Source organism: Bacillus sp. RB3 (assembly GCF_030164735.1).
GTDB classification, from domain to species: domain Bacteria; phylum Bacillota; class Bacilli; order Bacillales; family Bacillaceae_G; genus Bacillus_A; species Bacillus_A cereus.
This window is the reverse complement of the sequence record NZ_JASNGE010000009.1, coordinates 57,672-115,342: the sequence shown is the minus strand read 5'-3', so window position 1 is coordinate 115,342 and position 57,671 is coordinate 57,672. Positions and strand designations below refer to the sequence as shown.

Sequence of the window (57,671 nt, the reverse complement as noted above, 5' to 3'; positions counted from 1 at the left end):
CTTGCAAGGTTGTATCGATTACGATCTCAAAACAATATTGCTTTGATGTATGCTCTGCAAGGGAAGGAAATTCCTTTTCCAAAGGATGATCTACTATTTGTAGATTATCATGTGTATGATTACTTATTTGACTATGAAATTTCTATTAGTGCTTTCTATATACCTCATAAAAAACATTTAGGGGCGGTGTCGCAAAAGTATTTGGAATCGATAAAAGAAAAGATTCCATTTCATATAGCAAATATAGTAGAGAATAATGCGAAATTTTATTAAATACATTTTCGATTAAAGGAGTAGTGGAGTAATCATGGAATTAATGCGATGGGCGATTGAACTAGGAGAATCGGTGCATGGAAATACGTATGAAGAATTGATGCCACTACTAGACTATTATTATGATCGTGATCATTTAAAAGCGTATTGTATCGCAAATCTTCTTTTAAACATGGATGTATTAGATGAGGACCGGGAAAGAATCGAATTAAGAAGATGCATTGCTGCTTATTATGCTGGATTATATAAAGTAGCAAGAAAACATGCAAATGAGTTGGTACTTAAACATCCAGATGTAGATTTATATAAAAATAATTTAAGATTAATGGAAGTTTATTTGAATAAAGAATATGATTATTGTCTTTTTATATGCCCAAAGACATACGGTAGTTTCATAGATGTTGCGCGAGCTTTAAAGTGGCGGTTGGAGCAGGAGGGAAATACAGTAATTATATCAGAAACAATACTGGAAAATGTAAAGAATACAGTTGTTTTTGGAGCACATACATACGCATATAACCCGAACCTTCTTCCGAAAGATGCAATTGTTTATAATTTAGAACAGCTATACGAAGGAAGTCCATATGCGCACCCCCTTTATTTAATATTATTAAAAGATAGAGTGATTTGGGATTATAGTAAACAAAATATAGAATGGCTTAAACAAAAAGGGGTAGGAAAAGAAATAAAACATGTAGAAATGAACTACGCTCCAACTTTGGAAATAAAAAAAGATGCGTTTGAAGATGAGATTATTGAAGATATTGATATTCTGTTTATAGGTGCTCTTAATCCGAGGCGACAAGCTATTTTTGATCATCTAAAAGCGATTGCCCCGAATTTAAATATAGTTTTTAAAAATAATGCGTGGGGAATTGTTAGAAATGAATTGATTGCTAGAGCTAAAATTATATTAAATATTCATTTTTATTTATCAGGAATTCTTGAAACACCTCGCGTGTCTTATGCAGTCGCAAATAAGAAATTTATTATTTCCGAAAATAGTAATCCAGAAGATGAGGTAGAGTGGCCAGGAATTGTGTTTACTCCGTACGAAAAAATAATTGAAAACGTAATGAAATATATAGAATTACCAGAAGAACGGAAAAGATTAGCGGAAAAAGCATATAATCATTTTGAAGCAAATGAAAGTTTAGGTACATTGAGCATGAGAGATGAATCAAAGTAATTGTACGAAACTCATACGAAAGTATGAGTTCTTTTTTGTTTATCATACTATTTTATGAAACAAGTTAACTCTTTATATTGTGTTTTGTATAGAAATTTCTGATAATATATAAGTAGAACTTGAAAACAAAGGGGAGAAATAATCATGAAACTAGTCGTTATTAACGGTACACCAAGAAAATTTGGTAGAACTCGCGTGGTGGCAAAATATATTGCGGATCAATTTGAAGGGGAATTATATGATTTAGCAATTGAGGAGTTACCTTTATACAATGGAGAAGAGTCGCAACGTGATTTAGAGGCAGTAAAAAAATTAAAAACGTTAGTGAAAGCTGCGGATGGGGTTGTATTATGTACACCAGAATATCATAATGCGATGAGCGGTGCGCTGAAAAACTCTTTAGATTACTTAAGTAGTAGTGAATTTATTCATAAACCAGTTGCGTTGTTAGCGGTTGCTGGTGGCGGTAAAGGTGGAATAAATGCATTAAACAGCATGCGAACGGTCGCTAGAGGTGTTTATGCAAATGCAATTCCAAAACAAGTTGTGCTTGATGGATTACATGTGCAAGATGGTGAACTTGGGGAAGATGCAAAACCATTAATTCATGATGTAGTTAAAGAATTAAAAGCATATATGAGCGTATATAAAGAGGTGAAAAAACAACTAGGAGTGGAGTGATATGTCCTCACTTTATCATGATTCTCGTTTGTATTACATTCTAGGAGCCAATAGTCTATCTGCTATTGGTTCCGGAATTGTTATGATAACGATTCCTTGGCTGTTAATTAAAGAGAGTGGAGGAGAGACAACATTTGGTTATGTTTCTATCATTGCAACCCTCATTATGTTTTTATTAACATCATTCATTGGGCAAAGTATTGATCGTTTTTCAAGAAAATCTTTATTGCTATGTAACGAAGGAATCGGAATAGCCGTAATCGGAATAATGGTTATATGGGGATTTGCTGGGCAACCTTATCATTCTATTCACTATATTCTTATTTATATAGCCGGATCATTCTACTATTTATTATTTTATCCTACAATATTTGCGTTCAACCAAGAGATATTTCAAGCAGAACATTATAAAAGTTTAAGTGGAACGATGGAAATACAAGGACAGTTAACACAAGTTATTTCTGGAGCGGCCGCGAGCTTCTTAATTGAAATTGTATCTTTGAAGTGGATTTTGTTAGTAGACATGTTAACTTTTGCTGGAGCATTTTTTCTTTTCTTATGTATACCGTACGTAAAGAAAAAAGAAGTGAAAAGAAAAATAACATTTAAGAAGCAATTGTTTGAAGGAATTCACTTTATGAAAAAACGTCCTAAGCTCTTTTGGTTCTTACTGGCCACTTATATGCCGTTTATAGGTGTTATGATGGCAAATTATTTAATACCAGTTTATATTTCGGATATACTTAAAGCCAATGCCTCTGTATACGCAATAGAGGGGATGATGTACGGTGTTGGAGCGGTTGTTGCAGGAATCTGTATTCCACTCATAATGAAATATGTAAAAACAGAAGTTTCAATCGTTATGACGATGTTCATTTATGTAATTTCAATTACCGCAATGATTATTGAACCTTCCGTAATTTTCTTATATGGACTTGCAATTTTTCAAGCAGTTGGAAATGCGGGTACAAGAGTGGCGAGAAATGTATTGATGATGGAGGAAATTCCAAACGAAGTAATGGGACGTGTAGACAGCTTATTTCGCCTAATTGGTACTGGAATACGAATTGTATTATTAATGCTGTTTACAGCGGGTGTATCTAAAGCCGGAGTAATGCTTCCGTTTTACGTATTAAGCTGCATATTGATCTTCTCATTAGGAATCGCTATTTATTATGTACTATCACAACGTAAAGTAGCGGCGAATGTTTCTAATAAATCAATCGTTTAAAAAAACACTTCTGCCTCCCTTTCTTTTTCTATATAATAAAAAGAAAGGGAGTGCAAACTTATTTATGAACAAATGGATCTTTCTTATCATTTTATTATTACCGCCACTATACATCATTTATATGACGTTTCGAATGAACAAAGTTGCTCGTGAAAAGTTGAGCTATCACTCTCCGTACGTTCTTATACTGGGTGCAAAGTTATTTGGAGATAGACCGTCTTTATCTCTTCAAAATCGTTTGGATGTAGCGTTGGAATATTTATTTTCCCATCCTGAAGCGAAAGTAATTGTTTCAGGTGGTCAAGGAGAAGATGAAGATATACCGGAAGCTCACAGCATGAGAAACTATTTAATGGTACACGGTATAGATGAGAGTCGTATTTTAATAGAAGATCAATCTACAAATACGTATGAAAACTTAAAGTTTAGTATGGATTTATATAATGTGAAACATGCAGTAGTTGTAAGTAATACGTATCATTTATATCGAACGAAAATAATTGCAAAGCGTTTAGGCATGAAGATGGAGGCACTAGCTGCTGAAACACCAATTCGTTCTAAGAGAAAAATGTATGTTCGCGAATATGCTGCTATAATGAAAACAATATTGTTCGACCGTTAGAGCTCAAATGTGAGCTCTTTTTTAATTTAAAAGCGTATCATTTGAAATGAATGCCATATTCCATCAAAATAAAGGAAACAACAGTAAAGGAGTTGTATTTGTGATTCAATTTAATCATGTGTCAAAATCGTATGAAGATGGCACGAAAGCAGTGGATTCATTGCATTTAGAAATTAAAAAGGGAGAATTTTTTGTTCTCATCGGTCCGAGTGGTTGCGGGAAAACAACGACAATGAAGATGATTAATCGTTTAATCGAAACGACTGAAGGATCGATTTTAATCGATGGAAAAGATATTCAACAATATAATATAAACGAATTACGTTGGGATATAGGATACGTGTTGCAACAGATTGCTTTGTTTCCTCATATGACAATCGCTGAAAATATTGCAGTTGTTCCTGAAATGAGGCAATGGAGCAAAAAAGAAATTAAAGCACGCGTCGATGACTTGTTACATATGGTTGGATTAGAGCCGGATATATATCGAGATCGTATGCCTGATGAATTGTCAGGAGGACAAAAACAACGTGTCGGTGTCGTGCGAGCATTAGCCGCAAACCCGAAAATCGTTCTTATGGATGAACCATTTAGTGCGTTAGATCCATTAAGTAGGGAACAGCTTCAGAAGGATATTGTACAGTTGCAAAAAAAGATTCAAAAAACAATCGTGTTCGTAACACATGATATGCAAGAAGCATTATCACTTGGAGATCGCATTTGTATTATGAAAGAAGGAAAAGTTGTTCAACTAGATACACCAGAAGGAATTATACATAATCCGAAAAATGAATTTGTAGAGGAATTCATTGGAAATCGTGGGCGAACTTGGTATGAGGGGAAAAGTGTAGCAGATGTATTGCCGCTTGATCAAAGTGTGCAATTAAAAGGGCAGGCGCTATCATTACATTCTTCTTTACAAGAAGCGTTAGTTCGTGTGCGTGATGAGGAGGTCGTTCCAGTTGAAAAAAACGGTCAATATATTGGAGCGTTAACAAGTCGTCACATTGTCAATTACATTGTTGAACAAATGAAGGAAAGAGGCTAAACAGTGACTAATTTTATACAAACGTTCCAAGAACGAAAAATAGAATTACTAACTGCATTAAGTGAGCATTTACAAATATCGCTTATTTCATTATTTTTTGCAGTAATTATAGCGGTGCCACTTGGCATCTTATTAACAAGAAAAGAACGAATGGCTGAATTTATAATAGGAACTTCTGCAGTAATGCAGACAGTGCCATCACTTGCATTACTCGGACTATTAATTCCATTAGTAGGAATCGGAAAACTTCCAGCGATTATCGCATTAGTTGTGTATGCACTATTACCTATTTTACGAAATACATATACAGGAATAAGGGAATTAGATGAATCTTTAATAGAAGCCGCGAAAGCTATGGGGATGAATAGTTGGAGAAGATTGTGGAAGGTAGAACTTCCTCTTGCATTGCCTATCATTATGGCTGGTATTCGTACAGCGATGGTATTAATTGTTGGAACGGCTACATTAGCAGCTCTCATTGGTGCAGGTGGGCTCGGTAAGCTTATACTATTAGGTATAGATCGAAATGATCATGCGCTTATCATTTTAGGGGCCGTACCAGCCGCGTTACTCGCTTTATTCTTTGATATAGTACTTCGCATACTTGAACGACCGAAACGCTCTTCTAAGCGTGTTATATTGACGATATGTATTGTTTGTATAATGATTGCTTCTCCATTTCTTTGGAGTACAGAAAAGAAAGATATTGTTATTGCGGGCAAACTTGGATCAGAACCTGAAATTTTAATTCAAATGTATAAGCAGCTTATTGAACAAGATACAGATTTACACGTACAATTAAAACCAGGTCTTGGGAAAACAGCATTTGTATTTGAAGCGTTGAAATCAGGAGAAGTAGATATATACCCAGAATTTTCAGGAACAGCTTTATCTACTTTCGTGAAAGAAGAACCAAAGAGTACAAACCGTGATGAAGTATATGAGCAGGCTCGCATTGGAATGGAAAAGAAATATAATATGATTATGTTGAAGCCAATGGAGTATAACAATACATATGCACTAGCCATGCCGAAAAAAATAGCAGATCAAAAGAATATAAATACAATTTCTGATTTAGGGAATGTTGCGCAGGAAGCCAAAGTAGGATTTACATTGGAATTTGCTGATCGTGAAGATGGTTATAAAGGAATGCAAAAATTATATAACTATAAGTTCTCGAATGTTAAAACGATGGAGCCGAAGCTGCGTTATAGCGCAATTGAATCTGGAGATGTTAACGTAATTGATGCATATTCAACAGATAGTGAATTGGAGCAATACGGACTGAAAGTGCTAAAAGATGATAAAGGGTTATTCCCACCTTATCAAGGAGCACCATTATTAAGAAAAGAAACGTTACAGAAATATCCTGAACTTGAAAAGGTATTAAATAAATTATCTGGAAAGATTACAGATGAAGAAATGCGAAAAATGAATTATGAAGTTAACGTAAATGGTAAAAGTAGTGAAGAAGTCGCAAAACAATTTTTACAAAAAGAGAATTTACTTCGTTAAATTTACAAGAAATATACAAATTTATATGTTTGAAATGACCGTTCATTACAAAATGAGCGGTTTTTTTGTGCATACTTATACATTTTTTCAAAAAAGTATTCCATTTTTGCTCATTTTCTTTTAGAATAAGTAATGTTTTCCTGAAAAAATATAAGAGAAACGTCTATTAGAGAAAAAGGTGACTTTAATAGTTGAACGAACATAACACCTAGAATGACAGATGGGGTGGTACAAATAGAAAAGAAGTTAGGATTTTTTCCATTAATCGCATTAGTAGTTGGAACAATGGTTGGTGGCGGTGTTTTTAGTTTACCGCATGATTTAGCAGTAGGAGCAAACAGTGGTGCAATAATAATTGGCTGGTGTATTACAGCGATGGGAATGATTCCCCTTGCGCTCGTATATCAAACGTTAGCAAGACAAAAACCGGAACTTGAAGGTGGAATTTATAGTTATGCACGTGCTGGTTTTGGTGAATATATTGGATTTAATAGTGCTTGGGGATATTGGCTAGCAGGAATCTTAGGTAATGTCGCAACAATTATGTTACTGTTTAGTACATTAGGTTATTTCTTTCCAATTTTCAAAGGAGGAAATAATGTTGCGTCTATCGTTGGGGCATCACTTTTATTATGGACACTTCATTTTCTAATTTTATTTGGGATCCGTGAAGCTTCTATTATGAATGTTATCGCAACAATAGGGAAGTTAGTTCCAATCGTTTTATTTATTGTTGTAATGGTAACAGCCTTTCGCTGGGACACATTTACACATGATTTTTGGGGAGAAGGAACGATCTCACTTTCCGCTATACTTGGTCAAGTGAAAAATACAATGCTTGTAACACTTTGGGTTTTCATTGGAGTTGAAGGAGCGGTTGTATTATCTGGAAGAGCGAAGAATAGTCGAGATGTTGGAAAGGCAACAGTATTGGGACTTATTTTAGTAATGTCCATTTATATTTTAATTTCTGTCCTGTCAATGGGAGCTATGACAAGAGGCGAACTTTCTGTGTTAGAAACCCCTTCAATGGGGCATGTATTAGAGCACGTTGTTGGTCCATGGGGTGCAGTTGCGATTAACATCGGATTAGTTGCTTCACTTGTCGGTACATTAATTGGCTGGTTTTTACTTGTTTCTGAAATTTCTCATGTAGCAGGAAAAGATGGCGTATTTCCGAAAGTCTTTACGAAAACAAATAAAAAGCAAACACCGCACATGGCATTATGGATTTCCAATGGTGTTGCCCAAATTATATTTATCATCGTTTTGTTTTCGGAATCAACATATCAAATTATGTATTTCATTGCATCAACATCAATTTTATTACCATATTTATTATCAGCGTTATTCCAATTTAAATTAGTCATTACAAACGAGCTAAAAGACGCAAAATTAAAAAACGGAGCGTTGGCTTTAATTGCTTCTATTTACTCTGTATGGCTTCTTTATGCAGCTGGTTTAAAGAATTTACTACTCGTTTCAATTGTGTATGGAATTGGAATTATTGTTTACACGTTTGCAAGAAAAGAACAAGGGAACCGTTGCTTTGTAGGTGCAGAGAAGTATGTGATGTGGGTAATTATTGTTGCGGCTATCACATCCATATATATGTTATTAACTGGAAATATAAAAATGTAAAAAGTCCTTTTCATTTAAAGGGCTTTTTTCTTTGTTTAGAGAATATTTACTACATAAGATATTCAGGAGGGATGAGAATGGAAGAAAAAGAACAGTTGTCTAGAATAATTGATTTAGCTAGTGAGTTAAGGAAAGTATTAGTGCAAGAATCTTTTTTTAATCATCATCCTGAACTAAGAGGAGTCATTGAAAATTTAGCAAGTTCTGTTGAAAATTTGGCGGAATTACAAATAAGTAAAGATGAAAACGCTGAAGATCGATTACGTTACGTACTTGCGAAAATGAAAATTGCTCATAATGCAATTTTACAGGAGAAAAAAGCATTTCCTTCTCATTAATATAAGTTTTTATTTTGAACCTGGCGGATAACGTCAGGTTTTTTATTTCTAGTTTTTCGTTTCTTTCATACACTAAGAATAGTATGAAAAAAGAAGGTGACTAAGGTGAAATTACATAAAGCTCTTCAGCCAAGTTTTATAAAACGAATGTACTATATGAGATTTTTAGGGAAATTTACAAAAGCTGAGAAAGAGAAGAGTGGAGAGAATTTCTTTGTACAATGCTTATCGCCAATACCATTCACTTTACAGGAACAATTTACAAATGAACCATATGTATTTGAAGGGTTATGTAGCAATAAAAAGAATGAAAAAATCTTTTCGGAATTAAAGAAGAGGAAATTAGAAAAGCAACTAGTAATGTTTCGTCTTTATTATGAAAGAGGAAATGTATACGTGGAGTTAATATGTACAGAAGAACCGAAAGAAATAGCAAGCAGCTATAAAATGATTCCGGCACCTAAAGTTACAAATAATAAAAAAAGAGAATCTTTAGAACGAAAACTTAGCAACGGTTATTTATCATTTCTTATGCCAAAATTTCCGAAAGACTTTGAGCCTCCCGAATTATTGTGGCACGATGGAAGACTTTACGGAAACATATCCCTAAAGTCATCAATTAGCTCAATCGCCTATTTTGAACAGAAACGTGAATGTAAATATATAAACTGCAGTGACTGGACGAAGTATGTAGAAATAGCGGTAGAAGATCAATTATATTTTGTAAGTGATTATGTGTATGAGCAATTAAAAAAACGAATGCATGAAGAAGGTAAGCTAGTTGAAGTAGAGGATATAAAAGTACAAAAAGATGAATGGGAATGGGATGAGCGTGAATCGTCTTTTTTACAGTATGTACAAAGTATGGTGCATAATAAAGGGTTATATTTGGATGAAACGGATATTTATAATTTCCATATAAGTGTAAAAACAAATATGTTAACGATTCTGGGTGGTATACCGGGCGTTGGGAAATCACGGTTTGTGCAAACTTATGCAGAAGCATTAGGGTTACAGTATGGGGAAGAGTTGGTTTGGATTCCGATTTCGCCATCGTATCAAGAACCACATGATTTACTTGGTTACCTTCATCCAAATGGTACTTTTATTGAAAGTGAAACGAAGTTAGTTAGGACGTTAATGAAGGCGAAAGAAAATCCAAATCAACTGTATATAATCGTTTTTGATGAAATGAACATGTCTCATATTGAGCATTGGTTTACTCCGTTTCTATCTGTTCTTGAACTTGAAACAAAAAATCGTATTTTAAACTTGTATGAGGGTGTACAGGATATAGAGAATTCAATTCCATCAACAATTGAAATTGGAGAAAATATTATATTTGTAGGTACTGTGAATTTTGATGAAACAACAAAAGAGCTCTCTGATCGATTATTAGATCGAACGAACCTAATAACGTTACAGAAAATTCCGTTTTGTGAGATGGACATGGAACAGGGGAAAGTCGTATTACATCCACCTTTGAAAGTAACAGCGGGAGAATTTCGGATAAATTGGATGAGAAATAAAGCGATGATTGAAGTGTTTTCTGAAGAAGAATTAGAGCTATTAGATAAGTTGCATGTCGTATTGTCATCACATGACGCGTCTAAGGGAATTTCTTTCCGATGTGCAAATGCAATTGCGACTTATTTGCAAAACATACCGTTCCAAAATAATCATACCTATATGATCAGTAGAGAAGAGGGGTTTGATTTACAAATAAAGCAGCGTGTATTGACGAAAATCAGAGGGACCGAAATGATGGTTGGGCCTTTACTTTCTGAAGAAGCAAAAAGGGGGGCGACCTTAGTACCTCTTTTGCAATCTGCACTTGCAAACAGAGTATCTACATTTGAACACTCTTTAGCATATATACGAGAAAAACGTAGAGAACTGGAGCTGTATGGATATGCAAAATGAAGGGCGTTACGAAACAAAAATTGTTGATACGAATGAAACGCTCCCTTTTGTATTAAAGTTAATCATTGGAAATGAGGGGAAAGGAGATTATATTTTATTAAATCGTCTTTGTACATCTACTACAGCATTAGTTCAATGTATTTATAAAGTACAAGAATTAAAACCAATAAGATTGCAGTACAATTATGAAATTCCAATGAATATTACTTTTATATGGAATAAAGTATATGAGGGACAGAAAAATATAAAAGAGGCTCAATATGAAATAAATGAAAAAAAACAAAGAGTATTAATATATGAACATGGGAAAACAGAATTCTTTTATCCATGGCGCTGTGGTTTATACCATTTTGAAGTGCGTATAGAAGATACAACGTATTATGGCGCATTTCAAATCGTACCGAAAAACTTTTTTGATGATCAATTTGAAATGATTCAAGACTATGTGAAGTCAATTTTAAATGAGTTGATTTTGGATAGAGGTTACTATAAAAAGACCTTCTCTGCACTTAGCGATATTGAGGATTCTTCTTATTTAGTGTTACTTAGAAAGTTACACCAAAAAATGAAAATGATAAAGCAAATCTTTAAGAAAATAGAATCAAGCTCAAAATTTATAAATGAATATAAATGGGAAGGAAAAGAGCGAAGGCCAACAAGAAAAGGAACTATAGTGGCAGAACGAAAACCTTATGCCAAACATTATAATCGTAAGTTTATGGAACAAAAAAATAGTAAGGAAAATGCATTTCTTAAATATAAAGCGATGCAATTTTATCATTATTTAATTGAAGCAAAAAGTTTTTTACGTCAAACAATTGAAATCTTAGAAAGAGAAAAAAAGAAAAAATCAGAAGAGTTTCAAGCCGTAAAAACGATTATACAAACAATTGAGCGTAATGGATCGGTAACTGATAGAGAGAAGCAAAAATATAAAAATATACATTTACTAAAAGAAGCCGATTTACGAAAGAGCTCAATGAAAATACAAGAATATAAAATATTGGCGCATATTGTGCATGAAAATGTACAATACTTTCAAATGTTAATGCATTCTTCGTTTTGGAGGGAAGTTACTGAAACAGGTAACATGAACTTACATGATTTACCGATACCACATCAACAATTACTACATCATTTAGAAGTACTCCCGCAATATACGGATCAATCTCCATCGTTATTATTTGTTTATAAGCCAACGTTTTTAGTGTATGAATATTACGCTTTTTTTATCGTTATTTCAATTTTAGAGCAAATTGGTTTTGAAGCTAGAAACTCTATCCGTGAACAAATACAAGAACATTTTTATGTAGATGGATTACAAGATGGCACGACAGTAGTTTTAGAACAAGATGATATAAAGGTGCATGTTGCATTTAATGACTTAATTGAAACACATCCTCTTATTGCATTAAGTAAAGGTAGTAATTTTTACAATGGTGAGGATACGAAGAAGCCAGATATTCGCTTAGACTGTTATGTAAAAGAAGATGGGAAATACGTATATAAATCTTCTATTATTATTGAAGTGAAGTATAGTCCAATGTACAATATTTTTCAGCACGTCGGAAATACGAAAGCAACTGAGCAAATGTATAAGTACTGGTCTATAAAGTATGTAGAAGAACAGGATGGAAAGCGAGTCTATTATCGAAGGTCAATTTATGAAGTCATTTGTGTATATCCAGGAAGCCATATGCATAGTAAAAAAATTGAGTCTGGATGCGGTGTTTTCTTGCAGTTATATCCATATAAGACGAAACAAGGGGAAGAGAAATTAGCTGGAAAACATGGGATGGTACAAATTTTTGAAAAATGGTTAAAAAGCATTAAGAAGTAAAAGAAATCCTTTTTCATAAAGGATTTCTTTAGATTAAGAAGAATTATATGCTGTATGGAAAGAAACATAATGTAATTTAGATTTGAAAAGTGCTACAAATGTGTTATTAAAAGGAATGTGAGCGCGGGATAAAAGTCGATTAACTTGGAATCTAATTCATTTTGCAGAATATAATAAGTCATAAATATTTTTAGTTGCATACGAAGATTTGTTCTTATATGATAGATAGTGAAAGCGTTATCAAAAAACAGAGCGGCGATGGGAAAGGCGGTTAAATATGTTCCAGCGTGTTCAAACAAAGGAAGAACATTTTGGGTTCGAGCAACTATGGGGAGATTTTTGTGAAGAAAGAAACTTAATGTTCGTAGAACGTAATTTAAATCCATCACGATTTTTATTAATAGAAGATGAACATCCTATTGGTACAGTAGAATGTATTAAGTATACGGTACCTGAACAATCAAATTCTGAGTTTTTCTATCCGTTTTCTAAAAATGATTTAGTAAAAGATTTGAAGAATGTATATGAAATAGGCAAGTTAAGTATTTCGAAAACGTCTCGTGGGAGAGGACATTTCAAAAGGCTAACAGCTATTTTATTTATACATGCGTTAGAAACAAAAGCTGAATGGTACATTGCAGCAGTAACAAAAAGAATGTATATGTATTTACTTACACTTGGTTTTCCAATTGAACCAATAGATAATCCTTTTCAGTTTCATGATACTTTACAAGGTGTACCAGTAAGAATTCATGCTCGAAAAGGGGTTACGCATTTGTATTCTTTAAAAGAATTTCGTGATGTGATTCAAGGGAATGCTCATGCACAGGCATTAATTGCAGAATACAGTAAAAATATTATGTTAACGAAATAAAGCGAAGTGAATATGTATAATAAAGAGAATAATATTTATATAGGATATAACTCTTCATTAAAAAAGACCCTTATTATTTTAATAAGGGTCTAAAAATTATAATCCAAATATACTAAAAATCATTTTGCGGCGCTTTGGTTTCTTTTCTCGTTCATATGTTGGTTTTGAATCAGGAGTAATATAAATGGGTTCTTCTTTCGTTAGGGCAGCTTCTAACTTTTGAATTCGCTCTAACATTTCCTCCATTTCACGACGGTGTTGTAAAAGTTGGTACGTGACGACATCATTTGCCTTATCTTGCATTTGTTCTTCCATTCGATCAAGTCTTCTCGTAATAGTGTTTAATTGATCAGCTAATTGCTCAAAATCATTGGGTAATATGTTTTGAACAATTGTATTAACTTGAGTTTTTAATTCCTCAACTTCATTTGAGGAAGCCTTTTGAGTAGATTGAGAATTTTGAGATTGCTCTATTTGAATTCGATGGTGTTCTAACATTTGATCGACATCCTCTTGTGTGAAAATAAAGTGGCCATATTTGTTTTTCTCTATCGTAAGATTTAATTGTTGTGCGATCCGGACAACAGCCTTTGGGCTAACACCTAATTTCTTTGCGATAAATGGTGTTTTATATTCCAAAATAATCCCTCCTATATATATCCTGTTGAATGATTTCGAGCTATGAAGTAAGTTCCCTTCTAGTGCGACAAAAGAAGTGTGGAATCGGCAAAGAAAGTGTTTTTTCACGAAATTGAGTTGAGAAGAATAGTTCGTTTAAATAAAAATGTTTTATTGTAACATTTAGAATAATTTGACTAGTGTAAATGAATTAGATTATCATAATGATAAATATCTTTTTTATGTATGCATATAATATATAAAAAGGTGGTTGCTAATGTAGAATTTTGTTAGAGTATTAGAATGCTTACTTCACTTGAATAAAATTAAGTAGGAGGTGGCTTCCTTGCTTACAAAGTAAGTAAGGAAAAGTATTTGGACATATATAGTATAAGTATAGTGATTGTTTTAATTGCTTTAACGGCATTTTTCGTTGCAGCAGAATTTGCAATTGTTAAAGTGAGAAGTTCACGAATTGACTATTTAATTGCAGAAGGAAATAATCGTGCAACATCGGTCAAAACAGTCATTACAAACTTAGACGAATATTTATCTGCTTGTCAGCTGGGAATTACTGTTACAGCTTTAGGAATTGGGTGGTTTGGTAAACCTGCGTTAAAGCAAATGTTTGATACGCTTTTTGCAAATTGGAATATCTCTACTCAACTAGCAGACATTTTTGCTGTAATTTTAGTGTTTTTGTTAATTACTTTTTTACATGTTGTAATAGGTGAATTGGCCCCAAAAACATTAGCAATTCAAAAATCTGAACAAGTGAGTTTACTTGTTTCTAAGCCGTTAATTTTCTTTTATCGTATTGCATTCCCATTCATTTGGCTATTAAATGGTTCAGCTCGAATCATTACGAAGCTGCTAGGGCTGAAACCGCCGAAGGGACATGATGAGGTTCATTCAGAAGAAGAATTACGGTTGTTAGTTTCAGAAAGTTATAAAAATGGTGAGATTAATCAATCTGAATATAAATATGTGAATAAAATTTTTGAATTTGATGATCGCATTGCAAAAGAAATAATGGTACCTCGAACTGAAATGAATATTATAAGTAAAGAGATGCCTGCTGAAGAAGCTTTGCAAAAAATGTCTCGTGAAAAATATACAAGGTATCCAGTTGTTGATGGCGACAAAGACCACGTAATAGGTTTTGTGAATTTTAAAGATATTTTTACTGAATTTGTACAACATAAAGCTGTTAATAAGAAGACAGTAGAGCAATATATGAGACCAATTATTTTAGTTATCGATTCTATTCCAATTCATGATTTGTTTTTAAAAATGCAAAAAGAAAGAACACATATTGCTATATTGATAGATGAATATGGTGGAACATCTGGACTTGTTACTGTTGAAGATATTCTGGAAGAAATTGTTGGAGATATTCAGGATGAGTTTGATACGGATGAGCAGCCAGAAATTCAAAAGGTTAGTGAAACGAAGACGATACTAGAGGGAAAAGTACTTGTTAGTGAAGTGAATATGTTATTTGGTTTAGGGATTGATGATGATGGTGTTGATACAATCGGTGGTTGGATTTTAACGAAGAATATAGAGATTGCTGAAGAGGATTCCATTGAAATTGAAAATTATAAGTTTTGTGTGAAAGAATTAGATGGACATTATATAAAAAGATTAGAAGTTACAAAGATAGTAGAATCGATTGTTATTTTAGAAGATGAAAAACAAATTTCGTTACAAGAGCAAATTAGCTCGTAAACTCTGCTATATAGCAGAGTTTTTTTGAGCATAATGTTTTTTGAGGGATAAGGGCTATGATACAATGACATAAGTCAAACCTTTCACTAGGTGAAGTATTGTTGTATACATATATTTGGAAGGAGAAGAAGTATGAAAAAGCATTTATATATAAATGGAGATTGGAAATCTGTAAACACGTATAAATCATTATATGCACCATATTCTGAAGAAACATTAGCGGAAATTGCACAAGGCACGGAAGAAGATGTAAAAGAGGCTGTTACCGCTGCAAAAAATGCAATGACAAAAATGAATACATTATCTGCATATGATCGTGCGACTATTTTAGAGAAAGTTGCACAAAAAATGGATGAAAGAAGAGAAGAATTTGCAGAGATTATTGCAAAAGAAGCTGCAAAACCAATACGTGCTGCAAGGGGAGAAGTAGATCGTACTGTTCAAACATACAAATTTGCAGCTGAAGAAGCGAAGCGTATATATGGTGAGACATTGCCATTAGACGCCGCACCTGGTGCAGATGGGCGTATTGCATATACAATCCGAAAGCCGATTGGGGTTATAGGGGCTATTACACCATTTAATTTCCCATTAAATTTAGTAGCGCATAAAGTTGGACCAGCAATCGCTGCCGGAAATACAGTTGTATTAAAGCCAGCTGATCAAACGCCATTATCATCTTATGCATTAGTTGAGTTATTTGAAGAGGCAGGATTGCCAAATGGAGCTTTAAATATCATTTCTGGTCCTGGCTCCACGGTTGGTGAGGCAATCGTCAAAAATGATTACGTTGCTTCTATTACTTTTACCGGAAGTCCAAAAGTTGGAATCGGAATAAAACAAAAGGCTGGGCTAAAACGAGTTACGTTAGAACTAGGCTCAAATGCTGCTGTTATCATTGATGAAGATGTAGAGTTAACAGATGAAATAATTGAACGTGTAAAATGGGGAGCATTTGTTAATAATGGGCAAGTTTGTATTTCAGTACAACGTGTTTTTGTACATGAAACGAAAATGCATGAATTTCTTTCGAAGCTAAAGAAAGCAATGGAATCAGTTGTTGTTGGTGATCCACTGCTTGAGGAAACGGATGTATCAGCTTTAATTTCAAAAAGAGATGTAGAGCGAATTGATATGTGGGTTCAAGAAGCAATTAAGGAAGGAGCAACTGTTTTATGCGGTGGTAAGAAGCGGGATGCAAGAATTTTTGAACCGACTGTATTAACAAATGTTCCAGATCATGTATCTGTGCAGTGCCAAGAAGTATTCGGTCCACTCATGACAGTAAATACATTTAAAGAATTTGATGAAGCGATTGAACAAGTAAATAATTCGCGTTACGGCTTACAGGCAGGTGTATTCACAAATAATTTATTTAAAGCAATGCGTGCAATTGATGAGCTAGAGGTTGGTGGTGTCATGATTAATGATATCCCAACGTTCAGAGTAGATCATATGCCTTATGGTGGTGTGAAAGAAAGTGGTACGGGGCGTGAAGGAATTAAATATGCAATAGAAGAAATGACAGAAATGAAATTAGTATGTATTAAAAAATAAAATAGAAAAACTTAAAACTTGCACTAAAAAACGAGTAGGAAATGTTTACGATTCCATACTCGTTTTTTACGCTGCTAGTAACTATTTAATTAAGTGTAACTTTTACTTCATTTCTTGTTTGAAAATAGTATCTTCTACATAAATTTGTTCTTTATCTACAGCAGTAGCATGAGTTAATACTAAACCGATGGGTGTTTTTGTATCTTTATTTTGAACAATTGTAAAAGGAACATTTTTTTCGTTTGCTAATTTAATGTATTTTGATAAATGTGGGTAAGCAATGCCACCATTTAGGAGGAGTTGTAATGATTGAGAAGGGCGCATGCTACCCGCCACTTCAGAGTATACATTACTTTGCATTACTTGACCGATTGTTAAAGCGATTTCCACACGCTCACGTAATGTAGTTAAATACATATTACGTTCTTCTGGTTTGTTTTGCTTTTGGCCGTAAATGCCTTCTTGGAGATAATCTTCCACATTTTTATTTACCATATTTTTCACACCTTTCATTTTCTATTGTACGCAAGAATTAAAAATGATGCAAAAAAGTCGTTTTGATTACGGAAATAATGAAAATATGTGAAGGAAAAAGGGGATTTGCATACAATTAGTTAAATAAGAAAGAAAAAATAATTTTATCAACAGAAATTAACAAAATGTGACAAAAATCTATTAACGAATCGTATTTTTTGTGTTAATATTCAAAATATAAAGGGTATTCGTCGTATGGAAATGGAGGGAATGGAGGTTTTTCCAATCGATAAGGATATTAAAGAAATATTTTGTTCACACTTGAAAAACAATAGGCACCAATTCGTAGAGAACTGGAAAAACAAAATGATAATTTCCGAAAAAGATCCATTTAAACTAGAAGTAGTTCAAAATGGAGAGGATTTACTAGAGTTAATTATCGAACTTACTATGGAAGATAAAGATATAAATTATCTTCAACCGTTATGTGAGAAAATTGCTATTGAACGTGCTGGAGCAGATGCGAATATTGGAGATTTTGTTTATAACGCAAACGTGGGAAGAAATGAACTTTTCGAAGCGATGTGTGAATTAGATGTTAGTGCTCGTGAATTGAAACCAATTATGGCAAAAATACATACTTGTTTTGACAAATTAATTTATTATACCGTTTTAAAATACTCGGAAATTATATCGAAGAATTTAGAGGAAAAACAGCAATATATTAACGAAACACATAAAGAAAGACTGACGATTTTAGGACAAATGTCAGCTAGTTTTGTACATGAATTTCGTAATCCGCTTACTTCCATTATGGGGTTTGTCAAATTATTAAAGGCAGATCATCCGAGTTTATCGTATTTAGATATTATTTCGCATGAATTAGATCAATTAAATTTTCGTATTTCGCAATTTTTACTCGTATCAAAAAAAGAAATGTGGAATGAATCGGAACGGTTTTGGCTTAATGACTTGTTTCAAGACATTATACAATTTTTATATCCGAGTTTGGTCAATGCGAATGTTTTGATTGAAAAGAATTTACCGTATCCAATTCCGCTTGTTGGTTATCGGAGTGAAGTGAGACAAGTATTTTTAAACATATTAATGAATTCAATTGATGCTCTTGAATCAATGAAAGAAGAACGAAAAATTATCATTGATGTATTTGAAGAAGATCAAGCTATTCGAATTGTGATAAAAAATAATGGACCAATGATTCCAGCTGAAAATGTAGAAACGATTTTTGAACCATTTGTAACTACTAAAAAGTTAGGGACTGGTATTGGATTATTTGTATGTAAACAAATTGTGGAAAAACATAATGGATCCATTATGTGCCGATCAGATAACGATTGGACAGAATTTCAAATTGCATTTCAAAAATAAACAGTCTACACCAAATGAATGGTGTAGACTGTTTTAATTTGTGAGTATAACGGCTTCTAATTTAGGATCTTTAGTTGAATAACCTACTATTGAAATTGTATAAATAACATTTGGTTCAACATTGAATTTCGGTATAGTCAATAAAACGTTTTTATTATCTGCGAGTGAAATTTCAATATCTGCTGTACCAGGGCTAACTTGCAAAAAATCGGTTATTTGTTTAAAGAGTACATTTTCAAATAAATGATCTCCATCTTTTAAATCTACATTTACAACAGGGGTATCTGGAGAGAAATGTGCAAAGCGTATTTTTGCTTGACCAGCTGGTAAATGTGTATTATCAAGTATAGGTTGTAATTGTAGGTGATTATCACTATTTATTGCAGCAAGAGTATAAGTATGATTTCCCATTATTGGTACCAACGCTGAAAAGATTGGAGTTTCATTTCCGACAGGAACAATATCTATACGGTATTTACCTTGCACTAATGATAAATAAGGGCTGAATTGCTTAAATGAAATATTTTTAATAACCTTTTGTCCGTTTACTAAAATGTCAACCGCCGGTATATTTGGATCGGCATGAAAAATTCTTATATGTGATGGTAAAGCAGCTTCTTGTGAGTCTCTTGTTTCATACGCCTGTACAAGTTTTGATAGTGCATCGTAATATTTCATATATAATTCTATATATTTTTTAGGGTTACGAAACTGATAGTAACGTGCGAGCTGTTCGTATTGCGTAACTTCTTGTCCATATTTTTCGATTTCAGATTGAGACATGAACATTCCTCCTTTGTCATCATTAAAACTATATGCGAAGCAAGAAAGCGGTTATGCAAAAAAAATGATTTTATAAAGGGAAAATTAAAAAGTGACAACAAATATGTTTTCATAAAGAGGTGCTGGTGCTTACGAGAATTTCACAGAGTAAAGCAGTACATATGACTGTACGAAAGTAAAATAAATGCCAAATTGAAAGTGCATTTCAATTAACATATTGAATACATGTCCAAAAATCGCTAGAAAACTAGGGATTTTTTTAATTATAGGCAAATACACATACAAAGTGATAATTGTCCTACATAAATTATAAAGGAAAGATACTTTGAATCTGAGGAAAGGAGTGCCACTTCGGGATAGGGATATCCCGATAGTAATTGTGAATGAAGTTATGAAAAGGTTTTGTGTTATAGACTGTAGGATGAATTTGTAAACTTCATTTTTCTATTTATTTTAGCAATTGACAGTATTAACCCATAAGAGAGCGTCATGACGAACTGATTAGTGTGGTTAATCGGTTCTTTTTTTATAGTTTAAAAATGAAAAGTTTACATAATGAATAGGAATCTGAATTGATTAGTAAGGTGGGTGTCGAAATTTGTTTTAAAATATGCAATTTAAAGTAGGATAATAGGAAGGAGTTTAACGGGAGTTCCGTCGAAGTGTACAGAATGTCGGTATTTAAGGACAGCTGGCATTATGCTATAAAAACATTTGGTGATGCAGTCATTTCATATAAAAAGGAGGGTCATTTGGGCGTATAGAAAAGGGTTGGTCTTCGGTTTTTTAGTTCTGAATTTTCTGTTTTATAAAATTTTTTAAGCACTCATTTGTATATTTTATAATAGTTTTTTGATAAATTCACTGCTTTTGCAGAGGATTCTTTTTTATGAAAGAAACGTCAATTTTCTTCATATATATATACAAATTGGAGAAATGGGGGAGCGCTATGCGCGATTACTTAATTAAACCACTTGTTGGTCAGCCGTATCCAATGATTTCACATGGAAAAGGTGTTTATTTGTATGATCAAAATGGCAATAAATATTTTGATGGTTCGTCAGGAGCAATTACGGCAGGTATTGGGCATGGCGTAAAGGAGATTGCAGACGTTATTAAAAAGCAAGCTGAGGAGATTGCTTTCGTTTATAGATCACAGTTTACGAGTGAACCAGCTGAAAAATTAGCGAAGAAGTTAAGTGATTTAAGTGTAGGAGATTTGAACTGGAGTTTTTTTGTAAATAGTGGTACGGAAGCGAATGAAACAGCTATGAAAATTGCAATTCAGCATTTTCAAGAGCGAGGTATTCAAGGGAAACATAAAATTTTATCAAGATGGATGAGTTATCACGGTATTACGATGGGTGCTTTATCAATGTCTGGGCATCCACTACGTAGACAACGTTTCGTATCTATTTTGGAAGATTATCCGACTATACCAGCTCCATATTGTTTCAGATGTCCTGTTCAAAAGGTATATCCAACTTGTCAGCTGGCATGTGCGACTGAACTAGAAAGATCAATTGAAAGAATTGGTGCAGAGCATATTGCTGCTTTTATTGCTGAGCCGATTATCGGAGCAGCTGGAGGCGCGGTTGTTCCGCCAAAAGACTATTATAAAGTCATTAAAGATATTTGTAATCATTACGATATTTTATTTATTGCGGATGAAGTAATGACTGGGCTTGGTCGTACTGGAGCATGGTTTGCGATGGAGCATTGGGGCGTAGAACCGGATATTATGACACTTGGTAAAGGGTTAGGAGCGGGATATACACCGATGGCAGCGACAGTTGTAAGTGATCGTGTTATGGAACCAATATTACGTGGATCACGTTCAGTAATGAGCGGTCATACGTTAAGTGCAAATCCATTGTCTGCAGCAACGGCTTTAGCTGTTATTGAATATATGGAGAAACATAATCTTCCTGAGAAAACAGCAGAAAAGGGAGAGTATTTAATAAAAGGCTTACAGAAAGTTCAACAACAATCGACAATCATTGCTGATGTGCGCGGAAAAGGGTTGCTAATCGGAGTAGAATTGCAACCGTTTACAAAAGCGTCGGAGCTTATTTCAGTTGCAGCTAAAAACGGCCTGCTTTTATATCAAGCAGTTTCAGGGCAAGCAGGAAAAGAAGATAGTGCGCTGCTTGTAGCACCGCCAATGACAACTACATATTCCGAGTTAGATGAATTACTTTCAATTTTCTCTAAAAGTGTGGAAGAGATGATGCAAAAAGGAGGGCATAGTATCGCATGACAACTATTACAAATACATTCGGTAAATTAAAAGAAATTGAGGAAGTAATTTCTTTGTTCCATGATGATATGACATTAATGTTTGGGGGATTTGGAGGGATTGGATCCCCTCCATCTTTAATACAGGCAATTTTAGAAAAAGGCGTTACAAATTTAAATTTGATTGGAAATGACACTGGATTTCCTGATGTAGGTATCGGTCGTCTTGTTACAAATGAAAGAGTTAAATCACTAATTACTTCTCACATTGGCTCCAATCCAAATGCAGGAAGGCAACTAAACGAGGGAAGATTACAAATTGAGTTTTCTCCGCAGGGAACATTAGCAGAGCGCATTCGCGCTGGTGGTGTTGGTCTTGGTGGTGTTTTAGTTGATGTTGGTGTTGATACGATTGTGGAAGAGGGAAAACGAACAGTTGAAATGAATGGTAAGACTTACTTAGTTGAAACAGCATTAACTGCTGAAGTTTCAATTGTATATGCAAAAAAGGCAGATCCGTTTGGTAACCTTGTATTTGACAAAAGTGCACGAAATATGAATCCTCACGTAGCGATGGCTGGGGATATAACAATTGTAGAAGCGGAAGAAATAGTCCCGCTTGGAAGTTTAGATCCAGAGGAAATTGTCGTTCCAGGTGTTTTCGTAAATTATATTGTACCGTCGGAAGGAGTGAACTGGAAATGGGTATGGGCGTAGAAGTGAGGGATAAGATTGCTAGGCGTGCGGCGAAAGAAATACAAAATGGTATGATTGTAAATTTAGGTATTGGCATACCATCGCTTGTACCAAATCATTTGCCTGACGATATAAATGTTATGTTTCATGCCGAAAATGGAATCGTGGGCATGGGACCAACGCCAAGTAAAGGGAATGAAGACGAAAATTTGTGTAATGCAGCAGGTTTACCAACTTCTCTTATAACAGGAGCGAGTTATTTCGATAGCTGCACAGCGTTTGGGATGATTCGAAAAGGTTTGCTAGACATAACGATTCTTGGTTCATTACAAGTAAGTGAAAATGGCGATTTAGCAAACTGGATTGTACCTGGAAAACGTGTTCCAGGTATTGGTGGAGCAATGGATTTAGCACAAAAAGCGAAGCGGGTCGTTGTTGTGATGAATCATGTTGATAAGTACGGAAATGCAAAAATTGTTTCAGAGTGTACATTGCCATTAACTTCAAAGAAATGTGTAGATTTAATTATTACTGATATGGCAGTCATGGAGGTAACTCCGAGTGGACTTATATTACAAGAATTAATGAGCCCATACACAGTAGAAGATGTAAAACGACATACAGAAGCTGATTTTCAAATTAGTTCTAACTTACTGGTAATTGAATGAAGGGAGATGTAATATATGGAGCAATTAAAAAAGCAAGTTTGTGATTATATTGAGAGCCATGAAGAGGAAAGTGTGAAATTTTTAAAACGATTAATTCAAGAAAAGAGCGTATCTGGTGATGAAAGCGGTGCGCAGGCAATTGTGATTGAAAAATTACGTGAATTAGGTTTAGATCTCGATATATGGGAGCCCTCCTTTTCTAAAATGAAAGATCATCCTTATTTTGTATCACCCCGTACAAGTTTTTCAGATAGCCCAAATATTGTAGCAACTTTAAAAGGAAGTGGCGACGGGAAATCTATGATATTAAATGGGCATATTGATGTAGTTCCAGAAGGGGATGTGAATCAGTGGGAACATCACCCTTATAGCGGTGAGAAAATAGGGAATCGTATATATGGCCGTGGAACGACGGATATGAAGGGCGGAAATGTCGCACTTATGCTTGCGATGGAAGCGATCATTGAATCTAGTATTGAATTAAAAGGAGACATCTATTTTCAAAGTGTAATAGAAGAGGAAAGTGGCGGAGCAGGGACATTAGCAACTATATTACGAGGATATAAAGCAGATGGTGTCATTATTCCAGAGCCTACTAATATGAAGTTTTTCCCGAAACAACAAGGTTCCATGTGGTTTCGTCTACGTGTAAAAGGGAAAGCTGCACACGGTGGAACGCGCTATGAAGGGGTTAGTGCAATTGAAAAAAGCATGTTTGTTATAGAACATGTAAGAAAGCTAGAGGAGAAAAGAAATAGTCGAATTACAGATCCGTTATTTAAAGGAATTCCAATTCCAATTCCAATTAACATTGGCAAAATTGAAGGAGGGAGTTGGCCAAGTTCTGTTCCCGATGAATTAATTTTAGAAGGAAGATGCGGTGTTGCGCCGAATGAGACTATAGAGGCGGCAAAAGAAGAGTTTGAGAATTGGATTGCTGAATTAAATGATGTGGACAATTGGTTTGTTGAAAATCCGGTAGAAGTAGAATGGTTTGGAGCGAGATGGGTTCCTGGTGAATTAGAAGAAAATCATGAACTCATTACAACACTTCATCATAACTTTGTTGAAATCGAAGGGAACGAACCAATTATTGAAGCATCTCCGTGGGGGACTGATGGAGGTTTATTTACACAAATTGCAAACGTACCAACAATAGTATTTGGTCCAGGAGAGACGAAAGTAGCACACTATCCAAACGAATATATAGAAGTTGATAAAATGATAGCTGCCGCAAAAATTATTGCATGTACATTACTAGATTGGTGTGAGGTGAAAAAATGAAATACTATGAATCTTTTAGAGAACAGACGAATTGTTATACAGTAGAAGGCGTTTTAGATTATTTTAATAAACGTATCCGGGTAGATCACTATAAAGGAAATGTTGAAAGTATTATACAGACAATTGACGAACTAGCAGAGAAACATTCTTTCACTAAATGTATTATTAAAGGAAAGGGAGATCATGTTTCAACATGGCTCTCTTTCGGTTTTTTGTTGGAAGCAACGATACCTCATTATTTTCAAGGACACGATGCATACTTTTTTGTGAAATATAATAATGATGAAAGACGAAATAGTATGCATTGGACTGAGGAAGATACTATATTAAGCGGTGTAAAAGGAAAAGAAATAAAAGAAAAAGTAGTTCCAGAGAAATTTTTGCTGAGAAAAGCGAATGAAGAAGATGCAGAAGAATTAGCAACTGTCTTCGGAAAAGTATTTGAAGTGTATCCGACACCTTTAAATGAAGCGAGTTATGTATTACAGACGATGAAAGAAGACGATACAATTTACTACGTGTATGAATTTGAGGGGAAAATTATTAGTACAGCATCTGCAGAAATGAACATAAAGGAAGGGAATGCAGAATTAACGAATTGTGCTACTTTACCTGAATATCGTAAACATGGATTTATGAAAAGTTTATTAATTAAATTAGAGGAAGAGCTTCGAGAAAGATCTATTTTCTGCTCCTATACAATTGCTCGATCGCTTTCTTTCGGAATGAATGCTGCCTTTCATCAATTAGGCTATACGTATACAGGAAGACTGGCGAATAATTGCTACATTTTTGATAAGTTGGAAGATATGAATATATGGGTGAAAGATCTATCTAGTTATTCGAAAGCAGTAAAACTTCCGTCTCAAAATTTGGCTGTAAAGCAAAACAGTTAGGTGGAGCTGGGTGTTCGAAAAAGTTGTACTAATTAGAGTTTCGAGTTATCTAATGAAAATATAAAATTGGTCAAAATTATAGAACGGAATCGTCATGCTTACAATCGCACATAGGTGTGCCGAAAATTCGGCATGTAATTGCTGGATTTTCGGCAAGAGGGGGGATGACATTGCTAGCAGTTTCGACACAAGAAGTCATTGAAGCGATTTTGGGCAGTATTGATGAGGCTATACACGCTGTAGATGAAAATGGAATTACAATATTTTATAATTCTGTAGCTGCAAAACACGATGGATCCAAGATTGAAAAAGTTTTAGGGAAACATCTGTTAGAAGCGTTCCCGTCTTTATCAAGGGAAACGAGTACATTGATGAAAGTACTAGATACAAAAAAACCTATCGTACATCAGGTACAACATTATCAAAATTTAAATGGTGAAGATGTTTGTACAGTAAATACGACGTTACCTATTTTTATAGATGGGAATATTGCTGGGGCTGTTGAAATTGCAAAGGATTACTCTACAATTCAAAAACTTACTGACACAATTGTTGACTTACAGTCGAAAATAAAGCGATCATCTAGAAAAAAAGTGATTAAAAAGCACGCTGCATTTGAGACGATAGTGACAAATGATACGCGGTTTAAACAGACGAAAGAGTTAGCACAAAAAGTAGCACCAACAGACGCGAATGTTTTAATATATGGTGAAACAGGAACAGGAAAAGAACTGTTCGTACAAGCAATTCATGAAGCTTCTAAAAGAAAAAACAAGCCATTTATTGCACAAAACTGTGCAGCTTTACCAGAGTCGCTATTAGAAAGTTTATTGTTTGGAACGACAAAAGGAAGCTATACGGGAGCGATTGAAAGAGCTGGGCTATTTGAACTTGTTGATGGTGGTACATTATTTTTAGATGAACTGAATTCAATGCCTCTTGATTTGCAGGCAAAAATGTTACGAGTGTTAGAAGATGGAGTCATTAGAAGAATTGGTGATAATAAGACGAGAAAAGTAGATGTTCGTGTTATTACCGCAATGAACCAGCCTCCAGAAATATGTTTACGAGAGAATAAAATTCGCACTGATTTATATTATCGCTTAAACGTATTTTCATTATATATCCCACCGCTTCGTGAAAGAACTGAGGATGTACTATTATTAGCATCTTATTTTTTGAAAGAATATAATAAAAGTTATAAAAAAGGTGTACTTCAAATTGATGAGGAAGCGAAAGATAGACTGCAAGCTTATCAGTGGCCTGGAAATGTCCGGGAGTTAAAACATACGATTGAACATGCTGTTATTATTGCAGAAGGGAATACATTAACAGCCAATTGTTTACCACGTACATTTCGGAAAGAGAAGTTTTCGAAGAAGAAGGGGATAATGCCACTTAGAGAAGCACTTCATCAAACAGAAAAAGAATTAATAGATCAAGCGTTGATTGAAACGGAAGGGAATATATTACAAGCCGCAAAAATGTTGGGTATCCCTCGTCAAACGCTTCAATATAAACTGAGCAAGTACGACAAAACCGCCGAATAATCGGCGGTTTTTGTGTGTTTGCACCAATAAAAGAGCGTTTACATATATAAAAAGTAATGAATATGATGTTAAGTATTGATTTCATACAACGCTTAAAAATATTTTTTTGCTTATGTAATAGGGTTCTCCGCACATTTACTTATCAACAATGTAAAGTTGGCATAACTATTGCTTATATAAAGGATGAGCGTATAAAAAGGGGGAATAGCAATGTTACATGATGTATACAAACCAAATCGTCACTGGAAGGATATCGAATTATGGAAAGATGTTACTGAAGAGCAATGGAATGATTGGGTTTGGCAATTAACGAATACGATCAAAACGTTAGATGACTTAAGAAAAGTGATTAACTTAACACCTGAAGAAGAAGAGGGCGTTAAAATTTCAACGAAAACGATCCCGTTAAACATTACACCGTACTATGCTTGGCTAATGAATCCTGATGATCCACGCTGTCCGATTCGGATGCAATCAGTACCGATTTCGGAAGAGTTATATAAAACAAAATATGATTTAGAAGACCCACTTCACGAAGACGAAGATTCACCAGTTCCAGGGCTAACACATCGTTATCCGGACCGTGTACTATTCTTAGTAACAAATCAATGTTCTATGTATTGTCGTTACTGTACACGTCGTCGTTTTAGTGGACAAATTGGAATGGGTGTACCGAAGAAACAATTAGATGATGCAATTGCTTATATTCGTGAAACGCCACAAGTACGAGATGTATTAATCTCCGGTGGTGACGGACTTCTAATTAACGATAAAATTTTAGAATATGTATTAAAAAATTTACGAGAGATTCCGCATGTTGAGATTATTCGTATCGGAACGAGAGCACCAGTAGTATTCCCACAACGTATTACAGAAAACTTATGTAACATTATTAAAAAATACCATCCAGTATGGTTAAATACACATTTCAATACATCTATTGAAATTACTGAAGAATCGAAAAAGGCATGTGAAATGTTAGCGAATGCTGGTGTTCCAGTCGGAAACCAAGCAGTAATTTTAGCTGGTATTAACGACAGCGTTCCAATTATGAAAAAACTTATGCATGACTTAGTAAAAATCCGTGTACGTCCATACTACATTTATCAATGTGACTTATCTGAAGGTATCGGTCACTTCCGTGCACCAGTATCTAAAGGTCTTGAAATTATTGAAGGTTTACGTGGACACACATCTGGTTATGCTGTTCCGACATTCGTTGTTGATGCGCCAGGCGGAGGCGGTAAAATTGCACTTCAACCAAACTATTTAATCTCACAAAGTGCAGATAAAGTTGTACTTCGTAACTTTGAAGGTGTTATTACGACGTATCCAGAGCCAGAGAGCTATATTCCAGGAAGAGCGGAAGGATACTTTAAAGAGATTTATCCGAACTACGAAGAAAAACGTTCAGATGTTGGTATCGCAGGTCTTATGAGCGATAAGAAATTTAACCTCGTTCCAGACGACTTACAGCGTATGAACCGTCGTAAAGACTACGAAGATAATGATACTCATGCATCTTTAAAAGATAAACGTGATAAGCGCGATCAATTAAAAGATAAAAAATATCAAGCACAAATGGCTAAGTTAGAAGAAAACGACAAAAAAACTGAGGGTGATGCAGTATGAATTGTATGTGGTGTGACAGTACAGAAGCGAAAGAAAGCTTGAATACTGTATATTGGGAATTACCAGATGGTACGAAAGCCATTGAAATCCAAGAGACACCATGTATTTCTTGTTCCTCGTGTGGGATGGACTATCAATCAGACCATACAGTAAAAGAAATTGAAGATCAATTATTCTTAATTTACACGAAAGATTTACCAAAACAACTAACATATGAAGAATTAATGGGAAGACCGCGTCTATTAAAAAGAAATTATTTTGACTTTTAACCAGCTTTTATGCTGGTTTTTTTCTTTTTTGCCTTGTATAATGTACCCAAGTTAGAAAGGTAGGGAATATTTTTGAAAAAGACATTTTACCATTATATGATGAAGCATCGTGCAGCTTTATTTAGAAATGAAATTTCAGATTTAGCAGAGGCGATGTATGATGATTTAAGTTTTCCGAAGCAATCTGAAGACTATGATGAAATTAGTTCATACTTAGAGTTGAGCGGAGTGCTAGAAAGTATGTCTATATTTGATGAAGCCTGGGATCTATACATACAAGATAGATAAAAACTATTTGAAAACATACAGAATACATTACTTTGTTTAAAGTGAAGTATTCTGTATGTTTTTTTATTATGAAATTTGTTGATTTGAAGCTAGTCTAGTTACTAGCTTTTGTTTGAGTGTAATGTAAATTTTATAAGATTATATTTTTTATTGAAAAAATTTATGAATATAAGCTTCTGTGATAAGCGTTTTTATGTAGGTTGCATATACTGATATCAAAATCACGACGTCAAAAAAAGGAGAGATAGAGATGGCAAGAAAAAAACAACCTAAATACAACGTAGGGGACATAGTCGTGATTACGCTATATGGAACCGTTGGGAAAATCACAAATATGAAGGTTTTAGATGGAGTTTATGTATACGAAGTCAATAATCACGATGGATTTTACGTAGAGCAAACATTGCAGCACGTTACAGAGCAGGATATGAAAAAGGGCGATACGGAGTGGATTGAATTAAATTATAATTTCACGTTTGGTGATCTTGTGCAAGTAACTGGATATGATAAAGATGTTTTCCGTATTGTTGGTTTTCGTACAGAAGTATGGAGATATAAGAATGACGCATGGGAAGATACAATTTATGAATTGTCACGGATTACGGATGGTGAATGGTTAGAAGCGGATGAATCAGATTTAACGTTACTTGCGAATGCTCAAACGGCAAATGCAATTTTGAAGAAAATGAAACAAGATAAAGCAGGTATGAATAAATTAGATTTAGGTAAGTTAAAGTCAATTAACAACTCGAAAAAAGTGAGTGTTAAGACGAATCGTCAAGAAATCATTGATGGATTACTTGACATTTATAACGATTATCAATTATTGTTCGATACATTTAAAGATGAAGAATATAAAATTGTAATGGATGTTGTTCATAATTATTTAGTTAAATTGACAGAGAAAAAGTAGTTAACTAGAAAGAGAGAATAAATTGAACAACAACATATGCAGTATAAGGTATGCCTACAACTATTAAAAAAATAAAAAGCCACTTTATAAGAGAGTCTGCCCATTGATCTTCATGCATGAACTCTTCTTTTGTTTGTCCTACTTCATATTGATTTTCCATTATTATTTCCCCCTTTGAATAGCTTGTACTACAATCGTATGCATCTCGTCCAAAGCTTATGACCTATAAAAAAATAAAATCTATTTTTCTAATCTCATATACATAATTTTGAGATTTTTTCATAAAACAGAAATAAAGGAGTGATGCTCATGAAGGAAATTGAAGTCGTGATTGATACGGAAGAGATTGCGGAGTTTTTTTATGAGCAACTAATTGAAAGAGGGTACGTCCCAAAACGAGAAGAAATTGAAGATCTCGCAGATATTACATTTGAGTATTTATTAGAGAAATGCATGATTGATGAAGTTTTTGATGAAGAGGATGAATGAAAGTAACGACGGGCATAACTCGTCGTTTTTTACTCTTTACAAACCTGTCACAAATATAGTCAATAATTATTGATATAATGAAAAGGAAATTTTACTCAAGAGGTGAAGGAATGTTCAAAAAAATTATTGATTCTTTATTAGGAAAGAAAAAATATCGTTCGTATTCAAGTAGTGATTATCGTCGTAGAGGGCGCTCGTATTCAAGTAGCGATTATAAACGACGTTCATCTGGTTATGGACATCAACATTATAAAAGAAAACGTAAAAGCCGTAGCTTCTTTTCAAGTAGCTGATGAAATGGCGTCGTGTACTAGCATTATTTGATAGACCACTGCGAAAAAATACAATTGTTGCAGAGCGTTATAAAATTGAATCAGTAATTGGAATGGGCAGTTATGGGGTTACATATGTCGTTAATGATTTACAAATAAATAGATATAAAGTCTTAAAACAATTAAGACAAAGTAAACAAAGATATGAGTCTGGTAGAAAATCATTTGAACAAGAGAAAATGATTTTACAAACATTAAATTATCATGCAATTCCTAGTCTATATGATTATTTCATATGGGAGAAAAAGAGCTTCTTTGTGATGGAGTACATGCCTGGTAAAAATTTTGAAGATTATATTTTCATAGATGGGTATGTATATACAGAACGTGAAGTTTTTGAGATTTTATATGAAATATTAGAAATTGTATCGGTGTTTCATAGTGAAGGCATTATTCACCGAGATTTACGCATTCCAAACATATTAATGAAAGAAAATCAAATTAGTATTATTGATTTTGGATTAGCTAAATGGAAAGGTGAGGATGATGAGCGAGCTACAACTTACGAAGGTGAACAAGCTTTGATGCGAGAAGTTCAATTTCGTAGCGACTTTTATGCGCTCGGTCATTTCTCATTATTTTTATTATATGCAGGATATGAATCTAATGAAAAACAGGAAAAACCATGGTACGAAGAATTAACTTTGGAAAATTATAATCGCGAAATGCTTATGCGAATGTTACAAATAAAAACGCCGTACTATGAGAATGTACAAGATTTAAAACAAGATGTAGCTTCTGCTTTAGAAAGGATGGAGACTCCATGTTTCAAAAGTTTTTAGCAAGCGTTGGTATTGGAAGTGCAAAGGTAGATACTGTTCTTGAAAAAGATGAGTATATTGTTGGGGAAGAAATAGTTGGAAAGGTTCATATAACTGGAGGTTCAGTTAGCCAACAAATTGAAAGCATTTACTTAACATTATCGACGTCGTATGTACGAGAAGTGGATGATAAAAAAGTAACAGCAACATATGATTTAGAGCGAGTACGCTTAACCGAACCTTTTTCTGTAGAACCGAATGAAAAAGTTGACATTCCATTTTCTTTTCCAATGCCAATTGAAGCACCACTTACACTTGGTATGAAAACGGTTTGGATTCATACAGGTCTTGATATTAAACGTAGTATAGACCCAAGTGACCGCGACTACGTTCAAGTGTTACCTAATGCATTATTAAGTAGTGTTTTAGATAGTGTAAATGAATTAGGGTTTAAAGCACGTCATATAGAATGTGAAGAATTACCGCACCGATTACGTAAACAAGTTCCATTCGCACAAGAATTTGAGTTTATTCCGGTTTCTGGAGAGTACTACGGCAGATTAGATGAATTAGAATTATTAATTTTGCCACGTGCATACGACCGATTAGAAATAATTATGGAAGTAGATAGAAAATCACTTGGATTAGCTGGTTTATTCGCTGAGGCACTTGATCTTGATGAGAAGGTTATTCGCTTCACTGTAACAAGAGAAGATATCCCTGAGATGAAGCAAAAAATTAATAATTATATTTTTTAATAAACTATGCATAAAAAAGAAATGGAGAGGAAAACTAAAACAACCGCTCCATTTTTTTGCATAGTGAGGTTATGTATGTGAAACGATATCGACATTTATACTTGCTAAGTTTTACGTTACTCATTTGTTTTGTCGTATTATCACTTTCGTATCATACCGCTTGTATTGAGAACTTTGACAATATAGTCGCACATTTTATTCAAAGCTTTCGAAACGATTATTTGACGACCTATTTTACTTGGGTGTCTTTTATCGGTTCCAAAAGAATATATTTTCCATTACTCATTATTCTTGTAATGTATTTTCTCGTTAGAAAAAAGTTGCTTAGTGCGTTGCTTCTAACAATTAATTACTACGGATCTCGTTATTTAAACAGTATGCTTAAACTATGGTACGAACGAGCAAGACCTGATGTCACGCAGCTTGTTACTGCAACTGGATATAGTTTTCCGAGCGGTCATACGATGAATGCTACTGCTTTTTTAGGATTTATTGCATACGTCACAATTACTGAAGAGCGTATTTCTTTGCATAAAAAATTGTTAATTATTCTTATAGCAAGCTTTGTTGTATTATCTATTTCAGTTAGCCGAATATATCTTGGCGTGCACTATCCATCTGACATATTAGCAGGATGGGCAGCTGGTGGTAGCTGGCTCGTTTTATGTGTTATATTCCATAAAACGTTCATAAAAAAAGAACCTATGTCATAATAGGTTCTTTTTTCATTGGCTCAACATGAATGTGTGCATGGTAAATTCCAAACTTTTTGCGAAGCATAGCTTCGATGTTGTCGGTAATACAGTGACTTTCTCCAACATCCATGCGAGCATCTACTTCAATTGTAATATCAACGTACGTTTGATTCCCATACATACGTGCTCTAATATCTACAATGTTTTCCACACCGCCAATATGCTCAATAGCATCAGCGTATTCTTCCATTTTATCAGGATCAATTCCATCTGTAAGCATATGAGAAGATTCTACGAAAATCTCCCATGCAGTTTTACAAATAATAAGACCGACAATTAAAGCGGCAATAGGGTCTAAAATAGGCATTTGGAACTGAGAACCGACAATACCTACTACGGTACCAATACTTACGAGTGCATCTGATAAATTATCCTTTGCAGCGGCTTCTAATGATTTACTTTTTGTTCGTGCTGCAATTTTTTTCGTATACAAATACACGCAGTACATAACGACAGCAGAAAATAAAGCAACCCATGCAGCGAGTATATTAGGCGCTGCTTGTTTCGGATTTAAGAAAGATTGAATGGCACTAATAACAACTTCTAATCCGACTGTTGCCATAATGAAGGACGCAACAAGTGATGCGATTTGTTCGGCCCGCGAATGCCCATACGGATGATCTGGGTCACGAGGTTTACGAGATATTTTTAGACCAATTAATATCGCTAAAGAAGCACCGATATCCGTTAAGTTATTTAAACCGTCAGCACGTAATGCGCTAGAGAGGGTAATATAACTGATGATGATTTTCATAGAGGATAAAAATATGTAGGCCATAATGCTGACAATAGCACCTTTATCAGCTTCTTTATGAGAAAGAGTATCCATTTTAATCACTCACCTTTCTTTAAAGGAATTTCTTTCTATAAATAGAGTATCAAACGAAAGTCGTGTGGGTCTATACAAACATTGTTGACGTTTTATAGCTTTTTAAGAAGGGGATAACAAAGTTTCGTGAAGGAAAAATATGTTGAAAAGTACAAAGTCAGGGTGTAAACCTAATTAGAGTCTATTTACTAAAGAGATAGGAGGGGAGATGGATCAAGAAACGAATACTTTTCTTACTACATATTATTCTTATCATGACAAGGTGTAATTCATTAAACGAGGAAAAACGTCAAAAGATAATTATGAAAACAGATGAAAGCCCTCTGGAAAATATTTTCCAGAGGGCTTTCATCTTAGTATGCTTCTAAAAACTCAGTAACTTGCTCTTCTGTTTTTGCGTTAGCACTATGTAAGTGGCCTAGCTTCTCACCGTTTTGGTATACAAGTAAACTTGGAATACCCATTACTTGATACTCTTCAGCGATACTTGGAAACTCATCTTTATTAATAGAATACCATTCAAATTTATTGAACTCTTCCATTACATCTCCGATAAAGTTGTCCATACGTACGCAATCTGGGCACCATGTAGTAAAGAACTTAACAACTACTGGCTCCTCGCTTGCGATGATGTCTTTGAATTCTTGTTCTGTTTTAATTTCTTTCATAAGTAAAACTCCTTTCAATATCACACGAATTTATATGCAAAATTCGCATTTGCAAACATGTTGCAAACTTATTATTTGTTTTTTAGTTTTGTAGTTCGTTCACACTTATAAAATTGTATGTAACATGGCTGCGCTACTAAGTGTGAAAATAACGGAACCTCACTTTTCTTTATAAGCTTTTTCCAGGATTGTGTCAAACTTTTGAATTTTATACAGAAATTAAAGAAGCCGACACTTTGATTAAGTATGGGCAGAGTGACTAAAATTAATCGCTTATTAATTTCGAATAAATATTTAAATCGATAAGCTTTCCAGCTGATTTTTCGCTTTTTCTCAGAGTACCTTCAAAAGTAAAGTTTAATTTTTCTAATACTTTTATGGAATTTACATTTGCTGGTTCAACTTTTACAAAAATTGAATCAGGTTAGAAATTATATGGTTGTAATGGGAATTGAGGGATATGAATAAAAAAATTGTATCCCGCATTAACGGGCAGTAAGACCCCCACTGATTAAAGTTTCACTTTATTAGGGATTTGCCTTAAACATTTATTACAGTCAAGAATATTTATAATAATATGAACTAAAAAAGGTCCAATTTTTGTAATGTTGGAGGGGATTATTGTGGACATAACTCAAAGCGTGGCAAGAATAGTGGTTAATGGGAAAGACCTTTCTTTCACTTCAGTTCAAACCTCTACATGGAATCATGGACCTGTAAATGATTTAATCATTACGACGAATCAGAGGGTGAATGAGCTTTTTCAATTCATGTGGTCACAAGTACCGGTTACGATGTCGATATATTTTCTTCAAGGGGCGGATTTACTTAGGTTCGTTAGGGTTGCTGGAATCGATGAGCGTGTAACAGGAGAATATGTATATCATTTCATTTGGTAATAAGAAGAATTCAAAGTAGTCTAGCAGCTACTGTTTTATTTTGTCATTTGAATATAAGCGAGCGGACTAGCTTATAGTACCTACTGAAATAAAGAATCATAATATAATTTGTAATAAATTATACGGAAGTGAGTTGAAGATCATGTTTTATTCATATTTTAATTCTGAAGCTGGCATGCGACCAGCGTATGGTACGTCTATAACATATAGTGGAGCACAAAGTACAGTCCAAGCTATTCAACAAGCATTGCAAATGCAACAACAAATGCAAATGCAGCAGCAAGGAGTACAACCATATTACTCATCCGTAGAGTATTTTTACCCAGTACATCATGTTACACCGTACGGAAGTTCTTTTCTTACTATTCCATATGGAACTATATACAACTTATAACTAGTAAGGAATGAAGTGGTGTATATAAATAAGGGTGCAGATTAATAGCGCCCTTATGAATAATAAAAATAGCTAGTCCAAACCGTATAAATCAATCTTACATAATATGTAGTAATAAGTTTGAAAGGGGAATTAGTATGTCTTGTTATTACTACTGTAAGTATTGTCAGGAGTATAAAGATAAGCATCATGATTGTTGTAAGAACACTAGTAAGTGTCATGATAACAAGGACAATCTTGTTAGAGCATCGGCATTTAGAGCTAGAAATACTGTGAATCAAAATGTTCCTGCTAATACTTTTGTGAAAGTGTTATTTCAAAATGAACAATTTGATTTAGCGAATGAGTATAATCCAGCAACATCTATTTTTATGCCGAAGACTAAAGGTGTATATTCTGTTATTGGAACAATTGGTTTCTTTCCAAACGATCCAACTTTAAATTATAGAGCGCGTGTAGAAATTCGTGTGAATGGAAACGCAGCGATAGCTATAGATAATGACTTTTTTGGTCCAATAAGTTTTGGAAATGTCGTAAGTGTTTCGACGATTGTTCAATTGAATGCAGGGGATGAAGTTGAGATTTATGCACAAAGTAGTATAGATGGGGTTTTAAGTCCTTTAGAAGATGGGGCACATTTTGAAGCGGCAAGATTTCCTTCTCCAACTAAATAAAACTGATCATTAAATGTTTTTTAGTAGGTTTAGTTAATCCCCTTACCAAATGGTGGGGGATTATTATTGTTTTTCTAGGATATATATAAGTAAATAGGTAAAGTGTAGTTTAATTTGTAGGGGCTTCAACCTTCTTCAGATAATGAACAAAATAATATGCAAATAAGTAACATGCTTGTGAAAACTCATTGTTAGTAAGTTTACTAGTTTTCTTATTGAACAGAAAGACGGAATACATAAAAGATCGTATCATTACGTTTTTTCTTTACTATATAGAAATTACATATTGAACACAGCTTTGTATAGGTAATGCTAATACACTGAAAAGAATAACATAAAGGCGATTACACTATATAAAAACAAAATCAATCCTAAGATGAGTAGTATCGGATGCAGCTTGAACATATTTGACCTCCTTGAGTATATAAAGAATTTTAATATATTGTTGGTCAATTTAGAAGGGGGACGGTTATATAAAAAAAGAGCATACATAATAAGTACGCTCCAAAGAAAGATAGGTTTTATGAGTGGATAATCTCCATACGATAATATATGTTCTTTTAATAAAAACGTGTAAAAAATCAATGAATTATCAATGGAATATCATAAAATGAGTAATTTTAGTCTAGGAATGCAGTTATTTTCTTTCTCAGTTATTTTAGGTAACAAAGTTGTGAAAATCGTGCATTATGCGGACTAACAACGGGATAACGATCGTACTTCAGTTACATATTTCTTAAAGTCTGGATATTGCGTGATAGTTTGACATTTGGGGGCGCATAGTTGATTAATTATAGACACATTTGTAATTACTTCGTTACAAGGACCGAAAAATGTAACTTTTAGTTTTGAATTTGGTGGGATTTTGAACACGATAGGTTTTTTTTCCATGAAATCAGCTCCTAATATTGAGTATTATAATTTAAAGGATATAGAGTCGTATTAGTATAATATGAAATTTCAGTGGATTTGCTTATAATAAAGAATTTCATAGTAGTAAAAGTGCTTAAAGATGTAAAGGGAAAATTGAGAATGTGAAATAAGATGTTTAATTAATATAACTGATGCATTTTTTAGTTTTTTACATATTATGCTAGTAAGAATTGTATAAGGAGGTAGTATAAAATATTGGAAGAAAATGTACAAGTTCAGCTTTCGCCACCTTGGATCACATATTTTAATGAATTGAAAAATTCAATAGGTGCTGATCCAACTGTTACAGTTGGGCCACTTATTCCTGTTGGTGGTAATTATATTATTTTAGTGCATGCGTTAAGCAACGAAAAAGCGAGAGCATTAGCAACGCTTTTAAAATCTTTTGTACAATTTGGGAATGTAAGTGTGACAGTTATTGTAACGAATAATGAGAATGAAATTGTAAATCCATTTCCTTGTCCACTAGATGCATTTGAAATAGCTCATTTATTTCAAGTAGCACTAGAAAATAATCCTTATTTTGAACAAGTTGTGGTACAGCCTCAGTTCCCTGGCGGACCGAATGTTGTCTTTCCGGTTTTCGCTGCGGAAGTCATTCAGTTTTTCAATGACGATATTTCTAACTTATGTCAAACGTTTACAGGTGTTGCTGCCAATGTATTTCGTGATGTAATGAATGATGAGATTTGTGGTATCCCAATTCTATTTTCCACAAGTTGTGTTATGAGCAGTGAAAATCAAGAATTACAAAATACAGATTTAGCACCAAAGTTGTTTTATTAAACTGTAAAAAGACATTTTCATTAATAGAAAATGTCTTTTTTTATGCACCAATAGTGTTCAGGTTGGAAAATTGTGATTTAAAAGGAGTAAACTTCAATTAATTAAAATTTTTCTAAATCTCAAATTTCATGTAGAGGTAGTAATTTTGACTTAAGAATATATAGAAAATGAGGGATGAAATTTTTTAGTTGAAAGGAAATTGATACTGAAAGTTATAACTTAATAATATAGGGGATTTTTTCTAATATCTGTAAAAATGATTAATAGGACGAGATTACATAATAAATGAATAGTAGGGTATATTTCGAATGTTTTATGTGGCATACATGTTAAAGTTTATAGAAATATTTCTGAAAGAGAATATATTTTGAAAAACAGTAAAGATTCTTTTTACTTATATTATAGATAGCTAGTTTTAGAGAGCTGAGGCTTACAATAAAACTAGCTATGAATAGGACATTCAAAAGGAGTTGGAATGTATGGGGTATATTGTAGACATTTCAAAATGGAATGGAACTATCAATTGGGATATTGCAGCATCTCAGCTAGATTTAGTGATTGCTAGAGTTCAAGATGGCTCTAATACGGTGGATTTTATGTATCAAAATTATGTTAGTGAAATGAAAAAGCATAGTATCCCATTCGGTAATTATGCTTTTTGCCGTTTTATATCTATTGCTGATGCAAAGAAAGAGGCACAAGATTTTTGGAATCGTGGTGATCAATCTGCTAAGTTTTGGGTAGCGGACGTAGAAGTTCAAACGATGGTAGATATGCAAGGTGGGACACAGGCATTTATTGATGAATTACGCCGTTTAGGTGCGGAAAAAGTAGGATTATATGTAGGGCATCACACGTATCTATCATTTGGAGCACGTAATATTGAAGTTGATTTCGTATGGATCCCTCGTTATGGAGGGAATAAGCCAGCATATCCATGCGATATGTGGCAATATACGGATTCAGGGAATGTTCCTGGGATTGGGAAATGTGATCTGAATCGATTAGTAGGAAATAAGTCACTTTCTTGGTTTATAAATTCGAACAAAGCAAATCAATCTAACATAGTGTATACACAGCAACCGAATGGCATTGGTATTGCAGTTTCGAAATATCCTGATGGATATGGAATAAATTTATATGAAAACCCCATGAATCCTCAATTTACAGGTACACTCACTCAAAAAATTCCATATTTAATCTTAGCAGGTTATTGGGGAGGCGGTGAGCAAGATATGATTTGTTTAGGGAACGATAAGCAGTGGGTATATTTAAAACATTTTAATGTGAAATGGTTTTATGCAACTTCAAAATATCCTGTCGGTTACGGAGTAAATTATTATGAAGAGCCTGAATGTATGAATTATAAAGGAAACATAGATGGATCGACATCTTTTCGAGTGTGGGGTAGAGTGGGAAATGCGGTAGATATCGGACAGAATAGTTGGATACCTGAAAAACATGTAATTATTAAGCAACTATAGAAGCTATATTTTTTTGAGAATTATATAAAGAGCCTTCTTACTATGCATAGTAAGAAGGCTCTTTATATTTAAAAATGAAAATACATGATACATAGTCAACTCATATGAAATGAATTACATGTAGAAAACACACTGTTTTCACAATGACTGTGTATAGTTAATTTGCATAATGATAAAAGTGAGGTATTTGAATTGAAAAAGAAGAAAATATTTATTGGAACAATTATTTCATGCATGATGCTAGCATTATCTGCATGTGGTTCCTCAGACAACGTAGTAACATCAAAAGTAGGAAATGTTACAGAGAAAGAATTAAGTAAAGAATTACGACAACAATATGGAGAAAGTACTTTATATCAAATGATGATAAGTAAGGCATTGCTAGATAAATATAAAGTTTCAGATGAGGAAGCAAAAAAGAAAGTAGAAGAAGCAAAAGATAAAATGGGTGAAAACTTTAAATCGACTTTAGAACAACTTGGGTTGAAAAATGAAGATGAATTAAAAGAAAAAATGAAGCCAGAAATTGCATTTGAGAAAGCAATTAAAGCAACAGTTACAGATAAAGATGTGAAAGATAACTATAAACCAGAAATGAAAGTAAGTCACATTTTAGTGAAAGATGAAAAAACGGCTAAAGAAATAAAGGAGAAAGTAAATAATGGTGAAGATTTTGCTGCCTTAGCAAAACAGTATTCAGAAGATACTGGTTCAAAGGAACAGGGCGGGGAAATATCTGGTTTTGCCCCTGGACAAACAGTGAAAGAATTTGAGGAAGCTGCGTATAAATTAGATGCAGGCCAAGTAAGTGAGCCGGTTAAAACAACTTACGGTTACCATATTATTAAAGTGACGGATAAAAAAGAATTGAAGCCATTTGATGAAGTAAAGGATAAAATTCGTAAAGATATAGAACAACAAAGACTACAAGATACGACAGGTAAATGGAAACAACAAGTAGTCAATGATTTATTGAAAGATGCTGATATTAAAGTGAATAATAAAGAATTTAAAGATACATTTAAATTTCTAGAAAAGAAATAATGACTGTAATCATAATTAGAAAAGGGAACTCATATAGAGTTCCCTTTTTCTAATTAGTGTGTGAGTTATAAATAGATAGTAAGACAATACAATATTACATTTAAATATTAAGAATTACAATGGAAAATTATGGATTATAATTATTTCAACGAAAGTGGATATTCTACGGTTTTCATTATGCAAGTTTATTACATATATTTACTCTTTAATAATGGATATCGAACATAATTTAAAAAATAATACATATAATGTTTTTGAATAAATATTTAACATGGATAATTAGTAAAAAGCTGAGCATTCGATTGGAAAGGATGTTCTTTTTCATATGAAAATTTTAGGATAAAGAATGAATCGTTTTAAACGCGTCATTTACCACATCAATAAATTAAGGTGGTGGAGAATATATGAAAGTAATCTTTCAAGGAGAGGGCGGCGCGAAAATTTTTGAGTCATATGATGAAAATGTAAGTGATTTATTAGCTATATTAAAAGAAACGAAAGGGATTAAAATCGGGATGGTTGAGTATAAAGTGTTAAAGTACGAACTTAATTATTTTCGTCATCCGAAAAAAGCGGATACAGAGAGAGAGTTACATATAATAGTACAACCTAAGTATATGTAATAAAATATAATAATAAAAATCATTGATTCAGTTTTGTAAAGTTCCATAGAGTATGTAAGAAAAGAGAGTGTTGTAAATGCTCTCTTTTCTTATGCTTTGTGAGTTCGTTCATCATAGTATATGTTTTCAGTTATAGATGGTTAATAAACGATAAAAATTTAAAACTTTTTCGTTTAGGCAGGGATTTTATATTTAAGTAAATAAATATACTATGAAGTATTTTTTATACGAATACTGGAGGAGTATAAAATGAGTTTAGCAAGTTACATAGGCTGTAATGTAGAAATTCCGTTAACGGATCCGGATTCTAATAATCTAATTGTTTTTGGACCGTGTTTTTCAGATGAAAGTATGCTTGAAATTGTACAAGATTATCAATTCCAAACAAATTACACATATGAGGTTTCAACTAGTTGGGGAATTGAACTTGTCGAGTGGCAAAATGTAAAGGAAAAAAAGAAGCGAAAGAAAAACTTTTAACTTTATGGAAGGTTATTTGGAAGATAGAGACTATTTTGAATTATTTAGTTGTTGGGTTGGTGATGAAGATAAGGAACGAGTAGGGGAATTGAACTTAAAAATAAATCATTTTAATATAGATGAATTATGTATTCCAGAAAGAACATTAGTTAGGATAGAAAAATAAGCTTTGAAATATTTTTTAGAAAAAGGCGATTTCACTTTGGGTGAAGTCGCCTTTTAGTTGTTATATGCATGTTATATAAGAAATGGGAAGTTTATTTGATAAAGGAAAAAAGTATGGAGATAAATAAAATTATGTTTTTTGTTAAGAAATAATAAGTATGGCTCTTCTCAAAAGAACGTAAGTTCGTGTATAATAGGAACGAATGTTCTTTTAAGAAGTAACCTAATTATAGTTTAGAAGTAAATTCGAGTTTAGTAAGTATTAAAAATAACTAAGTGATAGTATGGCTAAATAAATGTATAAATGATTAAGGAGATAAAAAATGAACGATGTAAAGATACAAAAAGAAGAAAGAGAGTGGGTTCCGTTTACAGTAATGTCCGAACAACTTTTAAATATGAGAAAGATTATTGGAGAGAAATTAAAAGTACAAAAACCGCTTTTAACAAATGAAGCAAAAGAGAGAATTTCTGATAAATTATTAACGTCATTACTGTCTGAGAAAGAAATATTGGTAACATATTTTGAAGAGGGTTACATACTAACAAGCTACATGACTGTTGTACATATCAATCCGGTAAAACAAATTGTAATTTGTACAGACGCCTTTTATAAAACTTACGTATTTAACGCTATGGATATTATTGAAATAACGTAAAAGAAGCTGAGTATTAAATGGCAGCTTCTTTTATTTCTGATTTATGAGACAAATAATACAAGAAAAAGCAGCTAGCTTCGTGCTAGCTGCTGAGCCCCAGGGAAAGGGAGAAAAAGATAGGGTACTCCAAAATCGACAAGAGCTGTCAAACAGCCTGATTATAGTATAGACAAATTAAAATTTTCTATACAGAAAGTTGAACATAAGATTAGGCTGTACCCACTTGGTTTTGATCTGCAAGGTCAGAATCAAATGTATTGGTCGCGCTAACACCGCTAAAAGTATTAACAACAAAACCAACGTTTGATGCGCCGGAACCATTATAAGCTTTCGTATTTTCTTTCGGAGAAACGTTGTAGAAATCACCTAAGTTAAATGATCCATTACTATTTTGTACAACTAAATTTCCTACAACTGATGGCATAATTTTCACCTGCTTTATAATAAGTTGTTAACATTATTATATGGAGTTATAGTCCAGATGGTTCATACAATAAAAATTGTGGAATAGTAAAACGTTTGGAGCATGGATTTCAATAAAAGTGTGTTAAAATTAATATAATAAAGTTGAGTAATTTTTTAAAAAAATTTGTATAATTGATATATATGAAAATAAAGGAGGCAAAATGTAATGAAAGATATTATGAAAAAAGTTGATTTAACAGATGCCAAATCAAGTAATCTTGTTGCATTAATTTATAGTAATGAAGTTATATTAGTTGAAGACGCATTTTGTCCAAATGAAATAAAATTAAAGTTTAATGAAATTGCAATTTTATCTGCAATTAAAACAGCCCATATTGCGAAAGTGTCTATTAGGAAAGAACTTGAAGCGCTTTTTCATGATACGGGTGTTATATTAGTGAAACAAAATGTTGATTATGGTAGTAGCCAATCTATTACCATGCATTTTGAGCAATTTAAAAAATTGCAAGATGAGATTGAACATTTAAATAAAAGTATATAATAAAGCAGCTAAATAAAGGTTCTATCATAAAGGTGGAATGTGTTGTGTTGAAAAAGTGGTTTAAAAATTATTTGGGTGAATCGCATTGTAAACATAAATATATTTTTATTAAGATGCAGGATAATGAGGATTTTAAAAAAGGTACATTAGGTGTAGTTTATATTTACCGGTGTGAGAAATGTGGAAAAGAGAAGTTTAAATGTAAAAACAATAATGAAATAAACAATGAATTTTTAGATATATAGCAAAAAGTAACCATGATGGTTACTTTTTTTACTTATATATGCAATATCAAAACCATTACTAAAGTATGAGTTGAGTTGATACTATAGTAAATCGCTGAATAAAAATGAAGAGAGTAAGATATAGGGAAGGAGGATGAGAGAAATGAAGCGAAAAGAAATTAGTAAATCTGTAATTATTACAGGTGTGACACAAGGGTTAGGACGTGCAATGGTTGAGCGATTTCATGAATTAGGGTGGAACATATATGGTTGTGGACGTTCAAAAGATAAAATTGAAGAACTAAAAAAACAGTACAGTAAAATACATGATTTCCAAGTAATTGATGTTTCAGATTCTCAGCAAGTTAATAACTGGGCAAATTATATATTTAATAGACATACGGCTCCCGATCTGATAATAAATAATGCATCGATTGTAAATCAAAATGCACAACTTTGGAAAATTACGGCTCAAGAATTCGAAAATGTAATGAATGTAAACGTGAATGGTGTAGTAAATGTAATAAGAGCGTTTGTTCCCGCAATGGTAGCTAGGAAAGAAGGAATTATCATTAATATGAGTTCTAGTTGGGGGAGAGAAGGTGAAGCTGAGCTTGCGCCATATTGTGCCTCGAAATTTGCAATTGAAGGTATCACTAAATCTATGGCCCTGGAATTACCCCATGGCATGGCTGTAGTTGCTTTAGATCCTGGAGGGAGTATTAGTACTCCAATGCTGAAGTCATGTGCGCCACAATATATAAATGAATCGCCTACACCTGAAACTTGGTCACATAAAGCGATTGAATATATATTGAATATAACAATAGATAAAAATGGAGATTCATTGACATGCCCAGCATGCGTATAAAAGCACCTTTAAGGTGCTTTTTATATTAGTAGCACATTATATCATTCACAAAATTACATCTGAAAAATAAAATAAAAGATTAAGGGTGAGATTTGTTTGTTTTGAAAGCTTTAGAAAATATTTGAATAGGTGATAAAAATGAATCCAAGCAGTTTAAAAGTGACAGGGGCATGGTTTCAAGTAGGGGGGAATCTTACAGCTGCTATTGGAACGACAAGAGGATTTATTGGAGAAGAGAAAGTTGAATCGGAACTTGTTATTGTAGGAAGCTCATTACAAGCCCTCGGGTATATATTACAAATCATTGCGAGCAATTATGATGATGGGGAAGAAAAAAGAGAGAATCAAAGTAAATTACTTGATCAAATAGGAATTGAGTTATTAGCATTAGGAAATATATCAAATGTAATAGGAATATATTTTAATATAAATGAACAATTGAAAGAAAATGATTATCTTATCATTACAGGGAACAGTTTACAATCGATTGGTGCTTTTTTAGGAGTAGAAGCAGCTTTGGTGGATATAAATGTATTACAGAAAATTATTATACTGGGTAACTCCATGCAAAGTTTAGGAGCTGGATTACAAGCGTATCAAGGTGTTTTAAATGTATTGAAAGATGAGAAAGAAAATAAAGATAGTATTTTTGATAAGAAGGATGAGAGAATCATTGCACTCATTGGTATTTGGATACAAGCGATAGGAACGTTAATTTCCGCAATTGGAATAACTGCAATAGAGGAAGAAAATAGGCTAGAAAACAATGAAAAGTCTGAAATACTTATATAAATAGAAGGAGATACATTGATTTTAGAGGCAGGTTAAGATTAAAATGGTAGTAGGTTTTTTTGCGTATATTTTGAAAAGTGATATATAAAATACAAAATAAGGAGTTTTCAAGGGATGATGTATTTATTAGCAATTTTTCTTCCACCTGTTGCTGTATTATTTTGTGGAAAACCAATTCAGGCAATCATAAATTTCATATTAACATTAATATTTTGGGTTCCAGGAGTTATACACGCAATTCTTGTAGTGCATGATAAAAAAGCTGATCGGCGTTTGAAAAAACAAATTCAAGCATATGATGAAATTAATAAGAGAAATCGAAGATAATTCATCTGCCAAATGTTTTTAAAAGAAAGGAGGATTAACCTCCTTTCTTTTTTAGTGGGTGTTAAGTTTAAATTTTTGTGTGGCGGAAAGAATTTTTAATGTAAGTATTATGATAATAACTTTTAGATTGTGCATGTAATAGGCCAGTATAAATGCTTTCTGGTACATTAAAGAAATCATACATACCATGCTTTAATTGGATTCGCAAAATCATAGAAAAAGGATTATAACCAACAGCAACTATATTTTTTGAGGTAACCGGAGATAGCTTCATTATTATGCAACTCCTTATTTTTCATTTTTAATAATTCTTTGTAGGTAACGGTATTGTGGTGTTGAAATCTTTATAATTAAAGAGGTATTATACCTATATTCAATATATTTAATATTGGTTATACGTAATTATAAGTAAGTTCACACGAAGTTCATATCGATATGCTATTTTTATTTCACCTTTGATTTATTAATAAGAAAATATTGACCATTTGAAAAAAAGGTATATTATTTATACGAGGTAATAAAAATTCACTTCTTTCATTATTATGCTAAAAGGGGCAGCATTATTAGAAAATTAGAAGTGAAAATAGTATGTATAAGAGCCATTCTAAAATTTGTAATCTGTGAATTGGGAAAATATTGAATGCTCCAGGTCAGTACACTTTCTTGCCTAAACGTATTTACGAAAGTGACCTCAATATTTTAAATTAAATCAACGGGAGAATTGAAAGGCAGGAGAAAGTAACATGTCAGAAAATTATCGTTCTCGCGAGGAGCGACGACAAGTTAAAAAGAAAAAACAACCAGCTTCTAAAACACAAAAACCAAAAGGTAAAACATCATTTTTCCGCAAGTTTTTAATTACTTGTTTATTACTTGGTATTGTAGGTTTAGTGGCGGGGGTTGCTACCTTTTTCGTAATGATTAAGGACGCACCAAAACTGGAAAAAGCAAAACTTGTTAATCCGTTATCCTCAAAAATTTATGATAAAAACGGGGATTTGGTATATGAATATGGAAAAGAAAAAAGGACGAATGTTACGTATGATCAAATACCTAAATTAGTAGAAAATGCATTTTTAGCGACAGAAGATTCACGTTTTTATGAGCATAGCGGAGTAGACTTTAAAGGTACTGCCCGTGCTGTTTTAGTGAGTCTTAAAGGAGATTATGGCTCTCAAGGTGGAAGTACGATAACGCAGCAAGTTATTAAAAACTACTTCTTATCTATGGATAAAACACCAAAGCGTAAGGCGCAAGAAATATATTTAGCTTATAAGCTAGAACAACAGTATTCAAAACATGAAATATTAGAGATGTACTTAAATAAAATTAACTTAGGTAATCGTTCATATGGTATCGCAACAGCAGCACAAAACTACTATGGTAAAGAATTGAAGGACTTAACATTACCAGAAGTTGCGATGCTTGCAGGTTTACCGAAAGCACCGAATAACTATGATCCAACGAAAAAAGAAAATGTTCAAAAAGCAACAGAAAGAAGAAATGTTGTTCTAAGTTTAATGAACCGACATGGATATATAACAAAACAGGAAATGGAAGAAGCATCAAAAGTTGACGTAGAAAAGGGGCTTAAGCCTGCAGCTCAACTACAAACAATGCCATACCCTGCATTTATGGATGCAGTTGTGAAAGAAGTAGAAAAAGAATTGCCAGATGCTAATATTGGTTCTGACGGTTTAGAAATTTATACAACGTTAGATCCGAAAGCACAGAAACTTGCTGATAATATTTTAAATAATAATATCATTGATTATCCAAACGATAAATTCCAAGGTGCATTCACATTTATGGATACGAAAACAGGAGAAGTTCGTGCTATAGGTAGTGGCCGTGGAGAAAATAAAGCTGTATTTAAAGGGCATAATATGGCAATTGAATTAGATCGTGCAGCTGGTTCAACGATGAAGCCAATTTTCGACTATGCTCCTGCAATTGAATATTTAAAATGGGCTACGTATCATCAAATCGATGACTCTCCATTTAAGTATTCAACGGGTCAAGAAGTTCGAAATGCAGATAGAAGTCATATGGGTCCAATTACGATGCGTGAAGCATTAAAAATGTCGCGTAATATTCCTGCAATTAAAACTGCAAAAGAAGTAGGGATTAGTAAATCAAAAGAATTCTCTGAGAAACTAGGTATTACATTTAATACAGCACCGACAGAATCGACAGCGATTGGTACAAATGAAGTATCGCCAACTGAAATAGCGGGTGCTTATGCGGCATTTGGTAATGAAGGTAAATATACGAAACCGCATTTTGTTAAGAAAGTCGTTTATCCAGACGGTAAGTCACAAAGTTTTGGACAAAAACCAAAACAAGTTATGACAGATTCTACCGCATACATGATTACTGATATGCTTCGTTCTGTAGTTACATCGGGTACTGGTACATCGGCAAATGTAGGCTCTTTAGATGTAGCTGGTAAAACGGGTACGACAAACTATTCATCAAAGCAATTAGCTCAATATAAAATTCCAGAAAGTGCAACTCGTGATAGTTGGTTTGCTGGATATACACCGCAATATACGATGGCAGTATGGACTGGGTATATGAAAGATGGTAAAAACGAGTATATTAGTAGTAAAAATACGAAAATTGCACAGTTAATCTTTAAAGAAATGATGAGCGAAATGGCTACAGATAAATCACGCTTTAAAATGCCAAGTAGCGTTATTCAAGAAGGTAGTGAGCTACGTATAAAAGGTGAAAAACGTGATTCATCGCCAAATACTAGCGTACCGGATACAACGGAGCAACCAAAACAAGATCAACAGCAAAAAACTGAAGAAGAGAAAAAGCAAGAAGAATTAAAGAAACAAGAAGAACTGAAAAAACAAGAAGAACAAAAGAAACAAGAGGAACTTAAGAAGCAAGAAGAACAAAAGAAACTAGAAGAGCAAAAGAAACAAGAAGAACAAAATAATGGAAATGGCCAAGGAACGACACCTCCAGCAAATAACGGAGGAGGTCAAGGAAATACGACACCTCCAGCAAATAATGGAGGAGGTCAAGGAAATACGACACCTCCAGCAAATAACGGAGGAGGTCAAGGAAATACGACACCTCCGGCAAATAATGGAGGAGGTCAAGGAAATACAACTCCACCAGCGACCACACCACCAGAGACTGGCGGTAATGCAGGAGAGACCCCTGCTAATAACGGGCAATAAGAAAAATTTATAAAAAATATTAAAAAGCACTTAAGATTTGTGAAAATTACAATCTTAAGTGCTTTTTTCGTTTAAATGTAGTAGCTATGAAATGATGTGTTTTAAATGTTAAACGTACCATAAAAATTTTGAAAATAAATTGATGGGAAATGATAAAAGACTTGAGCCTGAGGTAGTGGAGCATGGCTAGGATGATAAAAGGTAGTGCTACTTGGATGGGCACCATGATGCCAAAATGAAGGGGTAGCTTGACCTGGTGATTGGTATTGTTGCCAAATTGCTGGAAGTTCAATGCCGACATCGGAACTTGCTGTATGAACGGCGGGGGCATGTATTTCGGGTATCGAAGGAACCGCGACAGTTACTCTTGATGATAATACCCACATAAAATAATCACTCCTAAGTTGTGATAATAAATTAGTATATTCTTTTCACACGTATAAAGGTACATATATAGGACTTTCGTTTAAAATATGCGTACAAAGTCTTAAGACTAATGTAAGCTGATGGTGGACTATTTAATATGAAAAGATACGTCTATTTGCGGAGGGAAAAGAGATAAAAAAAATATACAATGAGGGTGTTAATCGTAATATTTTACGAGTGTATGGAGGTATTTTTATGGAACGATTATGGACGAAATCATTTATTCAAATGACTTTCGCAATGTTATTTTTATTTACAGGATTTTATTTACTTGTTCCAACGCTCCCGCTCTTTATTAAAGAGATAGGTGGCAATGAATCGCAAGTTGGACTTATGATGGGGATGTTTACAATAGCTGCTGTTGTAATACGACCGATTATTGGAGGAATGTTAGATCAATATGGTAGAAGATCCTTTATTATTTTCGGACTCATCTTTTTTGGCTTAACGATGTACTCCTATAATATAGCATCGACTATTGTCCTTTTAGCTGTTTTACGTGTTATTCACGGAGTAACATGGGCTGTTTCTACAACAGCTGTTGGAACAGCAATAACGGATATTATTCCAGATTCACGCCGCGGTGAAGGTATGGGTTGGTATGGGATGGCGATGACAATTGCAATGGCGATTGGACCTATGATTGGATTATGGGTTGTGCAAAATTATTCATTTGATGGTCTATTTTTATTAGCGACGTTGTTATCTTTTATGGCAGTTGTATTATCATTAATAACGAAGATCCCATTTACGCCACAAAAAGAAAAAGGGAAAATTCAGCTATTTGAGAAATCCGTATTAACAATCACGATTGTAGTATTCTTTTTATCGTTTGCATATGGAGGAATAACAACCTTTTTACCGTTATTTGCATCATCAATTCATGTAAACCCGGGAACTTTCTTTCTTGTATATGCAATTGCATTAACAATTGTAAGACCAATTTCAGGGAAACTATTAGATAAGTATGGAGAAGTATTCATCATACTTCCAGCATTATGTATTACTATTTTAGCTATAGTTGTTTTAACTATCTCAAATGGTTTGATAGGTGTAATTATCGCAGCAACATTATACGGTATTGGATTTGGTTCAGCGCAGCCAGCTTTGCAAGCGGCAATGCTTACAATTGTCGATCCGAGTAAAAGAGGAGTTGCAAATGCTTCATTTTTTACAGCGTTTGATTTAGGAATCGGGTTAGGTGCTATTTTACTTGGAGTTGTTTCACAAATGTTTGGTTATCGTATTTTATTTTCAGGGAGTGCAATTTCAGCATTGATAGCCTTAATTATTTTCGTCTTCTTTGTAAAACAACGATTAGGAAAAAAAGAGTTTGCGTAAACTGGAGGAATAAAGATGAGAATTTTAATTGATCGTAAAGCTCTGCAATGGTTCCAGGAAGAATTACGTATAAAGCACGGTGAATCTGTACGTTTTACTGTAAGGTACGGAGGGGATAGTTCAATTCAGCCCGGATATTCTTTAGGGGTTGTTGCTGAGAAACCTGATGGCGAAATAGTGTCAGTTGAGAAGGAAGGTATTATATTTTTTGTAGATTCTGATGATCTTTGGTATTTTCAAAACTATGATTTATTTGTAAGTTATCATGAGGAAATGGAAGAAATTCAATTTAATTATGTAAAATAATAACTTTATTAAAAATGAATAAGTTTTATATAAAAATTATATTTAAGAGATAGTGAAATAAATATCATATAGTAACGAGCTGTATTTATGTACAGCTCGTTTTTTCTATTTCTCAAATAAAATTAGAATAATTGTATATTTGGCGGTGTTATATGAAAAATCTTTATATTTTGTTTTTGAAAATACGCAAAGAAGTCTATCCTTTCTTTATAAAATATAAGAATTATTTTCAAAAAATTGTATTGTTACAGTAAGAAAAGTGTAGGAAACTTATCATTATAAAATAAATTGAAATCTTCTAAAAACTCTGATACATTGAAATAGAAATGTAGTTTCACAATATTGTAAAGGCTTACAGTTATGTGCACGAAGATCTATTAGGATTGGAGGAAATAATGATGAAAGCTGAAGAGAAATTTTCCCCGGGATTAGATGGTATAGTGGCAGCGGAGACGAAAATCTCGTTTCTTGACACAATAAAAGGTGAAATTGTAATTCAAGGGTATGACTTAATCGAACTCTCAAAAACAAAAGAGTATTTAGACATTGTGCACCTTTTATTGGAGGAACATCTACCGAATGAAGATGAAAAAGCAACACTTGAAAAGAAATTAAAAGAAGAATATGCAGTACCAGAAGGTGTATTCAACGTACTAAAGGCATTGCCTAAAGAGACGCATCCCATGGATGGATTACGTACAGGTGTGTCAGCGTTAGCTGGTTACGATAATGATATCGAAAACCGCTCGTTAGAAGTGAATAAAAGCCGAGGGTACAAGCTGTTAAGTAAAGTGCCAAACATTGTAGCAAATAGCTATCATATTTTAAATAATGAGGAGCCAATTGAACCTCTTAAAGAATTATCTTATAGTGCGAATTTCTTCTATATGTTAACTGGTAAAAAACCAACTGAACTTGAGGAAAAGATCTTTGATCGTTCCCTTGTTTTATATAGTGAGCATGAAATGCCAAACTCTACATTTACAGCTCGCGTTATTGCATCAACACAATCAGATTTATACGGCGCTCTAACAGGTGCAGTTGCATCTTTAAAAGGAAGTTTACATGGCGGTGCAAATGAAGCGGTTATGTACATGCTTTTAGAAGCTGGTAATGTTGAGAAATTTGAAGAGTTATTACAGAAGAAACTATATAACAAAGAAAAAATTATGGGCTTTGGACACCGTGTTTATATGAAGAAGATGGATCCAAGAGCACTTATGATGAAGGAAGCTTTAAAACAGTTATGTGATGTAAAAGGTGATTATACACTATATGAAATGTGTGAAGCTGGAGAAAAGATTATGGAAAAAGAAAAAGGAATTTATCCAAATCTTGATTATTATGCAGCTCCAGTATATTGGATGCTAGGTATTCCAATTCAACTGTACACACCAATCTTCTTTAGCTCTAGAACAGTGGGGTTATGTGCGCACGTTATTGAGCAACATGCAAATAATCGTTTGTTCCGTCCACGTGTAAATTATATTGGCGAGCGACATGTACTTAGTAAATAAGAACAACTGGGGAGTTGTTAGCGCCGCCCGCCAGATGGGTGTTTGACCGACACCCATCATTAATAATAACGAATTTTCGACAGAAAGGGAAGAATAGCATGATTAAAACAAATGAAATTAAGCAAAAAGATGCATTATTAGAAGAGATTACCGATTATGTATTAAATAAAGAGGTTACTAGTGCAGAAGCATTCAGTACAGCTCGTTACGTATTACTTGATACACTTGGATGTGGAATTTTAGCACTGCAATATCCAGAATGTACGAAATTACTAGGACCAGTTGTACCAGGAACAATCGTGCCAAATGGTACACGTGTACCAGGTACGTCTTATGTACTAGATCCAGTAAAAGGCGCATTTAATATCGGATGTATGATCCGTTGGTTAGACTATAACGATACTTGGCTTGCAGCAGAGTGGGGACATCCATCTGATAACCTAGGCGGAATTTTAGCAGTTGCAGATTATATTAGCCGTGTTCGTATTTCAGAAGGAAAAGAAGCTTTAAAAGTACGTGAAGTATTAGAAATGATGATTAAAGCACATGAAATTCAAGGCGTGCTTGCTTTAGAAAACAGCTTAAACAGAGTTGGTCTTGACCATGTATTATATGTAAAAGTAGCAACAACTGCAGTAGTTGCGAAAATGCTTGGCGGAACACGTGAAGAAATCTTTAATGCATTATCACATGCGTGGATTGATAACTCTAGTCTTCGTACATATCGTCATGCTCCAAATACGGGCTCACGTAAATCATGGGCTGCAGGTGACGCAACGAGCCGCGGTGTTCATCTTGCAATGACTGCTCTAAAAGGTGAAATGGGTTATCCAACAGCATTATCTGCGCCAGGATGGGGATTCCAAGATGTATTATTCAATAAACAAGAATTAAAATTAGCAAGACCACTAGAGTCATATGTAATGGAAAATGTATTATTTAAAGTGTCATATCCAGCAGAATTCCATGCACAAACGGCTGCAGAATGTGCAGTGAAGTTGCATCCGGAAATTAAAGAGAGATTAGATGAAATTGACCGTATTACAATTACAACTCATGAATCAGCAATTCGTATTATTGATAAAGAAGGTCCATTAAATAACCCAGCTGATCGTGATCATTGCTTACAATACATTACGGCAATTGGTTTATTAAAAGGAGATATCGTTGCAGACGATTATGAAGATGCAGTAGCAAACGATCCATGTGTAGATGAATTACGTAATAAGATGGTTGTTGTTGAAAACAAACAGTACAGTTTAGATTACCTTGACCCGAACAAGCGCTCAATCGCCAACGCTGTTCAAGTTCACTTTAAAGATGGCACAGTAACAGAAAATGTGGAATGTGAATATCCACTTGGTCACCGCTTCCGTAGAGACGAAGCAATTCCAAAAGTTGTTCAAAAATTCACTGCAAATATGGCAGGTCATTATTCTAGTAAGCAACAAGAACAAATTCATGAAGTTTGTTTAAATGAAGAAAAACTAGAAAATATGAATGTAAACGAATTTGTAGATCTATTCTTAATTTAATAATAGGGGGAATTTAGAATGGCTTGGGTTGTGAAAAAGCAGTCAACACAAGAGGAGCTTGCGAATCGATTCCGAGCTTTAGTAGAAGCAAATGAAATTTTGCAAATTCCAGGTGCTCATGACGCAATGGCGGCTTTAGTTGCAAAAAATACAGGTTTTTCAGCTCTTTATTTATCAGGAGCTGCTTATACTGCAAGTAAAGGCTTACCAGATTTAGGTATCGTGACGTCTACTGAAGTGGCTGAGAGAGCAAGAGATTTAGTAAGAGCTACAGACTTACCTGTTCTTGTTGACATTGATACAGGATTTGGTGGTGTACTAAATGTGGCGAGAACAGCTGTAGAAATGGTGGAAGCGAAAGTAGCAGCTGTCCAAATTGAAGATCAGCAATTACCAAAAAAATGTGGACATTTAAATGGTAAGAAACTTGTTACTACAGAAGAATTGGTTCAAAAAATTAAAGCGATTAAAGAAGTTGCACCGAGCTTATACATTGTAGCACGTACTGATGCTCGCGGCGTTGAAGGATTAGATGAAGCAATTGAAAGAGCAAATGCATATGTAAAAGCAGGTGCAGATGCAATTTTCCCTGAAGCGCTTCAATCAGAGGAAGAATTCCGTCTATTTAATAGTAAGGTAAATGCACCTTTGCTTGCGAATATGACTGAATTTGGAAAAACTCCATATTATAGTGCAGAGGAATTTGCGAATATGGGCTTCCAAATGGTTATTTATCCTGTAACTTCACTTCGCGTTGCAGCGAAAGCGTATGAAAATGTGTTTACTTTAATTAAAGAAACAGGCTCTCAAAAAGATGCACTTTCTAATATGCAAACGAGAAGTGAATTATACGAAACAATTTCATATCATGACTTTGAAGAGTTAGATACTGGTATTGCAAAAACAGTATTATCAGAAGATCAATAGATAAAGCAGCGAAGGCGATGAAAATACATCTTTGGCAAAATAAAATGCTTGATGTGAAAAATCATCGCCTTCTATTTTCAAAAAAGATATTCCACTCATCGTAGACGAGCATAAGCAAAAAGCTATGAAAGCCGAATGATAGGGGGATACATATGGAGAAAACGAAGTTACCATGGGATGAATTTTTTTCACTTAATAAAGATATAAATCATACTTACTTTACACCAGAAGATTTTTCAGGTGATGAAGATTTAATCGCAAAAACGACAGAACAATTCGTTAAACAAGAAATTGTTCCACAAATGGAGAATATTGAACAACATAACTATAAAGTTTCTCGTCAATTATTTGAGAAAGCTGGGGAACTTGGATTATTAGGCATTGAGGTACCAGAAGATTATGGCGGGTTCGAGTTAGGAAAGGCTGTCTCAGGTCTTGTAGCAGAGAAAATGGGTTACGCTGGTGCGTTTAGCGTTTCTTTTAATATACACGCTGGTGTCGGTACATTGCCTTACATATATTATGGAACGAAAGAGCAAAAAGAAAAATATTTACCGAAAATCGCATCGGGAGAATGGATTGGGGCTTATGCTTTAACGGAGCCAAATGCTGGTTCGGATGCATTAAGCGCAAAAACAAGCGCCGTATTGAATGAAGAGGGAAAAGCTTGGAAGTTAAATGGTGAGAAGCAATGGATTACAAATGCTCATATGGCAGATGTATACGTTGTTTTTGCGAAGACAAATAAAGGAATGACAGCGTTTATTGTCGAAAGAACATGTGAAGGTGTATCTATTGGATTAGAAGAAAAGAAAATGGGGATTAAAGGTTCTTCAACAGCGACTCTTATTTTAGAAGATGTTGTCATCCCTGCTGAAAATGTTTTAGGGGAAGTTGGGAAAGGGCATCACGTAGCCCTTAATATTCTTAACTTTGCTAGACTTAAACTTGCTTTTGGAAATATTGGAACAGCAAAACAAGCAATTGGTTTGTCGGTTCAATATGGAAAAGAGCGAAAACAGTTCCAAACGGAATTAGTAGACTTTACGATGATTCAAGAGAAAATTGCAAATATGATCATTGCTACATATGGAGCAGAAAGTGCAGCTTATCGTACAGCAGGTGTAATCGATGAAGCAATTCATGAGAGCGATGAAGATCTTATGAAGAAAATGTCCCAATTTGCAATTGAATGTGCACTGAATAAAGTAAATGCTTCTGAAACACTTGCTTATATCGTAGATGAAGCTGTACAAATTCATGGTGGTTACGGTTATATGCAAGAGTATGAGGTAGAACGATTATATCGTGATGCAAGGATTAGTCGTATTTTTGAAGGAACGAACGAAATTAATAGATTAACAGTTGCTAAAATGTTAATGAAGCAAATCGAACAATTAGAAGACACTGAAGTAGAAAGTGATGTAGCAAATGTAGAAAGAAACCATCGTTACATTTTATTAGCGAAAAAATTGTTGAAACAATCTTTGAAAACGCTCTCTAAAACTCCAGGTCTAAAAATTGACCAAGAACAAGAATATTCACGTGTAATATCAAATATGTTGACGGACGTGTACATCATGGAATCAGCGTTTTTACGTACGAGAAAAGCAGTACGTAAAAATGGAGAGGAAAAAGAACGTACGAAGCAACTCATAACGGATGTTATTTGTGAAGAAGGATACCGTAAAGTAGAAGAAGCGGCGATTTCTGTACTTTCAGCAGCTGTCACAGAAGAACAAGATAGAAATGTGATTTTAGCTGAAATCCGTCAATTATTAGTACCTTTATACACGAACGTATTTACGAAGAAGAGAGAAATTGCGAAAGCTATTATAAATCGTGGGAAATATATTGTGTAAATAGGAGGAAAGCGATATGAAAAAGATTGGTTTTATCGGTTTAGGTAACATGGGTCTTCCAATGTCAAAAAATCTAGTTAAATCAGGTTACACAGTATATGGCGTGGACTTAAATAAAGAGGCGGAAGCGTCCTTTGAAAAAGAAGGCGGAATTATCGGTCTATCAATCTCAAAACTAGCAGAAACATGTGATGTAGTTTTTACAAGTTTACCTTCACCTCGCGCTGTTGAAGCGGTATATTTTGGAGCAGAAGGATTATTTGAAAATGGTCACTCGAATATAGTTTTCATTGATACAAGTACGGTATCGCCGCAGTTAAACAAACAATTAGAGGAAGCTGCAAAGGAAAAGAAAGTAGACTTTTTAGCAGCACCTGTGAGCGGTGGTGTAATCGGAGCCGAAAACCGAACATTAACGTTTATGGTTGGTGGATCAAAAGAGGTATATGAGAAAACGGAATCTATCATGGGCGTACTAGGCGCGA

At 33.9% G+C, this 57,671-nt stretch carries 63 protein-coding genes and 1 pseudogene (2 of these 64 cut by a window edge); 53 read left to right on the top strand and 11 right to left on the bottom strand.

From position 1 onward, the window contains the following. From QO049_RS14160 to QO049_RS14105, 12 genes are all read left to right on the top strand, one after another. Positions 1-273: the 3' portion of a glycosyltransferase gene (locus QO049_RS14160; protein ID WP_000526236.1), read on the top strand. The gene continues 948 nt to the left of window position 1, outside the view; the window shows 273 of its 1,221 coding nt (coding positions 949-1,221); the start codon falls outside the window, past its left edge; it ends in the stop codon at positions 271-273. Positions 274-307: 34 nt separating this feature from the next. Then, positions 308-1,462 carry a CgeB family protein gene (locus tag QO049_RS14155; protein WP_113304399.1) on the top strand — a complete coding sequence of 385 codons (1,155 nt, stop codon included), beginning with the start codon at positions 308-310 and terminating at the stop codon, positions 1,460-1,462. A gap of 144 nt (positions 1,463-1,606) precedes the next feature. Continuing rightward, positions 1,607-2,143: an NADPH-dependent FMN reductase gene (locus QO049_RS14150; RefSeq protein ID WP_000780355.1), complete on the top strand. Its 537-nt coding sequence runs from the start codon at positions 1,607-1,609 to the stop codon at positions 2,141-2,143. A gap of 1 nt (position 2,144) precedes the next feature. After that, positions 2,145-3,374, top strand: coding sequence for an MFS transporter (locus QO049_RS14145; protein WP_284489304.1), 1,230 nt, complete (start codon positions 2,145-2,147; stop codon positions 3,372-3,374). A 64-nt stretch (positions 3,375-3,438) separates the two neighbouring features. Continuing rightward, the gene (locus tag QO049_RS14140; protein ID WP_001045713.1) at positions 3,439-3,996 is read left to right on the top strand and encodes a YdcF family protein; all 558 of its coding nucleotides are present in this window, start codon (positions 3,439-3,441) and stop codon (positions 3,994-3,996) included. Positions 3,997-4,096: 100 nt separating this feature from the next. After that, positions 4,097-5,044, top strand: a complete 948-nt coding sequence (locus QO049_RS14135) for an ABC transporter ATP-binding protein (protein ID WP_048567968.1) — start codon at positions 4,097-4,099, stop codon at positions 5,042-5,044. A gap of 3 nt (positions 5,045-5,047) precedes the next feature. After that, entirely contained in the window at positions 5,048-6,559 is a 1,512-nt protein-coding gene (locus tag QO049_RS14130) for an ABC transporter permease/substrate-binding protein (RefSeq protein ID WP_098286844.1), read from the top strand. Positions 6,560-6,772: 213 nt separating this feature from the next. Next, entirely contained in the window at positions 6,773-8,200 is a 1,428-nt protein-coding gene (locus tag QO049_RS14125; RefSeq protein ID WP_144502072.1) for a basic amino acid/polyamine antiporter, read from the top strand. A 77-nt stretch (positions 8,201-8,277) separates the two neighbouring features. Beyond that, complete coding sequence (locus tag QO049_RS14120; protein WP_000391445.1) at positions 8,278-8,538, top strand: hypothetical protein; 261 nt, start codon at positions 8,278-8,280, stop codon at positions 8,536-8,538. A 105-nt stretch (positions 8,539-8,643) separates the two neighbouring features. Next, positions 8,644-10,461 carry an AAA family ATPase gene (locus tag QO049_RS14115; protein WP_000766197.1) on the top strand — a complete coding sequence of 606 codons (1,818 nt, stop codon included), beginning with the start codon at positions 8,644-8,646 and terminating at the stop codon, positions 10,459-10,461. Beyond that, the gene (locus QO049_RS14110) at positions 10,451-12,301 is read left to right on the top strand and encodes a hypothetical protein (protein WP_246962641.1); all 1,851 of its coding nucleotides are present in this window, start codon (positions 10,451-10,453) and stop codon (positions 12,299-12,301) included. Before QO049_RS14115 ends, QO049_RS14110 begins: the two co-directional genes overlap by 11 nt. Positions 12,302-12,578: 277 nt before the next feature. Further along, positions 12,579-13,175, top strand: a complete 597-nt coding sequence (locus tag QO049_RS14105; protein WP_000487795.1) for a hypothetical protein — start codon at positions 12,579-12,581, stop codon at positions 13,173-13,175. A gap of 96 nt (positions 13,176-13,271) precedes the next feature. Here QO049_RS14105 and racA read toward each other — a convergent pair whose 3' ends face one another. After that, the gene (gene racA / locus QO049_RS14100; RefSeq protein ID WP_284489303.1) at positions 13,272-13,814 is read right to left on the bottom strand and encodes a chromosome-anchoring protein RacA; all 543 of its coding nucleotides are present in this window, start codon (positions 13,812-13,814) and stop codon (positions 13,272-13,274) included. Positions 13,815-14,168: 354 nt separating this feature from the next. On the opposite strand from racA, the gene QO049_RS14095 reads away from it, so the two are divergent. Then, complete coding sequence (locus QO049_RS14095) at positions 14,169-15,524, top strand: hemolysin family protein (protein WP_284489302.1); 1,356 nt, start codon at positions 14,169-14,171, stop codon at positions 15,522-15,524. A gap of 132 nt (positions 15,525-15,656) precedes the next feature. After that, a complete protein-coding gene (locus tag QO049_RS14090; protein ID WP_144502071.1) occupies positions 15,657-17,081 on the top strand; it encodes an aldehyde dehydrogenase family protein in 1,425 nt (474 codons plus the stop codon). Positions 17,082-17,183: 102 nt separating this feature from the next. Here the strand turns inward: QO049_RS14090 and QO049_RS14085 are convergent, their stop codons facing one another. Further along, the gene (locus tag QO049_RS14085; protein WP_000247557.1) at positions 17,184-17,576 is read right to left on the bottom strand and encodes a YueI family protein; all 393 of its coding nucleotides are present in this window, start codon (positions 17,574-17,576) and stop codon (positions 17,184-17,186) included. A gap of 234 nt (positions 17,577-17,810) precedes the next feature. Between QO049_RS14085 and QO049_RS14080 the strand changes: the two genes are divergently transcribed. Continuing rightward, a complete protein-coding gene (locus tag QO049_RS14080; RefSeq protein WP_000425086.1) occupies positions 17,811-18,944 on the top strand; it encodes a BA2291 family sporulation histidine kinase in 1,134 nt (377 codons plus the stop codon). A 33-nt stretch (positions 18,945-18,977) separates the two neighbouring features. On the opposite strand, the gene QO049_RS14075 is transcribed toward QO049_RS14080, so the two are convergent. Then, positions 18,978-19,727 (bottom strand): DUF4397 domain-containing protein, encoded by a 750-nt coding sequence (locus QO049_RS14075; RefSeq protein ID WP_000083284.1) that lies wholly within the window; start codon positions 19,725-19,727, stop codon positions 18,978-18,980. Positions 19,728-20,676: 949 nt separating this feature from the next. Here QO049_RS14075 and QO049_RS14070 point away from each other — a divergent pair. The 10 genes from QO049_RS14070 (at position 20,677) to QO049_RS14025 (ending at position 30,161) form a co-directional block, all read left to right on the top strand. After that, a complete protein-coding gene (locus QO049_RS14070; RefSeq protein ID WP_001205879.1) occupies positions 20,677-21,987 on the top strand; it encodes an aspartate aminotransferase family protein in 1,311 nt (436 codons plus the stop codon). Next, a complete protein-coding gene (gene atoD / locus QO049_RS14065; RefSeq protein ID WP_000208107.1) occupies positions 21,984-22,682 on the top strand; it encodes an acetate CoA-transferase subunit alpha in 699 nt (232 codons plus the stop codon). The genes QO049_RS14070 and atoD overlap by 4 nt, the downstream gene beginning before the upstream one ends. Continuing rightward, a complete protein-coding gene (locus tag QO049_RS14060; RefSeq protein WP_000525278.1) occupies positions 22,667-23,329 on the top strand; it encodes a CoA transferase subunit B in 663 nt (220 codons plus the stop codon). The genes atoD and QO049_RS14060 overlap by 16 nt, the downstream gene beginning before the upstream one ends. Before the next feature lie 15 nt (positions 23,330-23,344). Then, positions 23,345-24,613, top strand: a complete 1,269-nt coding sequence (locus QO049_RS14055) for a peptidase (protein WP_058839571.1) — start codon at positions 23,345-23,347, stop codon at positions 24,611-24,613. Continuing rightward, a complete protein-coding gene (gene ablB, locus QO049_RS14050; protein WP_246962645.1) occupies positions 24,610-25,509 on the top strand; it encodes a putative beta-lysine N-acetyltransferase in 900 nt (299 codons plus the stop codon). The genes QO049_RS14055 and ablB overlap by 4 nt, the downstream gene beginning before the upstream one ends. Positions 25,510-25,673: 164 nt before the next feature. Next, a complete protein-coding gene (gene rocR, locus QO049_RS14045; RefSeq protein WP_011110073.1) occupies positions 25,674-27,059 on the top strand; it encodes an arginine utilization transcriptional regulator RocR in 1,386 nt (461 codons plus the stop codon). Positions 27,060-27,269: 210 nt separating this feature from the next. Beyond that, a complete protein-coding gene (kamA, locus tag QO049_RS14040) occupies positions 27,270-28,691 on the top strand; it encodes a lysine 2,3-aminomutase (protein ID WP_000902142.1) in 1,422 nt (473 codons plus the stop codon). After that, a complete protein-coding gene (locus QO049_RS14035) occupies positions 28,688-28,960 on the top strand; it encodes a YokU family protein (RefSeq protein WP_000995763.1) in 273 nt (90 codons plus the stop codon). The genes kamA and QO049_RS14035 overlap by 4 nt, the downstream gene beginning before the upstream one ends. A 72-nt stretch (positions 28,961-29,032) precedes the next feature. Further along, positions 29,033-29,248 carry a YozE family protein gene (locus QO049_RS14030; RefSeq protein ID WP_000750720.1) on the top strand — a complete coding sequence of 72 codons (216 nt, stop codon included), beginning with the start codon at positions 29,033-29,035 and terminating at the stop codon, positions 29,246-29,248. A gap of 250 nt (positions 29,249-29,498) precedes the next feature. After that, positions 29,499-30,161, top strand: coding sequence for a hypothetical protein (locus tag QO049_RS14025; RefSeq protein ID WP_000101499.1), 663 nt, complete (start codon positions 29,499-29,501; stop codon positions 30,159-30,161). Positions 30,162-30,165: 4 nt separating this feature from the next. Here QO049_RS14025 and QO049_RS14020 read toward each other — a convergent pair whose 3' ends face one another. Then, positions 30,166-30,321 (bottom strand): DUF3930 family protein, encoded by a 156-nt coding sequence (locus QO049_RS14020; RefSeq protein WP_000431486.1) that lies wholly within the window; start codon positions 30,319-30,321, stop codon positions 30,166-30,168. 149 nt (positions 30,322-30,470) lie between these two features. Between QO049_RS14020 and QO049_RS14015 the strand changes: the two genes are divergently transcribed. The 5 genes from QO049_RS14015 (at position 30,471) to QO049_RS13995 (ending at position 33,214) form a co-directional block, all read left to right on the top strand. Beyond that, the gene (locus QO049_RS14015) at positions 30,471-30,650 is read left to right on the top strand and encodes a YozD family protein (RefSeq protein WP_000658451.1); all 180 of its coding nucleotides are present in this window, start codon (positions 30,471-30,473) and stop codon (positions 30,648-30,650) included. A 110-nt stretch (positions 30,651-30,760) separates the two neighbouring features. Next, complete coding sequence (locus tag QO049_RS14010) at positions 30,761-30,943, top strand: hypothetical protein (protein ID WP_000473371.1); 183 nt, start codon at positions 30,761-30,763, stop codon at positions 30,941-30,943. After that, positions 30,943-31,764 carry a serine/threonine protein kinase gene (locus QO049_RS14005; protein WP_098592664.1) on the top strand — a complete coding sequence of 274 codons (822 nt, stop codon included), beginning with the start codon at positions 30,943-30,945 and terminating at the stop codon, positions 31,762-31,764. Before QO049_RS14010 ends, QO049_RS14005 begins: the two co-directional genes overlap by 1 nt. Beyond that, entirely contained in the window at positions 31,746-32,501 is a 756-nt protein-coding gene (locus tag QO049_RS14000; protein ID WP_246962647.1) for a sporulation protein, read from the top strand. Before QO049_RS14005 ends, QO049_RS14000 begins: the two co-directional genes overlap by 19 nt. 77 nt (positions 32,502-32,578) lie before the next feature. Next, the gene (locus QO049_RS13995) at positions 32,579-33,214 is read left to right on the top strand and encodes a phosphatase PAP2 family protein (protein WP_000833370.1); all 636 of its coding nucleotides are present in this window, start codon (positions 32,579-32,581) and stop codon (positions 33,212-33,214) included. Here QO049_RS13995 and QO049_RS13990 read toward each other — a convergent pair. The 3 genes and pseudogenes from QO049_RS13990 to QO049_RS13980 all read right to left on the bottom strand — a co-directional run. Then, positions 33,204-34,085, bottom strand: a complete 882-nt coding sequence (locus QO049_RS13990) for a cation diffusion facilitator family transporter (RefSeq protein WP_000380380.1) — start codon at positions 34,083-34,085, stop codon at positions 33,204-33,206. The genes QO049_RS13995 and QO049_RS13990 overlap by 11 nt on opposite strands. 353 nt (positions 34,086-34,438) lie before the next feature. Then, positions 34,439-34,753: a thioredoxin family protein gene (locus QO049_RS13985; protein WP_000658787.1), complete on the bottom strand. Its 315-nt coding sequence runs from the start codon at positions 34,751-34,753 to the stop codon at positions 34,439-34,441. 265 nt (positions 34,754-35,018) lie between these two features. After that, positions 35,019-35,168: pseudogene (locus QO049_RS13980) on the bottom strand (GNAT family N-acetyltransferase); the annotation flags it as partial. Positions 35,169-35,376: 208 nt separating this feature from the next. Here QO049_RS13980 and QO049_RS13975 point away from each other — a divergent pair. From QO049_RS13975 to QO049_RS13965, 3 genes are all read left to right on the top strand, one after another. Beyond that, a complete protein-coding gene (locus QO049_RS13975) occupies positions 35,377-35,652 on the top strand; it encodes a hypothetical protein (protein WP_144502069.1) in 276 nt (91 codons plus the stop codon). A 142-nt stretch (positions 35,653-35,794) separates the two neighbouring features. Next, complete coding sequence (locus QO049_RS13970) at positions 35,795-36,046, top strand: DUF3947 family protein (protein WP_000500092.1); 252 nt, start codon at positions 35,795-35,797, stop codon at positions 36,044-36,046. A 137-nt stretch (positions 36,047-36,183) separates the two neighbouring features. Continuing rightward, the gene (locus QO049_RS13965; protein ID WP_002098484.1) at positions 36,184-36,720 is read left to right on the top strand and encodes a C1q-like domain-containing protein; all 537 of its coding nucleotides are present in this window, start codon (positions 36,184-36,186) and stop codon (positions 36,718-36,720) included. Between the two features lie 696 nt (positions 36,721-37,416). Here QO049_RS13965 and QO049_RS13960 read toward each other — a convergent pair. Next, on the bottom strand, positions 37,417-37,611 hold the full coding sequence (locus QO049_RS13960) for a hypothetical protein (RefSeq protein ID WP_000412556.1): 195 nt from the start codon (positions 37,609-37,611) through the stop codon (positions 37,417-37,419). Positions 37,612-37,848: 237 nt separating this feature from the next. Between QO049_RS13960 and QO049_RS13955 the strand changes: the two genes are divergently transcribed. From QO049_RS13955 to QO049_RS13925, 7 genes are all read left to right on the top strand, one after another. Next, positions 37,849-38,439: a hypothetical protein gene (locus tag QO049_RS13955; RefSeq protein ID WP_098207624.1), complete on the top strand. Its 591-nt coding sequence runs from the start codon at positions 37,849-37,851 to the stop codon at positions 38,437-38,439. Positions 38,440-38,918: 479 nt separating this feature from the next. Next, on the top strand, positions 38,919-39,923 hold the full coding sequence (locus tag QO049_RS13950) for a glycoside hydrolase family 25 protein (RefSeq protein WP_044584425.1): 1,005 nt from the start codon (positions 38,919-38,921) through the stop codon (positions 39,921-39,923). A gap of 192 nt (positions 39,924-40,115) precedes the next feature. Continuing rightward, positions 40,116-40,967: a peptidylprolyl isomerase PrsA gene (locus QO049_RS13945; RefSeq protein WP_246962649.1), complete on the top strand. Its 852-nt coding sequence runs from the start codon at positions 40,116-40,118 to the stop codon at positions 40,965-40,967. A gap of 404 nt (positions 40,968-41,371) precedes the next feature. Beyond that, entirely contained in the window at positions 41,372-41,590 is a 219-nt protein-coding gene (locus QO049_RS13940) for a hypothetical protein (RefSeq protein WP_000864279.1), read from the top strand. Between the two features lie 249 nt (positions 41,591-41,839). Further along, positions 41,840-42,070 (top strand): KH domain-containing protein, encoded by a 231-nt coding sequence (locus tag QO049_RS13935; RefSeq protein WP_000050517.1) that lies wholly within the window; start codon positions 41,840-41,842, stop codon positions 42,068-42,070. A gap of 16 nt (positions 42,071-42,086) precedes the next feature. Beyond that, positions 42,087-42,236, top strand: a complete 150-nt coding sequence (locus QO049_RS13930; protein ID WP_170953015.1) for a hypothetical protein — start codon at positions 42,087-42,089, stop codon at positions 42,234-42,236. A gap of 322 nt (positions 42,237-42,558) precedes the next feature. Beyond that, the gene (locus QO049_RS13925; RefSeq protein ID WP_144502067.1) at positions 42,559-42,894 is read left to right on the top strand and encodes a YolD-like family protein; all 336 of its coding nucleotides are present in this window, start codon (positions 42,559-42,561) and stop codon (positions 42,892-42,894) included. A 208-nt stretch (positions 42,895-43,102) separates the two neighbouring features. Here the strand turns inward: QO049_RS13925 and gerPF are convergent, their stop codons facing one another. Next, positions 43,103-43,318 (bottom strand): spore germination protein GerPF, encoded by a 216-nt coding sequence (gerPF, locus tag QO049_RS13920; protein ID WP_001141569.1) that lies wholly within the window; start codon positions 43,316-43,318, stop codon positions 43,103-43,105. Positions 43,319-43,525: 207 nt separating this feature from the next. Between gerPF and QO049_RS13915 the strand changes: the two genes are divergently transcribed. The 5 genes from QO049_RS13915 (at position 43,526) to QO049_RS13895 (ending at position 46,075) form a co-directional block, all read left to right on the top strand. Further along, the gene (locus QO049_RS13915; RefSeq protein WP_000651906.1) at positions 43,526-43,861 is read left to right on the top strand and encodes a hypothetical protein; all 336 of its coding nucleotides are present in this window, start codon (positions 43,526-43,528) and stop codon (positions 43,859-43,861) included. A 44-nt stretch (positions 43,862-43,905) separates the two neighbouring features. Beyond that, on the top strand, positions 43,906-44,106 hold the full coding sequence (locus tag QO049_RS13910) for a hypothetical protein (RefSeq protein ID WP_061655253.1): 201 nt from the start codon (positions 43,906-43,908) through the stop codon (positions 44,104-44,106). A gap of 142 nt (positions 44,107-44,248) precedes the next feature. After that, positions 44,249-44,956 (top strand): SDR family oxidoreductase, encoded by a 708-nt coding sequence (locus QO049_RS13905; RefSeq protein WP_246962651.1) that lies wholly within the window; start codon positions 44,249-44,251, stop codon positions 44,954-44,956. Between the two features lie 138 nt (positions 44,957-45,094). After that, complete coding sequence (locus QO049_RS13900; RefSeq protein WP_001070041.1) at positions 45,095-45,748, top strand: DUF6944 family repetitive protein; 654 nt, start codon at positions 45,095-45,097, stop codon at positions 45,746-45,748. A 114-nt stretch (positions 45,749-45,862) separates the two neighbouring features. Continuing rightward, positions 45,863-46,075 carry a YqaE/Pmp3 family membrane protein gene (locus QO049_RS13895; protein ID WP_000990219.1) on the top strand — a complete coding sequence of 71 codons (213 nt, stop codon included), beginning with the start codon at positions 45,863-45,865 and terminating at the stop codon, positions 46,073-46,075. Between the two features lie 67 nt (positions 46,076-46,142). Here QO049_RS13895 and QO049_RS13890 read toward each other — a convergent pair whose 3' ends face one another. Continuing rightward, complete coding sequence (locus tag QO049_RS13890; protein ID WP_000777843.1) at positions 46,143-46,349, bottom strand: KTSC domain-containing protein; 207 nt, start codon at positions 46,347-46,349, stop codon at positions 46,143-46,145. Positions 46,350-46,818: 469 nt separating this feature from the next. Between QO049_RS13890 and QO049_RS13885 the strand changes: the two genes are divergently transcribed. Continuing rightward, positions 46,819-49,272, top strand: coding sequence for a transglycosylase domain-containing protein (locus QO049_RS13885; protein WP_284489301.1), 2,454 nt, complete (start codon positions 46,819-46,821; stop codon positions 49,270-49,272). A gap of 101 nt (positions 49,273-49,373) precedes the next feature. Here the strand turns inward: QO049_RS13885 and QO049_RS13880 are convergent, their stop codons facing one another. Then, the gene (locus tag QO049_RS13880; RefSeq protein ID WP_000270101.1) at positions 49,374-49,658 is read right to left on the bottom strand and encodes a hypothetical protein; all 285 of its coding nucleotides are present in this window, start codon (positions 49,656-49,658) and stop codon (positions 49,374-49,376) included. Between the two features lie 235 nt (positions 49,659-49,893). Between QO049_RS13880 and QO049_RS13875 the strand changes: the two genes are divergently transcribed. The 7 genes from QO049_RS13875 to QO049_RS13845 form a co-directional block, all read left to right on the top strand. Further along, the gene (locus tag QO049_RS13875; protein WP_000440662.1) at positions 49,894-51,039 is read left to right on the top strand and encodes an MFS transporter; all 1,146 of its coding nucleotides are present in this window, start codon (positions 49,894-49,896) and stop codon (positions 51,037-51,039) included. Between the two features lie 15 nt (positions 51,040-51,054). Then, a complete protein-coding gene (locus QO049_RS13870; protein ID WP_134995354.1) occupies positions 51,055-51,345 on the top strand; it encodes a HesB/YadR/YfhF family protein in 291 nt (96 codons plus the stop codon). 395 nt (positions 51,346-51,740) lie between these two features. After that, positions 51,741-52,862: a citrate synthase gene (mmgD, locus tag QO049_RS13865; protein ID WP_246962655.1), complete on the top strand. Its 1,122-nt coding sequence runs from the start codon at positions 51,741-51,743 to the stop codon at positions 52,860-52,862. Between the two features lie 98 nt (positions 52,863-52,960). Further along, positions 52,961-54,397 (top strand): 2-methylcitrate dehydratase, encoded by a 1,437-nt coding sequence (gene prpD, locus QO049_RS13860; protein WP_246962657.1) that lies wholly within the window; start codon positions 52,961-52,963, stop codon positions 54,395-54,397. 18 nt (positions 54,398-54,415) lie between these two features. Further along, complete coding sequence (gene prpB / locus QO049_RS13855) at positions 54,416-55,324, top strand: methylisocitrate lyase (RefSeq protein WP_000312640.1); 909 nt, start codon at positions 54,416-54,418, stop codon at positions 55,322-55,324. A 152-nt stretch (positions 55,325-55,476) separates the two neighbouring features. Further along, positions 55,477-57,186: an acyl-CoA dehydrogenase family protein gene (locus QO049_RS13850; RefSeq protein WP_144502065.1), complete on the top strand. Its 1,710-nt coding sequence runs from the start codon at positions 55,477-55,479 to the stop codon at positions 57,184-57,186. Positions 57,187-57,202: 16 nt separating this feature from the next. After that, positions 57,203-57,671: the 5' portion of an NAD(P)-dependent oxidoreductase gene (locus QO049_RS13845; protein ID WP_000719408.1), read on the top strand. 422 nt of this gene lie beyond the right edge of the window; 469 of the gene's 891 nt are visible here — the first part of the coding sequence; it begins with the start codon at positions 57,203-57,205; the stop codon falls past the right edge of the window.

Coding starts and splice junctions, on each gene's coding strand:
- QO049_RS14150 (WP_000780355.1), top strand. CDS start 1,607: ATGAAACTAGTCGTTATTAACGGTACACCAAGAAAATTTGGTAGAACT.
- QO049_RS13895 (WP_000990219.1), top strand. CDS start 45,863: ATGATGTATTTATTAGCAATTTTTCTTCCACCTGTTGCTGTATTATTT.
- QO049_RS14080 (WP_000425086.1), top strand. CDS start 17,811: ATGGAAATGGAGGGAATGGAGGTTTTTCCAATCGATAAGGATATTAAA.
- QO049_RS13935 (WP_000050517.1), top strand. CDS start 41,840: ATGAGTTTAGCAAGTTACATAGGCTGTAATGTAGAAATTCCGTTAACG.
- QO049_RS13915 (WP_000651906.1), top strand. CDS start 43,526: ATGAAAGATATTATGAAAAAAGTTGATTTAACAGATGCCAAATCAAGT.
- QO049_RS13925 (WP_144502067.1), top strand. CDS start 42,559: ATGAACGATGTAAAGATACAAAAAGAAGAAAGAGAGTGGGTTCCGTTT.
- QO049_RS13950 (WP_044584425.1), top strand. CDS start 38,919: ATGGGGTATATTGTAGACATTTCAAAATGGAATGGAACTATCAATTGG.
- QO049_RS13875 (WP_000440662.1), top strand. CDS start 49,894: ATGGAACGATTATGGACGAAATCATTTATTCAAATGACTTTCGCAATG.
- QO049_RS13940 (WP_000864279.1), top strand. CDS start 41,372: ATGAAAGTAATCTTTCAAGGAGAGGGCGGCGCGAAAATTTTTGAGTCA.
- kamA (WP_000902142.1), top strand. CDS start 27,270: ATGTTACATGATGTATACAAACCAAATCGTCACTGGAAGGATATCGAA.
- QO049_RS14035 (WP_000995763.1), top strand. CDS start 28,688: ATGAATTGTATGTGGTGTGACAGTACAGAAGCGAAAGAAAGCTTGAAT.
- QO049_RS14020 (WP_000431486.1), bottom strand. CDS start 30,321: ATGGAAAATCAATATGAAGTAGGACAAACAAAAGAAGAGTTCATGCAT.
- QO049_RS14055 (WP_058839571.1), top strand. CDS start 23,345: ATGGAGCAATTAAAAAAGCAAGTTTGTGATTATATTGAGAGCCATGAA.
- QO049_RS13880 (WP_000270101.1), bottom strand. CDS start 49,658: ATGTGGGTATTATCATCAAGAGTAACTGTCGCGGTTCCTTCGATACCC.
- gerPF (WP_001141569.1), bottom strand. CDS start 43,318: ATGCCATCAGTTGTAGGAAATTTAGTTGTACAAAATAGTAATGGATCA.
- QO049_RS13870 (WP_134995354.1), top strand. CDS start 51,055: ATGAGAATTTTAATTGATCGTAAAGCTCTGCAATGGTTCCAGGAAGAA.
- QO049_RS14140 (WP_001045713.1), top strand. CDS start 3,439: ATGAACAAATGGATCTTTCTTATCATTTTATTATTACCGCCACTATAC.
- QO049_RS13885 (WP_284489301.1), top strand. CDS start 46,819: ATGTCAGAAAATTATCGTTCTCGCGAGGAGCGACGACAAGTTAAAAAG.
- QO049_RS14070 (WP_001205879.1), top strand. CDS start 20,677: ATGCGCGATTACTTAATTAAACCACTTGTTGGTCAGCCGTATCCAATG.
- QO049_RS14155 (WP_113304399.1), top strand. CDS start 308: ATGGAATTAATGCGATGGGCGATTGAACTAGGAGAATCGGTGCATGGA.
- prpD (WP_246962657.1), top strand. CDS start 52,961: ATGATTAAAACAAATGAAATTAAGCAAAAAGATGCATTATTAGAAGAG.
- QO049_RS14085 (WP_000247557.1), bottom strand. CDS start 17,576: ATGGTAAATAAAAATGTGGAAGATTATCTCCAAGAAGGCATTTACGGC.
- QO049_RS13900 (WP_001070041.1), top strand. CDS start 45,095: ATGAATCCAAGCAGTTTAAAAGTGACAGGGGCATGGTTTCAAGTAGGG.
- ablB (WP_246962645.1), top strand. CDS start 24,610: ATGAAATACTATGAATCTTTTAGAGAACAGACGAATTGTTATACAGTA.
- QO049_RS14090 (WP_144502071.1), top strand. CDS start 15,657: ATGAAAAAGCATTTATATATAAATGGAGATTGGAAATCTGTAAACACG.
- QO049_RS14010 (WP_000473371.1), top strand. CDS start 30,761: ATGTTCAAAAAAATTATTGATTCTTTATTAGGAAAGAAAAAATATCGT.
- QO049_RS14015 (WP_000658451.1), top strand. CDS start 30,471: ATGAAGGAAATTGAAGTCGTGATTGATACGGAAGAGATTGCGGAGTTT.
- mmgD (WP_246962655.1), top strand. CDS start 51,741: ATGATGAAAGCTGAAGAGAAATTTTCCCCGGGATTAGATGGTATAGTG.
- QO049_RS13965 (WP_002098484.1), top strand. CDS start 36,184: ATGTCTTGTTATTACTACTGTAAGTATTGTCAGGAGTATAAAGATAAG.
- QO049_RS14025 (WP_000101499.1), top strand. CDS start 29,499: ATGGCAAGAAAAAAACAACCTAAATACAACGTAGGGGACATAGTCGTG.
- QO049_RS14145 (WP_284489304.1), top strand. CDS start 2,145: ATGTCCTCACTTTATCATGATTCTCGTTTGTATTACATTCTAGGAGCC.
- QO049_RS14105 (WP_000487795.1), top strand. CDS start 12,579: ATGTTCCAGCGTGTTCAAACAAAGGAAGAACATTTTGGGTTCGAGCAA.
- QO049_RS13890 (WP_000777843.1), bottom strand. CDS start 46,349: ATGAAGCTATCTCCGGTTACCTCAAAAAATATAGTTGCTGTTGGTTAT.
- QO049_RS13970 (WP_000500092.1), top strand. CDS start 35,795: ATGTTTTATTCATATTTTAATTCTGAAGCTGGCATGCGACCAGCGTAT.
- QO049_RS13960 (WP_000412556.1), bottom strand. CDS start 37,611: ATGGAAAAAAAACCTATCGTGTTCAAAATCCCACCAAATTCAAAACTA.
- QO049_RS13985 (WP_000658787.1), bottom strand. CDS start 34,753: ATGAAAGAAATTAAAACAGAACAAGAATTCAAAGACATCATCGCAAGC.
- prpB (WP_000312640.1), top strand. CDS start 54,416: ATGGCTTGGGTTGTGAAAAAGCAGTCAACACAAGAGGAGCTTGCGAAT.
- QO049_RS14000 (WP_246962647.1), top strand. CDS start 31,746: ATGTTTCAAAAGTTTTTAGCAAGCGTTGGTATTGGAAGTGCAAAGGTA.
- atoD (WP_000208107.1), top strand. CDS start 21,984: ATGACAACTATTACAAATACATTCGGTAAATTAAAAGAAATTGAGGAA.
- QO049_RS14125 (WP_144502072.1), top strand. CDS start 6,773: ATGACAGATGGGGTGGTACAAATAGAAAAGAAGTTAGGATTTTTTCCA.
- rocR (WP_011110073.1), top strand. CDS start 25,674: ATGACATTGCTAGCAGTTTCGACACAAGAAGTCATTGAAGCGATTTTG.
- QO049_RS13850 (WP_144502065.1), top strand. CDS start 55,477: ATGGAGAAAACGAAGTTACCATGGGATGAATTTTTTTCACTTAATAAA.
- QO049_RS13990 (WP_000380380.1), bottom strand. CDS start 34,085: ATGGATACTCTTTCTCATAAAGAAGCTGATAAAGGTGCTATTGTCAGC.
- QO049_RS14075 (WP_000083284.1), bottom strand. CDS start 19,727: ATGTCTCAATCTGAAATCGAAAAATATGGACAAGAAGTTACGCAATAC.
- QO049_RS14005 (WP_098592664.1), top strand. CDS start 30,943: ATGAAATGGCGTCGTGTACTAGCATTATTTGATAGACCACTGCGAAAA.
- QO049_RS14120 (WP_000391445.1), top strand. CDS start 8,278: ATGGAAGAAAAAGAACAGTTGTCTAGAATAATTGATTTAGCTAGTGAG.
- QO049_RS13905 (WP_246962651.1), top strand. CDS start 44,249: ATGAAGCGAAAAGAAATTAGTAAATCTGTAATTATTACAGGTGTGACA.
- QO049_RS14060 (WP_000525278.1), top strand. CDS start 22,667: ATGGGTATGGGCGTAGAAGTGAGGGATAAGATTGCTAGGCGTGCGGCG.
- QO049_RS14110 (WP_246962641.1), top strand. CDS start 10,451: ATGCAAAATGAAGGGCGTTACGAAACAAAAATTGTTGATACGAATGAA.